Origin of the sequence: Acinetobacter sp. UBA5984, from assembly GCF_002429925.1 — a bacterium.
Lineage (GTDB): Bacteria > Pseudomonadota > Gammaproteobacteria > Pseudomonadales > Moraxellaceae > Acinetobacter > Acinetobacter variabilis.
This window is the reverse complement of the sequence record NZ_DJBE01000074.1, coordinates 1-40,699: the sequence shown is the minus strand read 5'-3', so window position 1 is coordinate 40,699 and position 40,699 is coordinate 1. Positions and strand designations below refer to the sequence as shown.

The following is a 40,699-nucleotide window of genomic DNA, read 5'->3' as shown; positions in this document are numbered from 1 at the left end:
TCCGTCAATGCGTAAGTCCTATGATTTTTAATTAGAACCAGTCACTTTGCATATTTAGACAGGTGTCATCGAAGTTCATCAGTAATTTAGCCTGATGTTCAATTTCAGGCAGTTCCCACTGAATAAAATATTGAGCTGCCTGAATTTTACCTGCCAGAAAAGCTTTATCTTCCTGTTGAGAAGATGTGCCAAATTTAAGTTGAGCCTGATTAGCCATTTCCAGCCACAACCACGCAATAATAGTTTTGCCCATCATATCCAGATATAGGCCAGAATTGGCCAAAGCTTCACTAACGTTGCCTTGATGCAGAGCCTGACCTAAAACCTGAGTGGTCTTTTGCACAGTGGCAAGATGCTGTTTATAGACATCTGCCAGTTCTGTTAACTTACTATCCTGAATCTCAAATAAGGTTTTCTGGATGCGTTGCATGAGCAGAGTCAGGCCTTTGCCATTGTGCTGCCAGAGTTTACGGCCTAATAGATCCAGAGACTGAATCCCATAAGTGCCTTCATGAATCGGATTAAGGCGGTTATCACGATAGCATTGCTCAACCGGATATTCACGCGTATAGCCCGCACCACCCAAGACCTGAATCGCCAGATCATTGGCTTTAGGACCATAGGCAGAAGGGAAGGACTTGACCACGGGTGTAATGAGATCCAGCAAAATAGCACTATCTTCATCTTGTACAGCCTGATGTTCATCAATTAAGCGGGCTGCAAATAAGCACAGCGCCAAAGCACCTTCAACATAAGACTTTTGTGCTAATAACATGCGTTTGACATCAGTATGCTCAATGATATTCACGGGCTTGGCATCAGGTGTTTTTTCATGAACCAGCCGGCCTTGAGGACGGTTTTTGGCATAGTTCAGAGATTCCAGATAACCACGATAACCAATCATGGCTGCACCGAGACCAACACCGACACGTGCTTCATTCATCATCTTGAACATGTATTTTAAGCCATGCCCCGCTTCACCAATTAAATAGCCTAAGCAATTGTCATTTTCCCCAAAGCTTAGCACTGTTGAAGTAGTGCCGCGATAGCCCATTTTGTGTAGCAGGCCAGCCAGCTGGACATCATTGGATTCACCTAAAGTGCCATCTGTATTGGTTTTGAGTTTCGGCACGATGAATAGGGAAATACCTTTTACGCCTTGTGGTGCATCTTGGATACGAGCCAGAACCAGATGCACAATATTTTCAGTAATGTCCTGATCACCACCAGAAATAAACATTTTTTGGCCTTTAATTTTATAGCTTCCATCTGCCTGAGAAATCGCTTTAGTGGTCAGATCTCCCAAAGAGGAACCTACATTCGGCTCGGTCATCGCCATAGTCCCGGCAAAGCGGCCACTGAGCATATGCGGCAAGAACATTTGTTTTTGTTCTGAAGAAGCAAAGGCCTGAATCAGATTTGCTGCAGCGGCTGTCAGAAAAGAGTAGGCAACAGTCGAAGGATTCGCCGACATAAAATAGGCATTGCAGGCCATATTCACCAAAGTCGGCAATTGCATGCCGCCGTCTGCGTAATCATGCTGGGCGCAGAGTAGACCAGCATCAGCAAATTGTTGCCATGCTATTTTCACTTCATCAATAGTCTTCACCTGTTTGCCATCAAAGCTCGGTTCGTGGTGATCAGCCTTGGCATTATGCGGCGCAAAATAATCGGTCGCGATGCCTTTTGCCGTTTCCAGAATGCTATCAAAGGTATTTTTGTCATGATCCTGATAACGTTCCAGGTCAGTTAAGGCTTCGAGTTTGAAAACATCATAAAGCAGAAAATTGAGGTCTTTATCATTAATCAGCTGAGTCACAGTACGATCCTGAATGTGTAATCCTTGAGATAGCATCAAGACTAGCAGTTGCATTTATCAAGGAGGATTGTCAATAATGACATGAATCGGGTGAAAAACGACAAATAGAAAAATATGCAACAGGTAGTGATTTTAGGCTTTGATGGTGCTTTGGCTTCAGCAATTACAGGTGTCGTCGATTTATTTGCTATGGCTGGCGTGAGCTGGAACCGGATTCAGCAGCAGGATGTGCAACGCCTGTTTAAAGTCAGGATCGCAAGTCCAGATGGACAGCCAATTCGTTGTATTAATGGTCTGGAATTGCAAGCTCATTGTGCGTATAAAGAGATTCAAACAGCAGATATTCTGGTAGTGCCGACCATTGCCGCACCTATTCAAGAGGTACTGGATGAAAATCCAGGCCTGATTCAGTTTTTAACTTCCGCTCATGCACAATCCACCTTAATCGCTGGAAACTGCACCGGGAATTTCTTTCTGGCAGAAGCCGGCATATTAGATGGACGTGTGGCGACAACGCATTGGGGATTTCAGGACATGTTTCGTGCCCGTTATCCTCAGGTCAAACTCAATGCCGATCTGATGATTAGCCGGGATCAGAATATTTACTGTGCAGGTGGAGGCTTGGCCTGGTTTGACTTAGGCTTGCATCTGATTGAACGTTTCTATGGTTTTGAAGTTGCCATGCAATCTGCCAAATCCTTTGTGATTGATTATCGACGCGATAGCCAACTCTCTTATTCATTAATGAAGATTGGTCAACCTCATCATGATGAACTGGTGCAAAAAGTTCAGGACTGGTTAGAGCAGCATTTTCATGAAGAATTCACTTTGAATGCACTGGCAGAACGTTTTAATGTTACCACTCGTACTTTAATCCGGCATTTTAAGCAGGCGCTAAATATTGCACCGAACCAGTATCTACAAGCCATTCGCATTGAAGCAGCACGCAAACGGCTTGAGGAAACTGATCAGGCAATAGATCTGATTATGCAAAATGTCGGCTATCAGGATCCAAGCTCATTTCGGCGTTTATTTTATAAAAAAACAGGGTTAACACCCTTAGAATATCGCCGTCGTTTTAGCCGACGTTTCTAGATTTTGATAAAAAGAGAGATTCGAAAATCTCTCTTGATATAATACATATTAGCTAAAGATGTCTTTACGTAGATAATGCGTATAAATGGTTGAAGTGATACTTTGCAGGAAGCCTGTAAACATAATCCAGTAAATAAAAACTTCACGTTCTAACCATTTTAGTCCGAAGCCTTTAAATCCGATGATGATCAAAAAGGCTGAACTAATCCCCAAAAATAAGTTGAGATATAAAAAACGGGCTTGATGCCCGTTTAAAAAAGTATTGAATCAACTCGTTTAAGCTTTAACTGAGGTCGATTTAACCTTGCGGCCATGCAGCAGGTAATACCAGATTAGACAGCTAAAGGTAAGCAATGCAGAGAACAGATAAAGCTGACGATAACCCACCTGATCCAGCAGCATGCCGAGGAAATAAGGGCCGAAACCAAGACCTGCATCCAGTGCAATAAAGAAGGTTGAGGTGGCGAGACCCATCCGTTGCAAGGTGGTACTTTTCACAGCAATGGTTTGACACACGGACTGGATATTCCCGAAACCAAAACCTAATAACGCGGCACTCGCCAGTAACATCACAGAGTTTTGTGNNGCAATCGGCAAGGCATTGGGCTCTACATATTGAGCGAGTTTACTGGCAGATTGTGGAACAGAGGAAGTTGATGTACCACTCGCTTTAAGGCGCGGCGGCTGGATAAACAGACCGCAGATCAGGCAGCTGAGCGCAACGATAGTGGTGAAGATAAAAATCACCTGATAATTAAAATTCGTCATCAGCCAGATCCCGACAAAAGGACCAATCGCTGTACCAAGCGTACTGCTCATACTGAAATAACCGATACCTTCACCACGTCGTGTTGCCGGAATGGTTTGCGCAATTACTGTGCCGAGTACGGTAGAGGCCATACCCATCATAAAGCCGTGGATCAGACGAATACCCAATAACACTTCTAGTTTGGCCGGAATCATATAAAGTCCGGAAAATAGCAAAAAGCCAGTCAGGCCAATCACCAGAGTATTTTTCAGCCCTAGACGATTCAGTAATTTCCCAATAAATAAGCGTCCAATTAACGTTCCGACAATAAACAGACCGGATACCAGACCGGCTTGTGCAGTCGATGCTCCCAGTTCAGCGACCGAGAAACCGACAATCACAATCACCAGCAGGTAAAACACCAGAACAAGCTGGAAATTAACCAGACTGACCAGGACGAAATTAGGGGTCCATAAGCGGGCTTGATCTTGGCTCATTGTGGCGTTTCCTGAGATGAAGGGTGTAATTGCTGAATCAGTTGAACCAAAGTATTTTTACTGCTTTGCAGATCATCTGCGTCAATCTGTTGCAGTAACTGATCTTCAAAAGCATCAATCTGTTTAGAACACAGGTTAAAGGTTTTAACCCCTTGCTCGCTGAGTTTAAATACCTTTTGACGTTTATCTTCGGTTTCGATCTGGCAGATTAAGTCGAGTTCACTTAAATGCTGGATACGTTTGGTTATGCTTGGTTTTGAAACATTTAAATAGCTTGAAATATCAACCAGTGTGCATTGCTGTTGGGATTGAATGGTATAGAGCACTTGCCATAAGGAATAATTAAGTTGGGAGGATAATAAAATAGTATTGATTTCATCACTCATGAGTCGTGCGCAACGCAGCAACAGTGAACGAAATCTGGAAGAGGGTTGAAACATATAGTTAACCTGGCTAACTAAATTGTGCCTAATTTACGCCTCTTTATTCAATTAGACAAGAGGGAAATTTTGAAAATTTTTGCATGGTTAACGTCTTTTTGACTAAGTTATTACAAGTCTTTAACTTGATTAAAAAATAATCAACAAAAGACTACATACTTTTAAGAATGATTCAGCCTAAGCTACCTAAGCACTAGAAAAATCCATCACTTAATAACTGAAGGGCAGATATGCCACATAACACTGCATAGGTGAAGTTTATGACTCTGGGTTTAACTGCATTAGAGTTAGCACGCATACAGTTCGCCTTTACTGTATCTTTTCATATTATCTTTCCTGCAATTTCAATCGGATTAGCAAGTTTTTTGGCTATTCTGGAATGGCGCTGGTTAAAGACTAAAAATCCGATTTTTCAGGATCTGTTCAAGTTTTGGGTCAAAATTTTCGCCGTCGCATTTGGTATGGGCGTCGTATCCGGTGTGGTAATGAGCTATCAGTTCGGAACTAACTGGAGTGAGTTTTCCCGGGTCGCTGGAAGTGTGACCGGACCCTTGCTGGCTTATGAAGTTTTAACTGCGTTCTTTTTAGAAGCCGGATTCCTGGGCATCATGCTCTTTGGCTGGAATCGGGTTGGCCCACGAGCACACTTTTTCTCCACTTTAATGGTCGCAGTCGGCACCTGTATTTCCATGTTCTGGATTTTATCTTCCAATAGCTGGATGCAGACCCCACAAGGTTTTGCGATTGAAAACGGCCTGATCGTCCCGCAGGACTGGGTAGCGATCGTATTTAACCCGTCTTTTCCTTATCGTCTGGCCCATATGGCGATGGCCGCCTTTCTGGTCTCGGCCTTACTTGTAGCTTCAACAGCGGCATGGCATCTGATCAAGGGTCGTCGCGATCCTTTAGTTAAAACTTCATTTTCCATGGCCATGTGGCTGATTCTGGCACTTGCACCTTTACAGATTTTTGTGGGGGATATGCATGGTCTGAATACACTTGAACATCAGCCAGCCAAACTGGCCGCGATGGAAGGCCATTGGGAAACCAATCATGATGAAGGAATGCCTTTATACCTTTTTGGGATTCCAGACATGCAAGCGGAAGAAACCAAATATGCAATTGGTATTCCTAAATTGGGTAGCCTGATTCTGACGCACTCTATGGATGGAAAAGTCACGGGGCTTAAAGATTTTGCGCCTGAAGATCGACCCAATTCACTGGTCGTGTTCTGGAGTTTCCGGATTATGGTCGGGATGGGTATGTTGATGCTCTTGCTTGCATTATGGGGGCTATGGTCACGTACCCGAGGACGTTTTTATGAGTCACGTGGTCTGCATCGTTTTGCACTCATCATGGGTCCATCCGGATTTCTTGCCATGCTGGCAGGATGGTTTACCACAGAAGTCGGCCGTCAGCCTTGGGTTGTCTACGGCATTATGCGGACCAAAGATGCATTATCACCAGTGTCCGCTGAACAGGTCGGTTTGACCTTGATTATCTTTGTGGTGGTGTACTGCGTTGTTTTTGGCGTAGGAATTTTCTACATGTTGCGCCTAATGCATAGAGGTCCAGAATTTATTCATTCCAGACCACATCATGAATCGGATAGCGATGTGGTTCAGGCTTCCCGTCGACCATTGAGCAGTATTCGCGAACGTATTGAAGAGGTTCCTGAACATCCGGATCAGGAGGATAAAAAATGATTGATTTATCATTAATTTGGATTGCGATTATTGGACTGGGTGTACTGGTCTATACTATTCTCGATGGTTTCGATCTGGGCATTGGCATTCTATTTCCATTCTTCCCGCATCAGGATGAACGCGATGTCATGATGAATACGGTCGCTCCGGTCTGGGATGGTAATGAAACTTGGATGGTTCTAGGGGGCGCTGGATTATTTGCTGCCTTTCCATTGGCTTATTCGACGGTACTCTCAGCACTGTATATGCCCATTATCCTGATGGTGATCGCCTTGATTTTTCGTGGTGTTGCTTTTGAGTTCCGTTTTAAGGCGAATAAAAGCAAACACTGGTGGGATAAAGCTTTTATAGGTGGATCGATCATCACCAGTTTCTTGCAAGGGATGATCCTGGGTGCATATATTCAGGGAATTGAAACACGAAATGGTGTCTATGTAGGTGGTGGTCTGGATTGGCTCAGTCCATTTAGTATCTTTACAGGAATCAGTGTCGTGGTGCTATATGCAGCATTAGGCTGTGGATGGCTCATTTATAAAACCGGTGATGATTTACAGGATCGCATGTTTAAACTGATGCCGAAGCTGATTGTAGCCTTATTGATTATTCTAGGTGCTGTTAGTGTTTATACGCCGTTGACCCATCCGCAAATTGCGGAGCGCTGGTTCAGCCAGCCTCAATTTACCTACTTTATGCCCGTACCGATCCTGGTCATATTGTTTACCTGGCTGGCCTTACGTGCCTGTAAAAGACGCAGTGAACTAGGCCCATTTTCCTATATGTTAGTGCTGGTATTCCTGGCATATACCGGTTTTCTGATTAGTCTGTGGCCTTATATTATTCCACCATCAGTCACGATCTGGCAGGCAGCGGCACATGAAAATAGTCAGTTATTTGCTTTGATTGGAGCCTTAGTCCTGATTCCGATTATCGTGATTTATACCTGCATGTCCTATTGGGTATTCCGACACAAGGTGCGTGTTGGTGATGATGGTTATCATTAAGGAGCGGGTATGACACGCAAACAGATAGTATGGTTTGTAGGCTTATGGCTTGCAGGTTTTTTGACACTGGCACTTATTGCAGGGGCATTCCGCTTTCTGGTACATTTGGCCTATTAGGTCATCATATGAACTGAACAAGCAAAAGGGATTTGTTAGTACAGATCCCTTTTTTATAAGCTAAATTTTAGATCTTTAAAATCAAGATGAGGCTTTGATCTGTTTACGATACACACTTGGACGGACAGGGCGGCTATTTTTCCATAACCCTTTTTTCTGCTTTTTGGCTTTATTCTGTAGTTCCATCATATAGCGTAAATGGTTTTTATCCCGGATATATTCCTCATAAACCCATGCCGCACCACGTTTCACAATCTCTTCATTGATATTCTTGCGATAACGATAGACCACACCGACACAGCGACCATATCGGTCAATATCAGTAATTTGTACACGAATCATTTTATTTTTAACCATACTTTGAACCAGGCGTAACGATTCCTTACCATAGGCCTGTGAAGATTCAGGTGCATCGACATAAGCAAAGCGCAGTTTGGTCTCAGAGCGACGGATATTAAAACGGTAGCAGGTGAGGGTATCGCCATCACTGACAGCACTAACCCGGCACCAGTATTTCTTACCTTTCTTAAAGGGGCGAAATAGGTCCTTTAAATACACCGTAATTTTATGCAGCAGATAATAGGAAAAACACAGAAGTACGAAGCCCAGCACAATTTGCCAGGTGGTGGAGAGATGTAACAAGGGCAAGATCCAAATCAGCAAAAACAGCCGCATAAACACAGCTAAAAGTTGAGCCATTTTAGATCAAAGCCACTCCGCATAAGGCTTAAAAAGTCATCAATCAGTGTTTAGTTTTGTACCGATAAAATAGCCTAAGTACTAGCAAATTAGGCCAATCTCAATCCTAAAACCTGATAATAAAATAGCCTAAGCAATTTTAAATCATCTGATAAATAGCCTAAGTAAAAATTTTATAAATTTCATTTCTCAAAAATCGATGTCTTTTATTTTCTTGCAGATCTTTATGCCAATACATCCCCATATTAATTTTCGGCAGTTGTACAGGAACGTCAAAAATATTCAGACAGTTTGCTAACTGTAGATGTGTCAATACATTTTTAGGAATTGTCAGCATGGCAGTCTTTTGCTGTTCCAGAATTTGCAGGGCTGTGGAATAGTGCTGACAACGTAAAAAAATCTGCCGAGAATAATGTTTTCGACTTAAATATATATCTTCAACTAAAACTCCCGTACGGCGTGAGGAAACGCCAATATGAGGTGAGGCCAGATAAATCTGTTCATTCATTTCTGTTTGTTGTGTACAGACCACGAATTCATCTTGTACCAGTCGTTCAAACTGAATTTTTTCACTAATACTTTGCTCCAGATCAATGACAAAATCGACCTGTTGAGAGGCGAGATCTGCAGCAATATTTTTACGGTCGAGTTTCATGCTACTCAGCTGAAGATCCAGGTTAATTTTTTGAAAATGTTGAACCAATTTTGGAAATATCATGGGTTCAATTTCATCATGTACAGCGATTTTTAAGCTATGAATCAATTCCGGTCTGAATTGCTGATGCTGCATCGAAATATTCTGAATCGCAAAAAGTGCATTTTTAATTTCAGGATAGATCTGATCCGCAAACGGTGTGGGCTGCATCTTGCTACCCGTTCGCACAAATAAATCATCCTGTAAATGCTGTCTTAAACGTTGTAAAGCATGACTGGCCGCTGACTGGCTTATCGATAGAATTTGCGCGGCTTTAGAAATACTGTTTTGTTCGTAAATGGCAATAAAAAGTGGATAAAGATTAATATCAATACGATGAAAATTTCGTAGGTCCATCACGGTTTTTGAATGAATACTATGCATACTGCTATATGGAATTAAATCATTTTATTCATAATATATTTTGGGTTAAGGTATTGTAAAGCGTATGAATTAGAATATTCAGAGGGATAAAGCAATGTTTGATTTGTCTGCACGAGCACAGGATTATTTAAATAGAACAAAAAAGTTTATTACTGATGAAATTGAACCTGTCGAGGCTGGTTTCTGGCATCAGGTGCATCAACTGAATCAAGGTGGCGACTGGACCAAATGGCAATGGCCGGCAGAGCTTGAAATATTGAAAGATAAAGCCAAAGCGGCAGGTCTCTGGAATATGTTTTTGCCTTGTCCAGAATTAGGTCAGGGATTATCCGTTCAGGAATATGCACATATCGCTGAACTTTCTGGACGAAGCCTGATTGCACCTACCGTCTTTAACTGTAATGCGCCAGATAGCGGTAATATGGAAGTATTGTGGCGCTATGGTTCTGAAGAACAAAAACAGCAATGGTTGATGCCACTTCTGGAAGGGAAAATCCGTTCAGTGTTCTGTATGACTGAACCTGCTGTGGCTTCAAGTGATGCTACCAATATGCAGGCGACGGCAGTAGTTGAAGGTGATGAAATTGTTTTGAATGGTCGTAAATGGTGGTCTTCGGGTTTGGGTGATCCAAATGCCAAAATCATCATCTTTATGGCACATACACCGGATGAATCCAAAGACCGTCATCATCAGCATTCCATGGTTTTAGTTCCAGTCGATACTGCAGGCGTGAAAATTGAACGGATGCTTCCAGTCTTTGGTGATTATGATGCACCACATGGCCACGGCGAAGTCAGCTTCGATAATGTTCGTGTTCCAGTTTCGAATTTTATTGGGGGTGCAGGTCAAGGCTTTGAAATTGCCCAAGGGCGTTTAGGGCCAGGCCGTATTCACCATTGTATGCGTTGCATCGGTGCTGCTGAAAAATCATTAGAACTTATGATTGATCGGGGTATGAGCCGTACCGCATTTGGTAAAGAGATTTTAAAACTGGGTGGTAACCTGGAACGTGTCGCAGAAGCTCGCGTTGCCATTGATCAGGCTCGATTATTAACCTTGTATGCTGCCTATAAAATGGATACTTTAGGGAATATGGCAGCACTGACTGAAATTTCTGCAATTAAAGTCGTTGCGCCAAGTGTACTGGAAAAAGTTGTGGATATGGCGATTCAGATCCACGGTGGTGCGGGTGTTTCTCGTGATACACCGCTGACCGGATTCTTTGCCCAAGCCCGTGCCTTACGTCTGGCTGATGGTCCGGATGAAGTGCATAAAGGTATGATTGCCAAGCTGGAACTGGCAAAACGTGGTTATAGCACACGTCGTAAAAAATAAGCTGGCTTTATATACAGACCATTGAAACGTATTAGAAGATTTTAAGGAAAAATTATGGCGGTCATTGATGTAGGTGGATCAGTTCGTGAAGGTGAGGAACTGGATGTACAGGCCATCACAGATTGGTTAACTCAACAAGGAGTAAATGTAGAAGGTCCTTTAGAGCTTACTCAATATTCCGGTGGAGCTTCAAACTGGACTTATCGTTTGCAATATGCCAATGCCGATTTGATTCTACGTCGTCCGCCTCAAGGGACTAAAGCTAAATCTGCGCATGACATGGCACGTGAATATCATGTACAAAAAGCTTTGGCTGAACACTATCCAGTCGTACCTGAAATGGTGGCACTTTGTCAGGATGAATCAGTCATTGGCTGTAATTTTTATGTGATGAAACGCATTGAAGGTATTATTCCGCGTGCCAAGCTGCCGCCTGAATTACAACTGACTGAACCAGATATCAAAACTCTATGTATTAATGTGATTGATAAGCTGATCGAACTACACCAAGTTCCTTACACTGGTACAGAACTGGAAAAGTTAGGCAAAGGTGAAGGCTATTGCCGTCGTCAGGTAGAAGGCTGGGATGCACGTTACGAAAAAGCCAAAACATTAAATGTTCCATCTTTTAAATACGTGCGTAACTGGCTGAAAGATAATATTCCATCTGATTCTAAAACCTGTGTTATTCACAATGACTGGCGTTTTGATAATGTCATTTTAGATCCAGAAAACCCAACTGAAGTTATTGGGGTGCTGGACTGGGAAATGGCCACCCTAGGTGATCCGCTGATGGACTTGGGTTCTGCCTTGGCTTATTGGGTAGAAGATACGGACAATGCCATTTTTAAAGCAACACGTCGTCAGCCCACCAATTTAAAAGGTATGTTTACCCGTAAAGAAGTGGTGGATTACTATCTGGAGAAAACCGGTCTGCAACCGGAAAACTGGACATTCTATGAAGTGTTTGGGATTTTCCGTCTCTCAGTGATTGCTCAGCAGATCTATTACCGTTATTACCACAAACAAACCAACAATCCGGCCTTTAAGGATTTTTGGGTAGTGATTCATGCCTTGCATATCCGTGCATTAAAACTGATTGGTCTACAAAAGCTTGAAGCCAATGACATTGCACAAAAATATATCCTGAAATTTAAAGAGTTAATGCCAAAATGACCACCATTTACTTGATCCGGCATGGGCAGGCATCTTTCGGGGCAGCCAGTTATGATCAGCTTTCGCCAAATGGGGAACTACAGGCAAAATTGCTCGGTCGTTATTTTGATGAAATTCTGAAAGAAGCACCGTATGTAGTGGCTGGTTCTATGCAACGTCATCAACAAACGGCGCAGTTATCTCTAGATGAATGTTTTCCTGAAAGCGAGATTTTGACCGATAGTGCCTGGAATGAGTTTAATCATCAGCAGGTCTTTGCCCGTTATGAACCGCGTTTTAATCAGCCAGAACTGCTGAAGCAGGATGTCTCAGAACATGCTAATCCACGGGATTATCTGAGCAAGATCTTTAGTGGAGCGATTGCTCGATGGATCTGTGATGATTATCACCACGAATATGATGAATCCTGGCCCAATTTTAAAAGCCGTGTAGAAACCGGTTTGCAAAATTTATGTGACCAGCTTGCGCAAACTAAGCCGCGCTATGCAATCGTGTATACCTCGGGTGGTGTCATCTCTGTCGCGGTAGGCAAAATCCTGGGTCTGAGTCCAGAGAAAACTTTCGCTTTAAACTGGGCAATTACTAATACCAGCATTACTACATTACGTCTGGTCGGAAATGAACCCCAGCTACTCAGCTTGAATGAACATCATTTTATTAAAGCACAACGTCCAGACCTGCTAACCTGGATTTAAAAATTTTTGAAGATAAAACACCTTAGAAAAAAATAAAGGGATAGGGTAAAAATATGGCTAAAACGATTTTAATTACTGGTGCAAGTTCAGGGATTGGTGCCGGTATGGCACGTGAATTTGCAAAAAAAGGGTATAACCTGGCGATTTGTGCACGTCGTCTGGAACGTTTGGAAACTTTGAAGCAGGAACTCGAAAGCCAATATGATATTAAAGTCATTGCCAAAACACTGGATGTGACCAATTATGATCAGGTTTTTGAGGTTTTCCGTGCCTTTAAAGAAGACTTTGGCACCATTGACCGGATTATTGTCAATGCCGGTGTAGGTGAAGGCCGCCGGATTGGTAAAGGTAATTTTGCAATCAATAAAGCCACTGTCGAAACCAACTTTATTTCTGCATTGGCACAATGTGAAGCTGCAGTGGAAATTTTCCGCGCACAAAACTCCGGTCATCTGGTGATGATTTCATCGATGAGCGCAATGCGTGGTATGCCAAAACACTTGACCGCTTATGGCGCAAGTAAGGCAGGGGTTGCACATCTGGCTGAAGGCATTCGTGCTGAGCTAATTGATACACCAATTAAAGTTACGACCATTTTCCCAGGCTATATTCGTACTGAAATCAATGAAGGCGCGAAAAAATTACCGTTTGAAGTGGATGAGAAAACGGGTTCACGTCTATTGGCAGAAGAAATTGAAAAAGCGCCAGTCAAAGCTTATGTACCGAAGTGGCCTTGGTTGCCACTCGGTTTGGCAATGAAAGTATTACCGCTAAAATTAGTCAATAAATTAGGTTAAAACTTCAATTCAAAAAAGCTCCATCAGGGGCTTTTTTAATTTTTAGTATTTAAAAATTTGGATAAAAGTAGGTTGGATAATTCTGGTATCGGATTTAAAGGCGTTATAAATTATTAGGATGTTTGGTTAAATCCCTAAAAGTCATTAACACTTTGATGATGAATAAATTTTATTTCTATATAAAAATAAAAATTTTATCAGAATAGAGATAATTAAATTTTTAAGAAAAGAATTTTTAGACGATAAATTTTATAGAAAATATCTCCTTATTTTTCTGCTTTATTGTTGATCTTAAAAAAATTACTAAAACTGCCCAAAACTTGGACATACTCGCTGCGAAAGTAGAAAGATAACTTCTCTTTTTTATAAATTCCTTTAATGTACAACTGTTTAGAAATCAAAGGTTGTCCATATGTCTACATCTTCGGATATGACTGACCAACAGCGAATCTCTAAGGTCAGAAATATCGTTACACAGGCCGGGGAAGAAATACGTACCCGTTATCCTATACTCAAACATCAGAATTTTATTGGTGCGAGTATTTTAGGTTTTGCCTGGACGGGGATGATCGCATGCGCATTGGCATATGGATATGGTCATCTTTCGGCATGGTTCACCATTCCATTGATTGCAATTTTTGCTTCACTGACACATGAATTGGAACATGACCTGATTCATTATATGTATTTTAAAAAAACGCCTTGGGCACATCATTTAATGTTGGCTTTAGTGTGGCTGGCTCGTCCAAATACAATTAGTCCATGGGCTCGCCGACGCATGCATTTGCATCACCATAAATATTCAGGCACTGAATATGATCTTGAAGAACGTGGCATCAGTAATGGTATGCCATGGGGGATTCGCCGCATACTAGTGATAAGTGACCAGTTGATGTCGGTCTATTTACGCCCATTTCAGATGTTTAAGATGATTCATCTTTTTATGGAAAAACAACCTGAAAAAGAACGTAAAGTTGCAATGATTTCTCAGCTCTTGGGCTTCTTGCCATTAAGCATGATTTATTATGGTCTGTGCTATTTATTTGTAATTTTTCATGTAGGCAATGCTGTTGCACCAATCTTTGGTTATGAAATGCTTTGGTCGGAAAGTATCATCGAAGCTATGCCGCTCGTGAATTTCTTGGCAGTAATTTGGATCATTCCGAATTTTATCCGTTCTTTTAGCCTGCAATTCGTTAGCTCCAATATGCATTATTATGGTGATATTGATCCACGCGATGTCATCAAGCAGACTCAGGTACTGAATCCATGGTGGATGGTACCATTCCAGTTATTTTGCTGTAATTTCGGTTCAACTCATGCGATCCATCATTTTGTGGTCAAAGAACCCTTTTATATACGTCAGTTGACCTCTAAAACGGCGCATAAAGTCATGAAAGAAGTGGGTGTACGCTTTAATGATATCGGAACTTTCAAGCGCATGAACCGCTGGAATGATTATAAAGTTTGATAGATCAGCTACATTAAAAAAAATCTCGCTAAATGGCGGGATTTTTTAATTTTTTAATCTACTCGTTAAGTAAAAATTTTATATACAAATATTAGAAAGCAATGTACGGACAAAATTCTAAGTTACGTGAATATTCATTAAAAATGACTGCTGAGGTATTACTCGTAATCCATAAATTGCAGTAAAATCAATCATATCTTTATATAAATTAGTCCATTATGTTGCTCAAAGCTGCCACTATCGCCTTAATTCCCGCGCTCATAATTCAGGGTAACCGTGTCAAAAAAAATACGATAAAACTTCCAGAACCAGAAGGTGCACGTGAAGGGCAAACAGGAACAGGAAAAAAACTTTCATTACTGATTGTAGGTGATTCAGCTGCAGCAGGCGTGGGCGTAGATCATCAGGATGATGCCTTACTCGGCGCGATTCTGAATGAGCTAAAAAATGACTTTGAAATTGAATGGAAGTTGCAGGCAAAAACAGGCAATACCACCTCAAAAGTCATTCGTACTTTAGACCAGATTGAAGCTAAATCCTATGATGTGGTCGTGACTTCAGTCGGCGTGAATGATGTGACTAAACTCATGCCTGCCGATGTCTGGATCAAGAAGCAGGAACAGTTTTATAGCAAAATCCAGCAAAAGTTTAATCCAAAACTGGTGATTGCAGCCGGTGTTCCTCCAATGAACATGTTCCCGGCTTTACCGAATCCTTTAGCCTGGTTATTTGGTCAATATGCTAAACACATGAACCAGCAGCTGGAAAAATTTGTGAATAAGCAGAGGAACATGCAATGGATTGAATACGATATTGAAAAATATCGTGCCATGAATTTACAAATGGCCCAAGATGGATTTCATCCAAGTAAGGAAGTTTATACACTTTGGGGACAAGAAGTTGCTAGCAAGATCCGTCAGGCATTCTAAAATAACTGAAATGCCTGAATCTGGAACAGTTTATGTCGGATATTGAAACCCATCCATTACCGCCATTTTTACCGCCCAATGCCAAATTACTGATGTTGGGCAGTTTTCCGCCACCCGCAACGCGCTGGAAAATGAATTTTTATTATCCGAATTACCAAAATGATATGTGGCGGATATTTGGATTAATTTTCTTTAAAAATAAAGATTACTTTTTGGACTTACCCAATAAAAAATTTCAGGAACATCTAATCCGTGAGTTTCTAACTGAAACGGGGGTTGCGATTTTTGACAGTGCTTATCAGATTCGACGCCTGAAGGGAAATGCTTCCGATAAATTTCTGGAAATTATAGTGCCAACCAATTTGCAGGATCTATTAGGGAAAATGCCAGACTGCAACCACATCATGACCACAGGCGACAAGGCTACAGATACTCTGATGCTATCTATGCCTGAAGGTACGTTGAAACCAAGTATAGGCGAACCTACCCAAGCACATTTTATTGGTCGTGAGCTGTATTTATACCGGATGCCGTCTTCATCCCGGGCTTATCCTTTGGCTCTGGAAAAGAAAGCAGATAGTTACCGGATGATGTTCGAGCATGTCGGTCTAATTTGAGTTATGAATAAATATAAATTTTAAGTATATTTATGAAATAAACTTACTTTTAGAAAGTGTTTAAATATTTTCTATCGGCATATTAGGATATTCGACCCAGCGATAATCCTTAACTTTAATATCACGCACATGATGAAAACTGGACCAGATCAGTTTGCTACCTTTACTCCATTTAATGTAGAGATACGAGATTCGACTTTTTCAATTTCTTCCGCTGTAGCAGAACGTAAATAGCCAATTTCTGCATATAAACGTACACCGGGATAATGCTTAAATTTTCCTTTAAACATGGAACTTAACCAGAAAAGTTTGCTGCTATTCACAGCTTGAATGCATGCAAGTGGCTGATGCTGTAAATTTTCAGAGAAGGTGGTGGAGTAGGTATCAAAAAAGAAACCTGTATTAGACTGCTGATCCAGGAAGACAGTTCCGATCGAACAATACATTGCTGCACGCTGTGCATTAGCAACTACCTGACGGATATTTTGCCATTCAGAAGGGGAAATCATGATGTTTTCTCTTTATTATTTTAATCAAGCTTAATCTGCATTTCTAAAATAGGCATTGCCATAAAAATATTCAGGCAAAGGCAATTTAACCAATTAAAAATAAGAAATAAATTTCCTATGAACAAAAAGAGCCGATATGGCTCTTTTAAATTTTAGAAATGGAAAAATGAATTAACTATCATATTCCACATAATCCCATAGGTTTAAGCGCGCTTTAATTTCCTTGCGAATATTTGGTAACATTGGAAGTAATGTCCCGTCAATCCATAAACTTAAAGCCTGTGCAGAAATCAGTTGCTGTTGTTCATCGACCAGTTGCGTGCCTTTAACTATCACCAGCGTTTCTTCAGAAGCTTCGGTTTCAACACCTTTAAATAGCACCTGTAATTCATAACCGGTATCCTGAATCAGCCATTCCAGTTCGACCTGGATATTCTGATTAGATTTAAGTACGACCTGACCTTCGACTAAGTCCGAATCAGACAGGCAATCATGTTCAACCCGTACTTTGGCTAAAAACCATTCTTGGTGAGACAGATCCTGCAAGGTCTTAACAGGGGTGAGAATATCACTGAATTTAAACTGGCGGCTTAAATCAAAAAATTGCATGGGAGTGGAAAGCGAAAATTCGCAAAATACTGGAAAAGTGTAATTCTAGAGCAATCAACGGAATAGGTAAAACCTTTGTCAGCATTGATCTGATTAATGTATAAGAAATAAGCTGAAAAATATAAGTAGAAAAACTCGATTTAGAGATTTAGTCAATTTTATATTGTTCAGCTTATTACCAATAAAGATCTAAAATATCTAAAGCCAACTATCAATTAAGGAAAAACCACACTAAATGTAATTTGATTGCAATGTATCTGTCATTACATTAACCATTCTCCCGGGAATTTTGTCACCAGATTCATCATATAACGCTGGAATTGTGTTGTTTCAGGGTCATGATTATGCTGAATCACTGAACCATTTTTTTGATGTTCCAGCCAAATGATCTCGCCCTGTTTATTTAACTTAAGTTGATAAGCCATTCTGGGTAAATACTGGTTTAAGGACTTGGTAATTTCATCTTGGAGCTGATCAGATTCAATCACCAGACCGACTTCAGTGTTTAAATATGCAGAACGTGGATCGAAGTTAAAGGAACCAATAAATACCATGCCATCCAGATCAAAGAATTTGGCATGTAGACTGGAACTGTTCTTATTTTTGGCCGGAATAATATTACCGGTCATAATTTCATACCAGGTCCGTTTTGGTCGTTCAATATAGGGTTTAAATTCCCAGAGTTCAATTCCATTTTTGAGGAGCTGTTTACGGTATTGCTGATAATAGGCATGAACCAAAGCAACATCATTTGCCTGGAACGAATTGGTTAAAATTCTGATTTTGACACCCTGTTGGGCACGTTTACTTAAATAATCCGCACCTTCCTGAGTAGGAATGAAATAAGAAGAAACCAGTTCCAGATGGTCTTCGGGCTCACCCATAAGTTCCAACATATGAGTATAAATATAATCACCATTCTGGGCGCTACGACGGACCTTGGAAGGGGCATCGGCAACAAAATAGGCATTTCCCCATTTAATCGGGCGCTTTCTCAGCTGTTCATCAATCTGCTGTTCCGCAATACCGACTCGACGTCTTAGTTCATTTTTATCGACTTCATCTTCTTTAAATTCTGTTCTCAACCGTTTTAAAAGTTGTGGATTACCTGAATCATTTAGAACTTGTCGGATGTCATAGCTTAGATCATCGTTCCAGAATTTGATAAAGGTCTGATTTGCATCGTGTGCTGGTTTTCCGGCAAAGAAAATATCAACATCGCTAAACTGAAAGTCTTCACTGGCATCAAAATATTCACTACTGATATTCCGACCACCTGTGACCGCTGCCGTACCATCCGCAATAATCAGTTTATTATGCATGCGCGGATTAACATATTTCATACGGAATCCGTAATCTAGGGCACGCAAATAACGGAATTTATAAGGATTAAATAATCTGACTTCGAAATTAGGATGCTGAGCTAAGGCCAGCAGCTTATCATCCAGTTGAGTTCCGTTCTGGTCATCAATCTGAACCCGAACCTTCACGCCTCGATCAGCGGCTTTTAATAATTGGGAGAGAATCATGTTGCCAATATAGTCATCTTTCCAGATGTAATATTGCAGGTCGAGATGGTATTTGGCCTGATTGATCAGATATAACCTTGCCGCCATACTCATAAAACCATCATATAAAGGCAGATAAGCCGTTTTACCTTCCTGAATCTGTGGTAGCTGTTCCTCTCTAATCCAGTGGGCCGATTGTACGGGAGTAATAGCTTCTTCTTTTGCTGTATTGGGAGCTAATTCACAGCCAGAAATAGTCAGGCTAAAAACAAAAATACTTAAACATGTAATTGACGAGGGCTTAGTCATTGATGTTCCATTTGTTATAGGGGTTTTATTCCTCAACTAGTGATGTTAATGGTTGAATCTCCGAATAGAAAGAGGTTACTGTTAACCATCTGTAAATCAGTAATAAAAGGATTGTTTTACATGAAATCACGTGCAGCGGTTGCATTTGGCCCAGGTCAGCCATTAGAAATTGTGGAAGTAGATGTTGCTCCACCAAAAGCAGGTGAAGTACTGGTAAAAATTAGCCATACTGGCGTATGTCATACCGATGCATTTACCTTGTCTGGTGATGATCCGGAAGTCGTATTTCCAGCAATTTTAGGCCACGAAGGTGCGGGTGTGGTCGTTGAGGTAGGTGAAGGCGTAACGAGTCTGAAACCGGGTGATCATGTGATTCCACTTTACACAGCAGAATGTGGTGAATGCCTGTTCTGTAAATCGGGTAAGACCAACCTGTGTGTAGCGGTTCGTGCGACTCAGGGTAAAGGTGTAATGCCAGATGGAACTACCCGTTTTTCTTATAATGGCCAGCCAATTTATCATTATATGGGCTGTTCAACGTTCTCTGAATATACAGTCGTTGCAGAAGTTTCTCTGGCGAAAATTAACCCTGAAGCTAACCATGAGCAAGTGTGTTTATTGGGCTGTGGCGTGACTACAGGTATTGGCGCGGTACATAACACGGCTAAAGTGTAGGAAGGTGACAGTGTTGCGGTATTTGGTTTAGGCGGTATTGGTCTTGCTGTGGTACAAGGCGCACGTCAGGCTAAAGCAGGCCGTATCATTGTGATTGATACCAATCCGGATAAATTTGAGCCGGCAAAACAGTTGAGCCGGCAAAACAGTTTGGTGCGACCGATTTCCTTAATCCTAAAGACTATGATCAGCCGATCCAGCAAGTGATTGTTGAAATGACCGGTTGGGGTGTAGACCATTCATTCGAATGTATCGGTAATGTAGATGTGATGCGTTCAGCACTAGAATGTGCGCATCGCGGTTGGGGTCAGTCTGTGATTATTGGCGTAGCAGGTGCAGGTAAAGAAATCTCGACTCGTCCATTCCAGCTAGTCACAGGCCGTAAATGGATGGGTACGGCATTTGGTGGTGTTAAGGGCCGTTCTCAATTACCGGGCATGGTTGAGCAGGCCATGAAAGGCGAAATTCAATTAGAACCATTTGTGACACATACGATGCCATTAGATCAGATCAATGAAGCTTTTGACCTGATGCATGAAGGTAAATCAATCCGTACAGTCATTCATTTTGACTAAGCTGTTTTAATCTAAAAAAGACCGGTACCAATCCGGTCTTTTTTATACGGCTTTCACTTGATTCAAGATACATTAGTGCATGAAAGCCTCACAGAGAGTCACTGAAACAACACACGCCTGCTAATGTCATTACATGCCAGATGCTTATATTAAATAGGACGTATGAAAATACGTGATAAAACCATTTTAAAGAATAAGGATAAGCTCTATGTCGAATGATAATTTTGATCGTGATGTAATTAAGAATGCGCCTAAAGATGTCCGCGATGATTTAAATGCTGATCCAATTACTGGTGAACCTGGTGCTCATCCTGTGGGTACAGGTGTTGGTGCTGCAGGTGGCGCAGCGGCAGGTGCAGCGGTCGGTGCAGCAGGCGGTCCGGTCGGTGCAGCAGTAGGCGGTGTTGTTGGGGCAGTGGTCGGTGGTCTGGCAGGTAAAGGCGTAGGCGAAGCTGTGAACCCGACTGAAGAAGCAGCATTCTGGCGAGATAATGCCGTTGAAACCCCTTATTATTCAGATGCCCGTACCACGTATAGCGATTTAGATTACGATCGTGACTATGATGCGGCCTATCGTGTCGGTTATGAAAACCGTGGGGCATATGATGCTAATACCCGTTTTGAAGACGTAGAAAGCGATCTGAAAGTAAAATGGGAGCAAGTAAAAGGCCAGTCACGTCTGAACTGGGAACAGGCAAAATTTGCAGTACGTGATGCATGGAATCGCGTAACCCGTTAATTGCAAATGCCAAAACCAAGATCCAATATGCTCTTGGTTTTAAGGAAATGGGCAAAGTCCGCTGACTTCCACGACTTTGTTCATTATTAATATCTGAAAATTGATCACTGAAAGGCTAGAATTCTAGGGCGATAAGTAAAAGTACAAATACTGATAAATATTTTTTTATACTTACTACTTGTCAAAACTGGATAGAGCGCGTATTTTAATTTCAGATTCACATTTTTATGAAAGACATAAACATGTTAAAGCAACCTATCATTTCAAACGCTTATTTTTATTTTTGGCAGTTTAGATAATTGCCTGAATGCGTTTGGGCAATAAAAAGGTTGCCCACCAGTTAATACCTGATCGGCAACCCTGATCAGGTTTTTTTATGCATGTGATTTAACAGTTTTTGGAGACAGACATGACAAACTTTAACTATTCATACTTTAGCAACTTTTATTGGTCTTACTTTAGCCAGCTAATGACGCTTTCGACATCTTCGATTAGACCCATAACGCTCAAATAAAAGTTTGGACTGATTGCCAGTCCCAGGATTTAAAGTCATGAATATTGCAAATACATCACAACAACATCAAACAGAAACCATTTTAGCTTTGCCACAGCAGCTTAAGCAGCGATTGCCACTGTCTCCGCAATTGGCTGTACAAGTCGCTGAACAGCGTCAAATTATTCAAAATATTTTAGAGGGTAAAGATCACCGTTTAATGGTGATTACCGGACCATGTTCCATTCATGATGAAGCTTCCGCACTGGAATATGCAGAAAAATTAAAACAGCTTCAGGAACAGGTCTCAGATCAAATTTTCCTGGTTATGCGGGCTTATATTGAAAAACCACGGACTACTGTCGGCTGGAAAGGCTTCCTGTATGACCCAGAACTCGATGGCTCATCCAATATGCAATTGGGTCTGGAAAAATCTCGTGCACTGTACCTAAAACTGATTGGCATGGGCCTGCCGATTGCCTCAGAGATCTTAAGTCCAATGGCAACGGCGTATTTTGATGATCTATTGACCTGGGGCGCGATTGGCGCGCGTACAAGTGAATCACAAATTCACCGTGAAATTTCCAGCCATATGCCGTACAGCATCGGTTTCAAAAATGGGACAGATGGTTCGATTCAAATTGCTCTTGATGCCATTCAGTCAGCTTCCAACCCCCATCAGTTCCTGGGGATGAGTCAATCGGGTTTGCCATGTATCCTGAACTCACAAGGTAATCCAAAAGCACATTTGATCCTGCGTGGTTCAAATAGTGGTCCGAACTACCAGTTGTCTGAAATTGAAAAGATTAAAGCAAAACACTCAATCGATTTGCCGGCCCTGGTTATTGATTGCAGTCATGGCAATAGTTCAAAAAACCCAATGCTACAATCTAAAGTGCTGGAGCAGATCGTTGCTGAACGTTTGCACAACAATGTACGTGGTGTAATGCTCGAAAGTCATCTGGTCGATGGCAACCAGAAAATCTCAGAAGATATGGTTTACGGCCAGTCAGTGACTGATGGATGTCTGGGCTGGACAAAAACCGAGCAATTATTGTTAAATATGGCAGATTCACTGCGATGCGAAAGTTTAAAGCGTAGCGCTTAAACTGACGGTCTTGTCTTTCCTCAATTCGTTGGGGAAAGATATTATGATCGAATATGGGTATTAAGAAGTGTATATTTGGACACTCAAGAAAACTATTCGATATTTTGAAAATTAAAACAATGATTATTAAAACGATTTTAAAAATTGAATAAAAAATAATTAATTTAAAAAATAAACAATAACAATAACNNTCAGTCTGACACTGTTTTTATACAGCGGATGAGTCATGATCCCAGGAATCTTGCTATGTATACTACTGAATTGCTCGATGAAGCACGTAAATTTATGCACCATATGCTGACCAAAGTCGTTGAATATGGTGGTTCCGATCTTTTTAGCACAGCTGATTTCCCGCCCAGTATCAAACAGCAGGGGTTAATGAAACCGTTTGGCCAGCAGAAATTCACAGCCGATAAGACCCGTTTGTTTGCTTATGCCTTGATGAACGAGCGACAGATTCAGGAATTTGAATCGGTGATGGAATGCAATTTTAGTATTAGCATCCCGAAAGTGTCTCGTTTCCGGGTTAATGTCTTCCAGCAACAGCACAATGTAGGTATGGCGATTAGGATCATTACGACAGATATTCCAAGCTTTGAGCAACTAGGCTTAACGGCTTCATTGCAACAGGTCATCATGCAGAAACGTGGTCTGGTGCTGGTAGTCGGCGCAACGGGTGTCGGAAAATCGACTACATTAGTAGCTATGATTGATTACCGTAATACGCATACTGAAGGGCATATTATTACAATCGAAGATCCGGTGGAATATGTCTATCAGCATAAAAAATCGATGATTACCCAGCGGGAAATTGGTGTGGATTGTGTTTCCTGGCACAATGCACTGATTAATACCATGCGGCAGGCACCTGACGTCATCGTGAATGGTGAAATCCGCGATACAGACAGTATGGAACATGCAATTGCCTTTGCTGAATCCGGCCATTTATGTCTTACCACACTTCATTCCAATAATGCCGATCAGGCACTGGACCGGATTATTAACTTCTTCCCGGAAGAACGCCGTAATCAGCTATTGCTAGATTTATCAGCCAATATCAAAGCCGTGATTTCTCAGCGCCTAATTCGTACTGAAGATGGTAAAGGTCGTCGGGCTGCGGTAGAAATTCTGTAAAATACACCTTTAGTTTCTGACCTGATTCGTAAAGGTGAATTCTATGAGCTTAAAACGATTATGGCTCGTTCGTGGGAACTGGGCATGCAAACCTTTGATCAGGCATTATTTGATTTATATAACCAACGCATTATTTCTTATGAAGAAGCCTTGCGTAATGCAGACTCCAGCAATGAATTACGTTTGCAAATCAAGCTGAAGAGCAGCCGTATTAATCCTGTTTTACAGGCAGAAAATGCACAGATTTCACTTCTGGAACAGTCCAGATCGCGTGCACTTTCTACTGATTAATCTTTTTTTTAATAAACAGACTACTATTCAGCTCAATACAATGAGTCATAAATCTTCTTTAATGGTGGCTTTTAAGACAGGCAGCTTTCGGCCACCTATCTAAATTTTTAATTTTATCCTTACTTGTCTGGTGAATTCAGTTTCACTGTCTTGCATTTATTCTGAATATGATCTTTTTCATAGTAATATTCTTTTAAAGTAAAATGGTTTTAAAAACCAAAATATGTCAACTTAGTTGATATTTTATTGAACTGAATCACATAATTATTTAAGAATATTTTCTTTATAAATCAAATCTATTTGAGGCTTTTAAAAAAACGCTGCACAATAAAAATCAAATGATATTGGCATGAATCAAGCATTTAAATTCATGTAATTGTGTATTTCCAGGGGAAGAAAATGTTCACGGCAGAACTGTTGGACGAAGCAAAAAAATTCATGCATCACATGCTGACCAAAGTAGTGGAATATGGGGGCTCAGACTTATTTATTACCGCAGATTTTCCACCAAGTATCAAACATCAGGGCTTAATGAAGCCTTTTGGACAACAGACGCTAACTGCTGAAAAAACCAAACTGTTTGCCTATAGCTTGATGAATGACAAACAGAGTCAAGAGTTTGAAGCCGAACTAGAATGTAACTTCGCGATTACCGTGCCGGGTGTATCGCGCTTCCGGGTAAATGTTTTCGTACAACAGCTTCAGGTTGGGATGGTGATCCGGACCATTACGGCAGAAATTCCAAATTTTCAGAAACTGAAATTACCAGAATCATTGAAACACGTGATTATGGAAAAACGTGGTCTGGTACTGGTTGTGGGAGGAACAGGTTCAGGTAAATCGACCTCTTTGGCAGCGATGATCGACTACCGCAATGAAAATTCTGCAGGGCATATTATTACCGTGGAAGACCCAGTGGAATATGTGCATAAGCACAAGAAATCTATGATTACTCACCGTGAAGTCGGGGTAGATTGCCATTCCTGGCACAATGCGTTGAAAAATACCTTGCGTCAGGCACCTGATGTGATTCTGATTGGTGAGATTCGCGATACTGAAACCATGGAACACGCAATTGCCTTCGCCGAAACCGGACATTTATGTCTGGGCACACTGCATTCCAATAATGCTAACCAGACTTTGGACCGGATTATTAACTTCTTCCCGGAAGAACGCCGTAATCAGTTATTGATGGATCTATCTTCGAATATGAAGGCAATTATTTCCCAGCGTCTGATTCGTACTCAGGATGGGAAAGGCCGTCGGGCTGCGATTGAAATCATGTTAAATACACCTTTGATTTCTGATCTGATTTTAAAAGGTGAGTTTCATGAGCTGAAAGCTATTATGGGCAAATCTCGTGAATTGGGCATGCAGACTTTCGATCAGGCCTTATTTGACCTGTATAACGAGGGTGAGATTTCTTATGAGGAAGCATTGCGTAATGCCGATTCGACTAATGAATTACGTTTACAGATCAAGCTGAAAAGCAACCGCCAAGATAATCCTGCTGCCGGAGAAGCAACACAATTCACGATGATGCAAGAACCGAAAGCTGAAGAAAAAGAACAAGAAAATACTTCAGCATCTGAATAAATACATCCTCGTGTCAGAATTAAAACAGGCAGTTCATCTGCCTGTTTTTTATTATATTTAGACATTAACTTGTATTAGGCAGTCTTAACTTGAACGACCAATTTAAAGTAAACAATACTGCATAGGGTGAGTAAACTACAGAGAATAAAGGCGAACTGATAAATATAAGTCGCAATAAGCACCCCAATCAGGAGCGAGCCGACCGCAATTCCTACATCATAAAAGGTATAAAAGGTCGAAGTCGCATAACCAATTCGGTGTTTCGGTGCACGTTGAATGGCCAGTGTCTGGATGCAAGGTTGTGCGCTACCAAAACCGACACCAATCAATACCGCAGCCAGCAGGAATCCCCACAACGTCTGAATCTGACTGAGTAAAAAAAGTCCTAAACTAAATACTAATAGCGCAGGATAAATCACATATTGTGGACCTTTGCGATCGTAAATTTTTCCGGTAATCGGACGTAAACTCATCATGGAAATGGCGAATACGACAAAGAATAAACTGGCATAAGCCATCAGGTTTTTACTGGCAGCAAAAGGTGCAATAAAAGACATGATGCTGGCATAAGAGAAAGAAATCAGAGCTGCCAGAACAGCAACAGGCAATGCTTTCTTTTCTACAACATCAGACAACGCCAGTCCTTTTTTCTCAGGAATAGTTTGAATGATGTGCTCAGGCTCTTTGACCGGAATCATTAAGCAGAAAGCAAATCCGATAAAAACTAATGCAATAAGCAGCGTTGTGATCTGAAAATAAGACCAGTATTCAATCAGACTTAAGCCAATCAATGGTCCTAGAACAATACAGATTGACTGACATGACGTAATAGCCCATGCCTTCGCCTTTACGCTGTTCTGGAATAAACTGATTTACTACAGGGACACAGACTGTAGTCAAAATACTAAACCAGATCCCATGCAAAAAAAGGATGATAAATAAGGTCGTCAGCTTATCGGCAAGCAAATAGGCTAGGGAAAATAGACTGAAAAAGATTCCAGAAACAATCAGGGTTTTACGGATACCCAATTTTTCAATAATTAAGCCGCTAAATGGACGTACCGCAATCGCTGAAATCATAAACAAAGTCATGGCCAGACCAGCTTGGGCTAAGTTTCCGCCTAATTCTTTCAGGATATAAATTGGTAAAATTGTAGTTTGTGCAAAATAGAAAATAAATAAAAACAGGTTATTGGCCAGACAAAGGATAAATGACTTGGTCCATAATGGCGCTGCATTGGCGTTCATGATTTTCCTAAAATGATATGCTGTAAGACGCTGGGCTCAGCATGGGAAATTATTGTTATAAATAAGCGCGACCTATTCAGGAGCGAAGTGAATATGATCAAGACTTTAGGAAAAATAAGTGAAAAATACAATGATATTTCATGATAAATACATGAAATTTAATTTGAACTAGGAAATGCGGCGATTGATCTTTAATAAAAAAATCAGCCCGAAGGCTGATTTTCTAAATTTAAACCGGCTTAGAGACCAGCTTCATATTCTGTATTGGAAAGCAGCTTTTCAACATCTGCCATATTGTCCGGTTTGATTTTATAGATCCAACCTTTGCCATATGGGTCGTCATTAATAAAATCAGGATCATCTTCAAGATCAGGATTGATTTCAACCACTACACCAGACACCGGTGCATGAATATCGGAAGCCGTTTTGACAGATTCAACGACACCGGCTTGTTCGCCCGCAGTAATATGTGAATCAAGATCTGGTGCTTCTACATAGACCAGATCACCTAACGCATCCTGTGCATGGTCGGAAATACCGGTCACAACAAGATCACCCTCAATGCGCACCCATTCATGTGTACTTGCGTACTTTAATTCTGCAGGATGATTCATTGATAACTCCTTAAAAATCTTAAGATCATTTTTGATATGTTTTATACATTCTTTTTGGCCAAAACAAAAGGTTTATCCTTGCTTATAAATAAGGATCTTTACGCCAGTTGCTCGGGCTACGACCACTCCAGCGCTTAAACGCCCGACTAAAATTGGCCACATCACTATAGCCAAGTTCATCAGCGATCTGCTCCAGAGTAAAGTCTGTACGGGATAATAAGGAAGTGGCATGCCGGTAGCGCACTTCATCCACCAGCGTAGAGAAAGAAGTACCTTCAGCGGCCAACTGACGCTTTAAGGTTCGATCTGACATGTGCAGGCGTTCAGCTACGCTTTCAATACTCAGATAATGCTGTTCGGAATGAGTCAGAATATCCCGTACCCGCATGGCAATCCGGTGCCGTTCACCTAAAGCAGATAATTCGGCTTCACACTGGTTAATCGCAATCTGGCTGGCAATTGGATCAGCATGTACCAGCTTGTTCATCAGGTAACTTTTATCAAAGCTTAAAATTAAATGGGGCTGTTCAAAACGGAACTGATGCGTAGGAAATTTTGCCATAAAGCGCTCAAAACCTTCCGGCTTTTTGAAATCAAAGTCAATTTCTCCGGTTGCATCGTTAACCTCTGTAATAGCCTTAGCCATACTGATCAGACCAATCATCAGGGCAATCGAAATTTCTGTACGAAGCGGTTCAAGCTGAATATCAGTTTGCAGCTGTACCGTTGCCTTAGCGCCAAAGGTCGAGAAAAATAACTGCAGGAAGGGTAAACGTAACTGAATGAATCGGTTCGCCAGCACCAGAGCTTCGGTAATATTATTCGCCGTCATGATGGCATAACCGATAAAGCCATGAATCGAAATCCGCATCTGGGTACCTAAGTGATAACCCAATGTCGGTTCACCAGTGAGTTTCAGGGCATGCTTGACCAGTTCATTGGCCACTGGTGTCGGAATACGGTAATCAGGATCTGCCAACTGTTCACTGGTCAGGCCAAAAGGTTTAAAAAGCGACTCATTATTATACCCCCAGCGGGAAATGACATCGAGAAGCAAGAGACCGTATACACCTGGAATACCTTGGTCTTGGCGTGGAGCTATTATTTTCATGCGCGATCCGTTGCACTCATTCAATTTTTTTTATTTTCACTTCATATTGGTATGAAAAAACCATTTTCTTGATAAAAATTGTTGGACAAAGCTGCGGCTATTTCCACAAGAAAATTTCAATCGACTTCAAGCAGAGTAGCCTAATTTAAAGTTGGAAATCAATGTAAACCAGAGATATTTTAGGTATTTAATTTTAAGGCTACAGATTTCTATTAATTCAGAATAGGGCTGTTTTTTGAGTAATCTGGAATTTAAAAATGCCTGTGGAATAGTTGATATTCCCATAAAAGCAAACCAAAGCATTACTATTCAAGTGACTCAAATAGAATGCTTCAGTTTCTGTTGTAGAGCTTAGCTACTACTGAATAGAGAGCAATTATGCTTCATGCAAGCTGTCAGATTTGACATGTTGTTGTACCAAAAACCCACCGGTTTGACGCTGCCATAACTGCGCATAGATCCCGTTTATGGCCACCAGTTCATCATGCGTACCTTGCTCAGCAATTTTACCTTGATCCATTACAATCAGACGGTCCATCTGGGCAATGGTAGAAAGACGATGTGCAATGGCAATAACCGTTTTACCTTGCATCAAGTCATCCAGACTATTCTGAATAGCCGCTTCGACCTCGGAATCCAGCGCACTGGTGGCTTCATCCAGAATCAGAATCGGTGCATCTTTCAGGAATACCCGGGAAATGGCAATACGTTGGCGCTGTCCACCAGAAAGCTTCACGCCACGTTCACCTACATAGGCGTCATAGCCTCTACGGCCACGCAAATCAGTCAGATTCGGAATGAATTCTTCTGCTTTGGCCTTGCGTACAGCTTCAAACATTTCTTCATCAGTCGCACCTGGACGACCGTATTTAATATTTTCAGCAACGGTACGATGCAGCAAAGACGTATCCTGAGTGACCAGCGCAATATTTTTACGCAGACTGTCCTGAGTGACATCGGCAATATCCTGGCCATCAATCAGAATACGGCCCTGATTCAGATGATAGAAATGCAGTAACAATTGAATCAGAGTTGATTTACCGGCACCGGAACGACCTACGATGCCGATTTTTTCACCCGGACGAATGGTCAGATTAAACTGGTCAATGACCGGTTTTTCATTATAGGCAAAAGTGACATTATCGAATTTAATCTCACCGTGTTTCAGTTGCAGTTCTTTCGCATCTTCTTTGTCTTGAATATTGATTCGACGACCTAGAGTTTTCATCCCGTCCTGAATAGTACCGACATTTTCAAACAGGACAGAGGTCTGCCACATCATAAACTCGGCAATACTATTGAGCTTTAACACCATCGCTGTGGTGGCTGCAATAATCCCTAGCTGCGCCTGACCTTGCATCCAGAGCCAGATCGCAGTTCCCAGCACACCTGCATATAGCACAACACTCAGCATCAGAATGCTGATTTCGTATTGAGCGCCCAGACGCATCTGTTTATACACCGTAACCATAAATTCCTGCATGGAGGATTTGGCATACTGACTTTCGCGACCTGCATGCGCAAACAGTTTTACGGTTTGAATATTGGTATAGGCATCAGTCACACGTCCGGTCATGACTGCACGTGCATCCGCTTGTAAGGATGAAATCTTGCTTAATCTTGGAATGAAATAGCAGGCAGCACAGATAAACAGTAATAGCCAGACCATAAGCGGCAAAATAAGTAAGGGTGAAATGGCACCCAAAACAATATTAATTGTGACGAAGTAAATCAGCACATAGGCCAACATATCGCCCAAAATGACCCAGAATTCCCGGATCGCTAGCGCCGTTTGCATGACTTTGGCGGATAAACGTCCGGCGAAGTCATTATGGAAGAAGTCCAAACTCTGTTTGAGCAATAAATTATGGAAGCGCCAACGCAGACGCATCGGGAAATTACTATATAAAATCTGATGCTTGATCAGGGACTGGGCACTGGCAAACAGGATATTAGCCAGCAAGATAATACTTAATAAGGTCAGGTTGCTGGCATGTTGATCTAAAAAAGTTTCTGGCTGACTTTGACTCAACCAGTTCACCAGATCGCCAATTTTTGAATACAGTAAGGCCTCAAAACTGGCTGCACCCGCGGTACATAGCACCAGAATCAGTAAATAACGGCGTACCCCATAGGCTGCTTGCCAGACAAAGGGAAAAAACCTGGTGGGTAAAGGTTGATTCAGGTTTTTGGTGGGATAGGGATCTACCAGCCGTTCAAGCCATCGAAACATTCACGTACTCTTATCATGTATTTTCTTTGCGAAAATTATAAAGGATTCTGCTTTTTAAGTCTGAATTTGAGTGAAATTGCCACAAATGTTTAACCAAATCAAACTTTAGGTTGCAGAGCAAAAACTCATACCAGATTTATACCAAATAATATGAAGACCAAAAATAAGAGATTGAATTCATTTTAAATACTGAATAAAAAGCCCGAAATAAGAGATTATTTCGGGCTTAAGTTGAGAGATTAGTTTAAGTGATAATCGGAGATGAAGAACTCGCGTTAAAAGATTCCTTAAAATCACTTCCAGAAGGCGCCTGATACACCTTCAATCCAAATTCCGGAATAATCGCCAGAATATGGTCCATGATATCTGACTGGATATTTTCATACTCTGCCCAAACCGTCGTATTGGTGAAAGCATAAATTTCCAGTGGCAAGCCTTCGCTAGTCGGTTGTAACTGACGCACCATTAACGAGAAATTTTTGGCAATACCGGGATGCTGTTGCAGATAAAATTCCAGATAAGCGCGGAACGTGCCTAAATTGGTCAGACGGCGCTGGTTGTATTGTGAATGGTGCTGGAGCTGCTGGTTAAACTTCTCTAGTTCTTCTGATTTGGTATTCAGATATTGATCCAGCAGGATAAAATTTTTCAGTTTGTTCTGTTCTTCAGCCGTCATGAAATGCACGCTGGTTTGGTCAATATGAATTGAACGTTTGATCCGGCGGGCACCCGCTTCCTGCATGCCGCGCCAGTTTTTAAAGGTATCAGTCACCAGTTTATTGGTCGGAATCGTGGTCACTGTTTTGTCAAAGTTCTGCACAGTCACTGTGTGTAATGACATATCAATGACATCACCATCGGCGTTTAGGGTCGGCATTTCAATCCAGTCACCAATACGTACCATGTCATAAGATGAAATCTGAACCGAAGCGACCAGTGACAGAATCGTATTTTGAAAGACCAGCATCAGGACAGCAGCCATCGCACCAAAACCGGCAAGTAAGGTGAATACATCTTTTTTCAGGAAAGTGCCTAAAATCATCAAGCCACAAACAATGAAGATGATCAGCTTGACCAGCTGTAAATAACCTTTAATCGGCTTGTTGCGTGACTTGGGATTACGCTGATAAATCAGGTTAAAGATATTTAGTAACTCACCGAGTGCCAGAGCAATGGTCAGGAAAATAAACGCCTGAGCACCCATTTGTACAAAAGTTTGTACTTTATCGGATAAATGCGGGACAGTGGTAATCCCGTTCATGATCACGATTGCCGGAACAATATTGGAAATCCGGCGAATCACATTATGTTCAGCAAAAATCTGATTATTGGCAAAGGGCATTTTGGAAATCAGTTGACGGATGCCACGTACAACAATCTGTTTGGCAAACACATTGGCAAGAATGGCCAGTAAAATCACAATACTCAGTGAAGATAACATTTCCAGCCATGGGTACTGATCGGCCCAATCTCGAATATTCTGAATAAAATTAAACTGTTCCAACTGATCTTTCTCTTTAACTCAAAAAATTTGTTAGAGTTTATAGGTTCAAACGCAATTTTTTAATCTTGGATAACCTTTTAAAACATATCTTTATTAGAGGCTACAAACTTAATCACTATTCAGGCATTTATTTTTATCTTATCGAAACTGTATTTTTTCTTTGAGGTTAATTCAGATTGAATAGATCAATGAAAATTGATTGGCTAATGGCTAGGAAACGTGAAAAATCGATAGAACAGCCTAACTTGGTATTCCTATACTTCTTTTTAAACTTTAAAAAATTAAAAAGGTCAAAGTGAATTAAAAGAATTTGGTATAGCGTTTATTATGTTAATTCAACATAACTTAATGTTTATTTTAAATTTTATATACTTACTTTTTATAGGGGATAGTGCTAGGATTAAAATCATATAATCTTAATCATTAAAAATGAAAAATCTTCAAATAGTTATAGCACAAGCTCTACATTTCTATGAACTGGAACATATTGAGCAATCAATAAGCTATGAAATTAATAACACTATATTAGAGATAGTGGTTAATGATGAATCTTTTGAAAAAATTGATTGTTACTTGTATTCAAAAAAAGATCCGAAAAAAATCCTTAAAAGCTCTATATATTATGTAATAGCACTCTTAGAAAGAGCAAAGTATAGGGTAGAAAAAGCTCAGCAAAATAACGTGAGTCCTTTGCATATCTGCTTATACGTTATTAAGAAAATTGAGGGATTTATTGAATATTTACATACTAAATTTTAGTTATTAACGCTTTCATCTAAGGTCTGTTATACGAAATCTGAAGTTTCCAAATAGGATTTGAAGCGAGTGAAGTTTGCTATCTATTAAAACAAGAATAAGCATAAAGATAAGCTGTTATAGATCAAATTAAACAGATAAAAAAACCGGTAAATATGCCGGTTTTTTATTTGTGCTTTTAAGAAAAATGTACTTACCACATTAAATCATCAGGAATCACATAAGCTGCATATGGGTCTTCTTCATCAGTGGTTTCTTCATTTTTCTCTGAATTATTCACGATGATAAAGCCTTCCATTTTCGAATTGATGCGATCCGCCAGAGCTTTAGGCAGGAAGGCATAACTCTCATTTTCACGTGCAATCACCAGACTGCCAGCGACCAGTGCATTATAAATCTGCTGGTTGATATAAACTTTCTTGATCTTGCTGTCATCAATAAACTGATAACTGATCTCACCATCCGTATCGCGGATTTTATGCTGATTAATCATCTGCATGATGGCCGCTTTGAGTTCTTTTTCCTGCAACTGGACTTTTTTCGCCTGTTCAATCGCTTGGTCTTTAGCCAGCTTTTCCTGTTTGTCCTGCTCAATCTTTGCCTTGATTTCGGCTTCTTTACTGTCGCCTGTGCGCTTTTCATGTACAGCCTGTTTAGACAGTTTTTTGGCTTTTTTATTATCGACCAAGCCTGCCTTTAACAATTGTGCCTGTAATGCATTTTTAACCATGAGAGTTTCCAGAAATTAGTCGTGTTGATGTCGATAACGTAAATAGATCACCCAATAGGTCAGGCTAAGCAGCAGGCTTAACGCTGTAGGGACCAGGAATGCATTTAATTTTAAATAAGGATAAATCCAGCTGGCAAGTATGCCGCCCATTAAAAAGCCGACCAAGATCAGCATATGCAGGATCACTTTACGGGATTCTACTACCAGACCACGCAGGCGATAGCCCATAGCCAGACCTAAATCTGTCAGTACACCAGACAGATGTGTGGTCCGGATAATCGCACCTTTATAATGACTGACCATGGCATTTTGTACGCCCATCGCGACACAGGCCCATAACAAGGCATAACGCGGGAAATAGGGCAATAATAGCCAGCAAATGAATATAAAAAAAGCCACCAGGCTTAAAGGATAACCATACAGGTGCCCCAAGCGAAAGTGACTATTTCCTAAAATCAGCCCGCTATACATCGAGCCAATCACATAACAGAGCGTAACCAGAATCAGATACAGAATCTGGCGTGGTTGCCAGTCCAGCAGCGCCATTGCCAGCATACTAACGTTACCGGTCATATGTGAAACGGACTGATGCAACACGGTCACCAGTCCTAATACATTAATCATTCCGGCATTTACCGCAAGGAAGAATGCACCCAGTTGAACCCACGATGGTAAACGCTGTAATGGCATGGCAATATCATTAGCAAAACATCTTGATTCTTCAATATAAAATCAATCTGTAGCGCGGTCTACTGCTGTTGTAAATAAAACATCGGTAGATGAGTTGAGTGCAGTCTCGGTAGAGTCCTGCAATACACTGATCACCATACCAATTGCCACCACTTGCATTGCGATATCTGAAGAAATCCCGAACAGGCCACAAGCCACGGGAATCAGCAATAGTGAACCACCAGCCACACCTGAAGCACCACACGCAGACACAGTCGCTACGATAGAAAGAATTAGCATAGTGGTGAAGTCAACATTAACACCTAAAGTATTTACTGCAGCTAAAGACAACACGGTAATCGTCACTGATGCACCGGCCATGTTAATTGCTGCACCTAAAGGAATTGCTACGCTTGAAGTAGTCTCTTTCACACCTAAGCGTTTTGCCAAGTCCAGGTTTACCGGAATATTGGCAGCAGAACTGCGGGTAAAGAACGCGGTAATGCCACTTTCACGTAAACAGGTAAACACCAGTGGATACGGATTACGACGGGTAATGAAACCGACCATTAATGGGTTAATCACCAAGGCTACAAATACCATCGTGCCCAATAAAACAGCTAATAAATGCGCGTAACTAGTCAGAGTATCCAGACCGGCTTCGGCAAAAGTCACGGCAACCAGACCAAAAATACCGACTGGTGCAAAGCTGATCACCAGACGAATTACATAATTGATGGCATTGGCAGCGTCATTCAGACAGGTTTTAGTCGTGTGCGATGCATGACGGAAGGCAATCCCTAACGCAATTGACCATGCCAGAATCCCAATAAAATTCGCTTCAGCAATGGCAACCACCGGGTTCGCCACAAAGCTCAGCACCAGATTTTTGAGAATTTCACCTAAGCTGCCTGGTGGCTGTAAATCACCTTGCGCTGCAATATCCAGGAACAATGTACTTGGAAATAAAATACTGGCGATGACAGCGCTTAGTGCTGCCAGGAACATGCCTACAGCATACATCAGCATAATAGGTCTTATCGTTGAATTAGTCTGGCCAACCTGGAAATTTGCAATTGATGCAAGAACCAGAATGAAAACCAGAACTGGCGCGACGGATTTTAGTGCCTTAATAAACAGATCACCTAACAGGCTTAAGGAAGGTGCAGCTTCAGGAAATAACAGAGCCACACCAACGCCTAGAATAATGGCGATGATGATTCGGGAGACTAAACTCAGACGCGATAGGGCAGAAAACATAAGGTTGCCTTGTGAAAATTACGAGGGCTAAATGCGAAAAAAATTTGCGTTATTTTATACTTAAATTAAGGATCGCTTAAAATATATTTTTAGATAATATTTAAGTAACTGAAAATTAATAAATAATGGACCTCTTGCGAAAGTAGAAAGCACCCCAATATAAGTTTCATGAGATATCAGAAATTAAATCGTTTTTCAGATTCTGAATTCAAACGCTTGGTTGGCGTACCTCGACATGTTTTTACTGAAATGGTAGAGGTTCTAGAAAAAGCAGAATCCCTCAAAAAGAAATCAGGTCGTCCTCATACTTTAGCTCTAGAGGATCAGTTGTTATTAACTCTCAATTACTTACGTAACTACAACACTCAACTGGAATTAGCTGCAAATTACCATATCGCTGAAAGTAACGTGAATCGAACTATTAAAAAGGTTGAAGATGCCTTGATGAAATCAAGACGTTTTACCCTGCCAAAACGAAGCATTACCACAGCAGACGAACACTTTAACTGGGTAATTATTGATGCGACAGAATGTTTAATAGAACGCCCGAAAAAAAAATCAGAGTAAGTTCTACAGTGGTAAAAAGAAGAAACATACGTTAAAAGCCCAAGTGATCTATCATCCGAAGAGCAAACAAATCATAGGGCTAGATATATCGAATGGCAGTCAACATGACATTAAACTAGCAAGAAAGACGGTTAATAAATTCAAGCATTGTAAATATGTGATGACCGATTTAGGGTACTACGGATTAGAGCAACATGGTTTTAAGGTATTGATGCCAATAAAGAAAAAGAAGAATTTCCCCTTATTTGATGTTGAGAAAAAGTACAATAGGATGATTGGGAAAATAAGGGTTGTGATCGAACACATCAATAGTCAATTGAAAACATTCAGAATATTAAGTGGACGCTATCGAAATAGACGGAAAAGATTTGGTTTACGTATTAACTTAATCGCTGCACTGGTAAATCGGATAAATTTGCAATAACGACTTTCGCAAGAGGTCTAATTAAGATGGTTTTTTATCTTGATCGTATTATTTCCATACAAAATTCTTAGAATTGGCCAGATTTACTGATCGGTTTTTAATCTTTATTTTTTAGATGAATATAGAATTTAAATCAATCATTTCCAGTTATATTTCAGTTGAATTCTTTGCATGACAGCATGTCTATCATGCAAAGAATTGAAAAATCTTAAATCATATAATGCTGAGGCTTTTCGAAAATTTCCGGTGCCAGATCCTGAATCGCCTGAAAATGGGTCAGATAAATCCGTCCACTCAAATGTGTCATGAGTTTGGAGGCCTGCAAGCGGTCGAATACCGGGCCTTTCACTTCTGCAAAGTGCAGGCGAATATCTAGTTTGGATAATTCAGCATTGAGCTCTTCCAGCGTTTCCAAGGCACTCAAGTCAATCGCACTGATACTGGAGCAGTTCAAAATCACATGCTCTAACTTGTCATTTAAACTTAACTGATTAATCAGATAACCTTTAAGACTATGTGCATTTAAAAAACTCAGGTTTTCATCAATACGCAAAGACAGAACCCGATCAGAGGTCATCACCTGATGACGCTGGATATTCCGGAAATGCTGGGTCCCTTCAACCAAACCCACGACTGCAATATGAGGACGGCTGATGCGCCATAGCATAAGAATAAAGGTCGAAATAATCCCGACGATCAGGCCAGTGGTGATATCCAGTAATACTACACCAAAAAAAGTAATCCACATGGCAATGCCATCAGCTTTGGAATAACGCCATGCATCGACGAAAGGCTGGAAATCAACCAGTTTCCAAATAGACACAATAATGGTTGCAGCCAGAATGGTCAGTGGTAGATCCTCAAAGAAGCTGGTAAAGAACAGACTGACCACGACAATCAATAAAGAAGACAATACGCCAGCCAAAGGTGTTTTGGCGCCAGCGTCAGCATTAACCACAGTACGTGATAAACTACCGGTTACAGGAAAGGCGGAACTGATTCCGGCACTGATATTGGCTACACCGAGCGCAATCAGTTCCTGGTTACTGTTTAAATTGCTACGTTGCTGTAGCGCCGTTGCCTGAGCAATAGAGAGAGATTCCACAAAACTGATCATGGCAATCATGCTGGCACCCGGTAATAAGGTTATCACCAGTTCCCAGTTCCAGTGCGGGAAAGACAAAGGCGGAAAGCCTGAAGGAATTTCTCCGACAGTTTTAATTCCCTGAACTTTTAAGTCTAAAAAAAGAACGGCTGCAATACCGAGAAAAACCAGAATCAGTGGAACTGCCCGAACCAGAAAATCAGTCGAACCGATCCGGCTTTGTATGGTTTGGGATTTTAATAGTTTCGGCAGATAAACCAGTAAACCGATAGAAAGCAGGCCAAAGATCAGACTCGGAAGATGCAAAAGTGGCAAATATTCAACCAGGCTTTTCACTAGCTCGGGAATATTATTGGCTTTTAAAGGTAAATCAACCAAAAACTTGAACTGACCAAAAGCAATCAATAAAGCCGAAGCAATAATAAAACTCTGAATGACGGGATGGCTGATCAGTTGAATTAAAAAGCCGAAACGGAACACACCCAAAAGCAGGGAAATAATGCCGACCATCAATGCCAATAAAGTTGCTGCTTCAATATAGACCGGAGAACCCACTTCAAATAAAGGATTCAGTGTGGCAAAGGTCATCATGGAAATGATCGCCACTGGTCCAATCGATAAAGTCGTACTGCCGCCCAATAAGGCATAAATGATCATTGGCAGAATACTGGCATAGAGTCCCATAATCGGTGGTAAGCCTGCCAGCATGGCATAGGCCATCCCTTGTGGTACCAGCATCGCAACGACAATCAGGGCAGCCAATACATCCGATTTTAATTTCACCGGGTTGTACTGACTTAACCATGACCAGGCAGGGAGTCTATTGAGCAGTCTAGACTTAAAATTTGGCATATACAGGACTAAATCACAAATATAGATATATTATGCACAAATTCTGCTAAGAAGTCTTAGGATATAAATAGGTGATCATTCACATTTTAAAAAATGAATGAGGAGACAAAGGATCCAGGCAAAAGACTTAAAACGTTCAATAGAGAAAGTTTAAATCAGGCAGATCGCTTTAAAATAAAACAGGACGAATGAGGTAAATTACAGCTTTAAGCGACTGCTTGATTTACACAGTAGATTTGATAAAGCTTGTTTAACATTTCTACCAGATTCTGGTCTTTGATCGAATAATAGATCTGTTTACCGTCTCGACGGGTATTTACCGCATCGCTTTTACGCAAAATCATGAGCTGCTGAGACAGGGTTGGCTGTCTGATCTCGGTAATCTCTTCAATTTGAGAGACATTCAGTTCATTTTGGGAGAGATGACATAAAATGAGCAGTCGGTCCGTATTGGCCATTAACTTTAAAATACCGACAACCTGTTGAGCTGAATCCCGCATCGCGGCAATTTCAAGATCGGTTTTCATTTACTATGTCCATTTATACAATTACAGCCCGCGAATTATACGACTCGAACAGCGTGAATTGATGGATAGAAAGCGTGAATTACTATGGTTTTTAATGAATTGTGTTATCAAGAATAGTTATAATTTACTAATTAAAATATAAGATAATTTTATCGTGTTCCGGTTTTTTGCGAAGAAGATGTTTCATTTCAAACTGCTATCGTGATCCCATCTCGTTTCAGGCATCTACAAAGCCGAAAAATGCTTGTATCATGTAAATACATCTTGGCGAATAATATCAAGGATATTCTAATGACTACAGATTCAGCTTTTCCAACACCTGCCAATTTAGGTATAGCGGTTTATAGCAATAATGCAGAGGCGATTGGTAATACCCCTCTGGTTCGTATCAATCGTGCCATTTCTGGCGGAGCGACTGTACTTGCGAAAATTGAAAGCCGTAACCCGGCATTTTCGGTGAAATGCCGTATTGGCGCAGCCTTGATTGCTGATGCAGAAAAGTCAGGTAAATTGAAGCCGGGCATGCACATTGTCGAGCCAACCAGTGGTAATACCGGTATTGCGCTGGCATTTGTAGCAGCGGCTAAAGGCTATGATATTACCTTAACTATGCCATCAAGCATGAGTATAGAACGCCGTAAAGTGGTTAAGGCTTTAGGTGCCAATCTGGTACTGACAGATCCAGCCAAAGGTATGAAAGGTGCCGTAGAAGAAGCACAACGTTTGGTGAATGAAAATCCTGAACTGTATTACCTGCCACAACAGTTTGAAAATCCAGCCAATCCGAAAATCCATGAAGAGACGACCGGTCCTGAAATCTGGGAAGCGACTGGAGGTAATGTCGATATTCTGGTAGCGGGTGTAGGCACAGGCGGTACGATTACCGGTATTTCACGCTTTTTTGAAAAAGTGAAAAACAAGCCGATTTATTCAGTTGCTGTAGAGCCGGCTGAATCTGCCATTATTGGTCAGGCAAAACGTGGTGAGACACTCACTCCAGGACCACACAAAATTCAGGGTATTGGCGCGAACTTTATTCCAAAGAACCTGGATCTGGATCTGGTAGATGAAGTGATTGCCATTACCAGTAGCGATGCAGTGGAATGGGCACGTAAAACTGCAACTCAAGAAGGTATCTTGGTCGGTATTTCAAGTGGTGCTGCAATGGCTGCAGCTGCGCAACTGGCTGCACGTCCTGAAAATGCAGGCAAAAATATCGTGGTGATTCTGCCAGATGGTGGTGAGCGCTATTTATCTTCAATTCTTTTTGAAGATATTTCGGCTGAGTAAATATTTAACAAATTAGCTTCACTGTCTTGTCCTGAAATAGAT

The 40,699-nt window shown here is 41.1% G+C and carries 34 protein-coding genes and 4 pseudogenes; 19 read left to right on the top strand and 19 right to left on the bottom strand.

The window, feature by feature from the left end:
• Positions 1–31: 31 nt before the first annotated feature.
• Entirely contained in the window at positions 32–1,855 is a 1,824-nt protein-coding gene (locus tag B3J29_RS12720) for an acyl-CoA dehydrogenase (protein ID WP_171064828.1), read from the bottom strand.
• 78 nt (positions 1,856–1,933) lie between these two features.
• Here B3J29_RS12720 and B3J29_RS12715 point away from each other — a divergent pair, with 78 nt between their 5' ends.
• Positions 1,934–2,914, top strand: coding sequence for a GlxA family transcriptional regulator (locus tag B3J29_RS12715; RefSeq protein ID WP_004785527.1), 981 nt, complete (start codon positions 1,934–1,936; stop codon positions 2,912–2,914).
• A 48-nt stretch (positions 2,915–2,962) separates the two neighbouring features.
• Here B3J29_RS12715 and B3J29_RS12710 read toward each other — a convergent pair whose 3' ends face one another.
• From B3J29_RS12710 to B3J29_RS12700, 3 genes are all read right to left on the bottom strand, one after another.
• Complete coding sequence (locus B3J29_RS12710; RefSeq protein WP_155757227.1) at positions 2,963–3,106, bottom strand: hypothetical protein; 144 nt, start codon at positions 3,104–3,106, stop codon at positions 2,963–2,965.
• 84 nt (positions 3,107–3,190) lie between these two features.
• Positions 3,191–4,159, bottom strand: coding sequence for an MFS transporter (locus B3J29_RS12705; RefSeq protein WP_286965734.1), 969 nt, complete (start codon positions 4,157–4,159; stop codon positions 3,191–3,193).
• Positions 4,156–4,599: a MarR family winged helix-turn-helix transcriptional regulator gene (locus tag B3J29_RS12700; RefSeq protein ID WP_004785531.1), complete on the bottom strand. Its 444-nt coding sequence runs from the start codon at positions 4,597–4,599 to the stop codon at positions 4,156–4,158. Before B3J29_RS12700 ends, B3J29_RS12705 begins: the two co-directional genes overlap by 4 nt.
• A 260-nt stretch (positions 4,600–4,859) precedes the next feature.
• On the opposite strand from B3J29_RS12700, the gene B3J29_RS12695 reads away from it, so the two are divergent.
• The 3 genes from B3J29_RS12695 to B3J29_RS12685 are packed head-to-tail and all read left to right on the top strand — an operon-like array spanning position 4,860 to position 7,423.
• On the top strand, positions 4,860–6,305 hold the full coding sequence (locus B3J29_RS12695) for a cytochrome ubiquinol oxidase subunit I (RefSeq protein ID WP_004785534.1): 1,446 nt from the start codon (positions 4,860–4,862) through the stop codon (positions 6,303–6,305).
• Positions 6,302–7,306: a cytochrome d ubiquinol oxidase subunit II gene (cydB, locus tag B3J29_RS12690; RefSeq protein WP_004785535.1), complete on the top strand. Its 1,005-nt coding sequence runs from the start codon at positions 6,302–6,304 to the stop codon at positions 7,304–7,306. The genes B3J29_RS12695 and cydB overlap by 4 nt, the downstream gene beginning before the upstream one ends.
• Before the next feature lie 9 nt (positions 7,307–7,315).
• Positions 7,316–7,423, top strand: a complete 108-nt coding sequence (locus B3J29_RS12685) for a DUF2474 domain-containing protein (protein ID WP_104426067.1) — start codon at positions 7,316–7,318, stop codon at positions 7,421–7,423.
• An 81-nt stretch (positions 7,424–7,504) separates the two neighbouring features.
• Here the strand turns inward: B3J29_RS12685 and B3J29_RS12680 are convergent, their stop codons facing one another.
• Together B3J29_RS12680 and B3J29_RS12675 are read right to left on the bottom strand one after the other, a co-directional pair.
• Positions 7,505–8,122 (bottom strand): thermonuclease family protein, encoded by a 618-nt coding sequence (locus B3J29_RS12680; RefSeq protein WP_004785537.1) that lies wholly within the window; start codon positions 8,120–8,122, stop codon positions 7,505–7,507.
• Positions 8,123–8,282: 160 nt separating this feature from the next.
• Entirely contained in the window at positions 8,283–9,200 is a 918-nt protein-coding gene (locus tag B3J29_RS12675) for a LysR family transcriptional regulator (protein ID WP_004785539.1), read from the bottom strand.
• Positions 9,201–9,294: 94 nt separating this feature from the next.
• Here B3J29_RS12675 and B3J29_RS12670 point away from each other — a divergent pair, with 94 nt between their 5' ends.
• The 7 genes from B3J29_RS12670 (at position 9,295) to B3J29_RS12640 (ending at position 16,221) form a co-directional block, all read left to right on the top strand.
• Complete coding sequence (locus B3J29_RS12670) at positions 9,295–10,536, top strand: acyl-CoA dehydrogenase family protein (RefSeq protein ID WP_004785542.1); 1,242 nt, start codon at positions 9,295–9,297, stop codon at positions 10,534–10,536.
• Positions 10,537–10,590: 54 nt separating this feature from the next.
• Positions 10,591–11,712 (top strand): phosphotransferase family protein, encoded by a 1,122-nt coding sequence (locus tag B3J29_RS12665; RefSeq protein WP_004785543.1) that lies wholly within the window; start codon positions 10,591–10,593, stop codon positions 11,710–11,712.
• A complete protein-coding gene (locus B3J29_RS12660; RefSeq protein WP_004785545.1) occupies positions 11,709–12,407 on the top strand; it encodes a histidine phosphatase family protein in 699 nt (232 codons plus the stop codon). Before B3J29_RS12665 ends, B3J29_RS12660 begins: the two co-directional genes overlap by 4 nt.
• 53 nt (positions 12,408–12,460) lie before the next feature.
• Positions 12,461–13,204 (top strand): SDR family oxidoreductase, encoded by a 744-nt coding sequence (locus tag B3J29_RS12655; RefSeq protein ID WP_004785546.1) that lies wholly within the window; start codon positions 12,461–12,463, stop codon positions 13,202–13,204.
• 412 nt (positions 13,205–13,616) lie between these two features.
• The gene (locus B3J29_RS12650; RefSeq protein WP_004785550.1) at positions 13,617–14,675 is read left to right on the top strand and encodes a fatty acid desaturase; all 1,059 of its coding nucleotides are present in this window, start codon (positions 13,617–13,619) and stop codon (positions 14,673–14,675) included.
• Between the two features lie 218 nt (positions 14,676–14,893).
• A complete protein-coding gene (locus tag B3J29_RS12645) occupies positions 14,894–15,604 on the top strand; it encodes an SGNH/GDSL hydrolase family protein (RefSeq protein ID WP_004785551.1) in 711 nt (236 codons plus the stop codon).
• A gap of 32 nt (positions 15,605–15,636) precedes the next feature.
• Positions 15,637–16,221 carry a uracil-DNA glycosylase family protein gene (locus B3J29_RS12640; protein ID WP_004785554.1) on the top strand — a complete coding sequence of 195 codons (585 nt, stop codon included), beginning with the start codon at positions 15,637–15,639 and terminating at the stop codon, positions 16,219–16,221.
• A 60-nt stretch (positions 16,222–16,281) separates the two neighbouring features.
• Here the strand turns inward: B3J29_RS12640 and B3J29_RS12635 are convergent.
• The 3 genes and pseudogenes from B3J29_RS12635 to B3J29_RS12625 all read right to left on the bottom strand — a co-directional run bounded on the left by B3J29_RS12635 (position 16,282) and on the right by B3J29_RS12625 (position 19,156).
• Positions 16,282–16,730: pseudogene (locus tag B3J29_RS12635) on the bottom strand (pyridoxamine 5'-phosphate oxidase family protein).
• Positions 16,731–16,901: 171 nt separating this feature from the next.
• Entirely contained in the window at positions 16,902–17,339 is a 438-nt protein-coding gene (locus tag B3J29_RS12630; RefSeq protein WP_004785558.1) for a hypothetical protein, read from the bottom strand.
• Between the two features lie 263 nt (positions 17,340–17,602).
• On the bottom strand, positions 17,603–19,156 hold the full coding sequence (locus B3J29_RS12625; RefSeq protein ID WP_004785561.1) for a phospholipase D family protein: 1,554 nt from the start codon (positions 19,154–19,156) through the stop codon (positions 17,603–17,605).
• A 120-nt stretch (positions 19,157–19,276) separates the two neighbouring features.
• Between B3J29_RS12625 and B3J29_RS12620 the strand changes: the two are divergent.
• From B3J29_RS12620 to B3J29_RS12600, 5 genes and pseudogenes are all read left to right on the top strand, one after another.
• A pseudogene (locus B3J29_RS12620) lies at positions 19,277–20,406 on the top strand (S-(hydroxymethyl)glutathione dehydrogenase/class III alcohol dehydrogenase).
• A gap of 208 nt (positions 20,407–20,614) precedes the next feature.
• Positions 20,615–21,145, top strand: coding sequence for a hypothetical protein (locus B3J29_RS12615; protein ID WP_004785566.1), 531 nt, complete (start codon positions 20,615–20,617; stop codon positions 21,143–21,145).
• 551 nt (positions 21,146–21,696) lie between these two features.
• Entirely contained in the window at positions 21,697–22,746 is a 1,050-nt protein-coding gene (locus B3J29_RS12610; protein WP_004785567.1) for a 3-deoxy-7-phosphoheptulonate synthase, read from the top strand.
• Between the two features lie 246 nt (positions 22,747–22,992).
• Positions 22,993–24,171, top strand: a pseudogene (locus tag B3J29_RS12605) (PilT/PilU family type 4a pilus ATPase).
• Between the two features lie 399 nt (positions 24,172–24,570).
• Positions 24,571–25,767, top strand: a complete 1,197-nt coding sequence (locus B3J29_RS12600; RefSeq protein ID WP_004785573.1) for a PilT/PilU family type 4a pilus ATPase — start codon at positions 24,571–24,573, stop codon at positions 25,765–25,767.
• 74 nt (positions 25,768–25,841) lie between these two features.
• On the opposite strand, the pseudogene B3J29_RS12595 reads toward B3J29_RS12600, so the two are convergent.
• The 5 genes and pseudogenes from B3J29_RS12595 to B3J29_RS12575 all read right to left on the bottom strand — a co-directional run bounded on the left by B3J29_RS12595 (position 25,842) and on the right by B3J29_RS12575 (position 32,477).
• Positions 25,842–26,919: pseudogene (locus tag B3J29_RS12595) on the bottom strand (MFS transporter).
• A 335-nt stretch (positions 26,920–27,254) separates the two neighbouring features.
• A complete protein-coding gene (gene gcvH, locus B3J29_RS12590) occupies positions 27,255–27,629 on the bottom strand; it encodes a glycine cleavage system protein GcvH (protein WP_004280423.1) in 375 nt (124 codons plus the stop codon).
• 82 nt (positions 27,630–27,711) lie between these two features.
• Positions 27,712–28,740 carry an AraC family transcriptional regulator gene (locus tag B3J29_RS12585; protein ID WP_286965725.1) on the bottom strand — a complete coding sequence of 343 codons (1,029 nt, stop codon included), beginning with the start codon at positions 28,738–28,740 and terminating at the stop codon, positions 27,712–27,714.
• 376 nt (positions 28,741–29,116) lie between these two features.
• On the bottom strand, positions 29,117–30,973 hold the full coding sequence (locus B3J29_RS12580; protein WP_004785584.1) for an ABC transporter ATP-binding protein: 1,857 nt from the start codon (positions 30,971–30,973) through the stop codon (positions 29,117–29,119).
• Between the two features lie 244 nt (positions 30,974–31,217).
• Positions 31,218–32,477, bottom strand: coding sequence for a mechanosensitive ion channel family protein (locus B3J29_RS12575; protein ID WP_004785585.1), 1,260 nt, complete (start codon positions 32,475–32,477; stop codon positions 31,218–31,220).
• Positions 32,478–32,906: 429 nt separating this feature from the next.
• On the opposite strand from B3J29_RS12575, the gene B3J29_RS12570 reads away from it, so the two are divergent.
• A complete protein-coding gene (locus B3J29_RS12570; protein WP_004785588.1) occupies positions 32,907–33,236 on the top strand; it encodes a hypothetical protein in 330 nt (109 codons plus the stop codon).
• 190 nt (positions 33,237–33,426) lie between these two features.
• On the opposite strand, the gene B3J29_RS12565 is transcribed toward B3J29_RS12570, so the two are convergent.
• Genes B3J29_RS12565 through sstT form a run of 3 tightly spaced genes read right to left on the bottom strand, consistent with a single transcriptional unit; the run spans position 33,427 to position 35,892 of the window.
• Positions 33,427–33,963 (bottom strand): DUF2058 domain-containing protein, encoded by a 537-nt coding sequence (locus B3J29_RS12565; RefSeq protein ID WP_004785589.1) that lies wholly within the window; start codon positions 33,961–33,963, stop codon positions 33,427–33,429.
• Between the two features lie 15 nt (positions 33,964–33,978).
• Positions 33,979–34,653, bottom strand: a complete 675-nt coding sequence (locus B3J29_RS12560; protein ID WP_004785592.1) for a YoaK family protein — start codon at positions 34,651–34,653, stop codon at positions 33,979–33,981.
• Positions 34,654–34,695: 42 nt separating this feature from the next.
• Complete coding sequence (gene sstT, locus B3J29_RS12555) at positions 34,696–35,892, bottom strand: serine/threonine transporter SstT (protein ID WP_004785593.1); 1,197 nt, start codon at positions 35,890–35,892, stop codon at positions 34,696–34,698.
• A gap of 168 nt (positions 35,893–36,060) precedes the next feature.
• Between sstT and B3J29_RS12550 the strand changes: the two genes are divergently transcribed.
• Positions 36,061–36,883 (top strand): IS5 family transposase gene (locus B3J29_RS12550; protein WP_155757228.1). Its coding sequence is split into 2 segments (ribosomal slippage): positions 36,061–36,441 and positions 36,443–36,883, totalling 822 coding nucleotides; the frame shifts between segments, so codons are not numbered across the junction.
• A 208-nt stretch (positions 36,884–37,091) separates the two neighbouring features.
• On the opposite strand, the gene B3J29_RS12545 is transcribed toward B3J29_RS12550, so the two are convergent.
• Together B3J29_RS12545 and B3J29_RS12540 are read right to left on the bottom strand one after the other, a co-directional pair.
• Positions 37,092–38,840, bottom strand: coding sequence for a SulP family inorganic anion transporter (locus tag B3J29_RS12545; protein ID WP_004785597.1), 1,749 nt, complete (start codon positions 38,838–38,840; stop codon positions 37,092–37,094).
• 206 nt (positions 38,841–39,046) lie between these two features.
• Positions 39,047–39,367, bottom strand: a complete 321-nt coding sequence (locus tag B3J29_RS12540; protein ID WP_004785598.1) for an ArsR/SmtB family transcription factor — start codon at positions 39,365–39,367, stop codon at positions 39,047–39,049.
• A gap of 291 nt (positions 39,368–39,658) precedes the next feature.
• On the opposite strand from B3J29_RS12540, the gene cysK reads away from it, so the two are divergent.
• A complete protein-coding gene (cysK, locus tag B3J29_RS12535; protein WP_004785600.1) occupies positions 39,659–40,657 on the top strand; it encodes a cysteine synthase A in 999 nt (332 codons plus the stop codon).
• The last annotated feature ends 42 nt before the right edge of the window (positions 40,658–40,699 follow it).

Bases quoted from the DNA above. Each gene is read 5' to 3' on its own strand.
- B3J29_RS12720 (WP_171064828.1), bottom strand. From the start codon at position 1,855: ATGCTATCTCAAGGATTACACATTCAGGATCGTACTGTGACTCAGCTG.
- B3J29_RS12715 (WP_004785527.1), top strand. From the start codon at position 1,934: ATGCAACAGGTAGTGATTTTAGGCTTTGATGGTGCTTTGGCTTCAGCA.
- B3J29_RS12700 (WP_004785531.1), bottom strand. From the start codon at position 4,599: ATGTTTCAACCCTCTTCCAGATTTCGTTCACTGTTGCTGCGTTGCGCA.
- B3J29_RS12695 (WP_004785534.1), top strand. From the start codon at position 4,860: ATGACTCTGGGTTTAACTGCATTAGAGTTAGCACGCATACAGTTCGCC.
- cydB (WP_004785535.1), top strand. From the start codon at position 6,302: ATGATTGATTTATCATTAATTTGGATTGCGATTATTGGACTGGGTGTA.
- B3J29_RS12685 (WP_104426067.1), top strand. From the start codon at position 7,316: ATGACACGCAAACAGATAGTATGGTTTGTAGGCTTATGGCTTGCAGGT.
- B3J29_RS12680 (WP_004785537.1), bottom strand. From the start codon at position 8,122: ATGGCTCAACTTTTAGCTGTGTTTATGCGGCTGTTTTTGCTGATTTGG.
- B3J29_RS12675 (WP_004785539.1), bottom strand. From the start codon at position 9,200: ATGCATAGTATTCATTCAAAAACCGTGATGGACCTACGAAATTTTCAT.
- B3J29_RS12670 (WP_004785542.1), top strand. From the start codon at position 9,295: ATGTTTGATTTGTCTGCACGAGCACAGGATTATTTAAATAGAACAAAA.
- B3J29_RS12665 (WP_004785543.1), top strand. From the start codon at position 10,591: ATGGCGGTCATTGATGTAGGTGGATCAGTTCGTGAAGGTGAGGAACTG.
- B3J29_RS12660 (WP_004785545.1), top strand. From the start codon at position 11,709: ATGACCACCATTTACTTGATCCGGCATGGGCAGGCATCTTTCGGGGCA.
- B3J29_RS12655 (WP_004785546.1), top strand. From the start codon at position 12,461: ATGGCTAAAACGATTTTAATTACTGGTGCAAGTTCAGGGATTGGTGCC.
- B3J29_RS12650 (WP_004785550.1), top strand. From the start codon at position 13,617: ATGTCTACATCTTCGGATATGACTGACCAACAGCGAATCTCTAAGGTC.
- B3J29_RS12645 (WP_004785551.1), top strand. From the start codon at position 14,894: ATGTTGCTCAAAGCTGCCACTATCGCCTTAATTCCCGCGCTCATAATT.
- B3J29_RS12640 (WP_004785554.1), top strand. From the start codon at position 15,637: ATGTCGGATATTGAAACCCATCCATTACCGCCATTTTTACCGCCCAAT.
- B3J29_RS12630 (WP_004785558.1), bottom strand. From the start codon at position 17,339: ATGCAATTTTTTGATTTAAGCCGCCAGTTTAAATTCAGTGATATTCTC.
- B3J29_RS12625 (WP_004785561.1), bottom strand. From the start codon at position 19,156: ATGACTAAGCCCTCGTCAATTACATGTTTAAGTATTTTTGTTTTTAGC.
- B3J29_RS12615 (WP_004785566.1), top strand. From the start codon at position 20,615: ATGTCGAATGATAATTTTGATCGTGATGTAATTAAGAATGCGCCTAAA.
- B3J29_RS12610 (WP_004785567.1), top strand. From the start codon at position 21,697: ATGAATATTGCAAATACATCACAACAACATCAAACAGAAACCATTTTA.
- B3J29_RS12600 (WP_004785573.1), top strand. From the start codon at position 24,571: ATGTTCACGGCAGAACTGTTGGACGAAGCAAAAAAATTCATGCATCAC.
- gcvH (WP_004280423.1), bottom strand. From the start codon at position 27,629: ATGAATCATCCTGCAGAATTAAAGTACGCAAGTACACATGAATGGGTG.
- B3J29_RS12585 (WP_286965725.1), bottom strand. From the start codon at position 28,740: ATGAAAATAATAGCTCCACGCCAAGACCAAGGTATTCCAGGTGTATAC.
- B3J29_RS12580 (WP_004785584.1), bottom strand. From the start codon at position 30,973: ATGTTTCGATGGCTTGAACGGCTGGTAGATCCCTATCCCACCAAAAAC.
- B3J29_RS12570 (WP_004785588.1), top strand. From the start codon at position 32,907: ATGAAAAATCTTCAAATAGTTATAGCACAAGCTCTACATTTCTATGAA.
- B3J29_RS12565 (WP_004785589.1), bottom strand. From the start codon at position 33,963: ATGGTTAAAAATGCATTACAGGCACAATTGTTAAAGGCAGGCTTGGTC.
- B3J29_RS12560 (WP_004785592.1), bottom strand. From the start codon at position 34,653: ATGCCATTACAGCGTTTACCATCGTGGGTTCAACTGGGTGCATTCTTC.
- sstT (WP_004785593.1), bottom strand. From the start codon at position 35,892: ATGTTTTCTGCCCTATCGCGTCTGAGTTTAGTCTCCCGAATCATCATC.
- B3J29_RS12545 (WP_004785597.1), bottom strand. From the start codon at position 38,840: ATGCCAAATTTTAAGTCTAGACTGCTCAATAGACTCCCTGCCTGGTCA.
- B3J29_RS12540 (WP_004785598.1), bottom strand. From the start codon at position 39,367: ATGAAAACCGATCTTGAAATTGCCGCGATGCGGGATTCAGCTCAACAG.
- cysK (WP_004785600.1), top strand. From the start codon at position 39,659: ATGACTACAGATTCAGCTTTTCCAACACCTGCCAATTTAGGTATAGCG.